General features: G+C 69.5%; 52 protein-coding genes. 40 read left to right on the forward strand and 12 right to left on the reverse strand.

Translation table 11 applies throughout. The features are described 5' to 3' along the window. Nucleotides 1-85: 85 nt before the first annotated feature. Complete coding sequence (locus P5G46_RS14470; RefSeq protein ID WP_239275933.1) at nt 86-733, reverse strand: copper resistance CopC family protein; 648 nt, start codon at nt 731-733, stop codon at nt 86-88. A 257-nt stretch (nt 734-990) separates the two neighbouring features. Here P5G46_RS14470 and P5G46_RS14475 point away from each other — a divergent pair, with 257 nt between their 5' ends. The 3 genes from P5G46_RS14475 to P5G46_RS14485 all read left to right on the forward strand — a co-directional run bounded on the left by P5G46_RS14475 (nt 991) and on the right by P5G46_RS14485 (nt 2810). Next, complete coding sequence (locus tag P5G46_RS14475) at nt 991-1485, forward strand: FHA domain-containing protein (protein ID WP_239275932.1); 495 nt, start codon at nt 991-993, stop codon at nt 1483-1485. Further along, on the forward strand, nt 1485-2171 hold the full coding sequence (gene ftsR / locus P5G46_RS14480) for a transcriptional regulator FtsR (protein WP_239275931.1): 687 nt from the start codon (nt 1485-1487) through the stop codon (nt 2169-2171). Before P5G46_RS14475 ends, ftsR begins: the two co-directional genes overlap by 1 nt. A 96-nt stretch (nt 2172-2267) precedes the next feature. Then, on the forward strand, nt 2268-2810 hold the full coding sequence (locus P5G46_RS14485; protein WP_076490726.1) for a MerR family transcriptional regulator: 543 nt from the start codon (nt 2268-2270) through the stop codon (nt 2808-2810). 110 nt (nt 2811-2920) lie between these two features. Here the strand turns inward: P5G46_RS14485 and P5G46_RS14490 are convergent, their stop codons facing one another. Further along, on the reverse strand, nt 2921-3733 hold the full coding sequence (locus P5G46_RS14490) for a ParA family protein (RefSeq protein WP_239275930.1): 813 nt from the start codon (nt 3731-3733) through the stop codon (nt 2921-2923). Nucleotides 3734-3801: 68 nt separating this feature from the next. On the opposite strand from P5G46_RS14490, the gene P5G46_RS14495 reads away from it, so the two are divergent. From P5G46_RS14495 to P5G46_RS14505, 3 genes are read left to right on the forward strand one after another with little or no spacing between them, the layout of a single operon-like run. Next, entirely contained in the window at nt 3802-7209 is a 3408-nt protein-coding gene (locus P5G46_RS14495; RefSeq protein WP_239275929.1) for a pyruvate carboxylase, read from the forward strand. Nucleotides 7210-7257: 48 nt separating this feature from the next. Continuing rightward, nucleotides 7258-9396: a nucleotide-binding protein gene (locus P5G46_RS14500; RefSeq protein ID WP_239275928.1), complete on the forward strand. Its 2139-nt coding sequence runs from the start codon at nt 7258-7260 to the stop codon at nt 9394-9396. Beyond that, nucleotides 9393-9884, forward strand: coding sequence for a peptide deformylase (locus P5G46_RS14505; protein WP_239275927.1), 492 nt, complete (start codon nt 9393-9395; stop codon nt 9882-9884). The genes P5G46_RS14500 and P5G46_RS14505 overlap by 4 nt, the downstream gene beginning before the upstream one ends. Before the next feature lie 99 nt (nt 9885-9983). On the opposite strand, the gene P5G46_RS14510 is transcribed toward P5G46_RS14505, so the two are convergent. Next, a complete protein-coding gene (locus P5G46_RS14510) occupies nt 9984-11810 on the reverse strand; it encodes an AMP-dependent synthetase/ligase (RefSeq protein ID WP_408905958.1) in 1827 nt (608 codons plus the stop codon). Between the two features lie 157 nt (nt 11811-11967). Here P5G46_RS14510 and P5G46_RS14515 point away from each other — a divergent pair, with 157 nt between their 5' ends. Genes P5G46_RS14515 through P5G46_RS14525 form a run of 3 tightly spaced genes read left to right on the forward strand, consistent with a single transcriptional unit; the run spans nt 11968 to nt 14966 of the window. After that, nucleotides 11968-12903: an ROK family glucokinase gene (locus P5G46_RS14515; protein ID WP_239275996.1), complete on the forward strand. Its 936-nt coding sequence runs from the start codon at nt 11968-11970 to the stop codon at nt 12901-12903. Nucleotides 12904-12905: 2 nt separating this feature from the next. Next, a complete protein-coding gene (locus P5G46_RS14520; protein ID WP_408905959.1) occupies nt 12906-13619 on the forward strand; it encodes a lysophospholipid acyltransferase family protein in 714 nt (237 codons plus the stop codon). A gap of 9 nt (nt 13620-13628) precedes the next feature. Next, the gene (locus tag P5G46_RS14525; RefSeq protein ID WP_239275924.1) at nt 13629-14966 is read left to right on the forward strand and encodes a class II 3-deoxy-7-phosphoheptulonate synthase; all 1338 of its coding nucleotides are present in this window, start codon (nt 13629-13631) and stop codon (nt 14964-14966) included. Between the two features lie 56 nt (nt 14967-15022). Here P5G46_RS14525 and pknB read toward each other — a convergent pair whose 3' ends face one another. Both pknB and P5G46_RS14535 read right to left on the reverse strand, forming a co-directional pair. Beyond that, the gene (gene pknB / locus P5G46_RS14530) at nt 15023-16969 is read right to left on the reverse strand and encodes a Stk1 family PASTA domain-containing Ser/Thr kinase (protein WP_239275923.1); all 1947 of its coding nucleotides are present in this window, start codon (nt 16967-16969) and stop codon (nt 15023-15025) included. Between the two features lie 54 nt (nt 16970-17023). Further along, nucleotides 17024-18013: a LysM peptidoglycan-binding domain-containing protein gene (locus tag P5G46_RS14535; RefSeq protein WP_239275922.1), complete on the reverse strand. Its 990-nt coding sequence runs from the start codon at nt 18011-18013 to the stop codon at nt 17024-17026. 137 nt (nt 18014-18150) lie between these two features. Here P5G46_RS14535 and P5G46_RS14540 point away from each other — a divergent pair, with 137 nt between their 5' ends. Continuing rightward, the gene (locus tag P5G46_RS14540) at nt 18151-18495 is read left to right on the forward strand and encodes an Rv2175c family DNA-binding protein (protein ID WP_239275921.1); all 345 of its coding nucleotides are present in this window, start codon (nt 18151-18153) and stop codon (nt 18493-18495) included. Nucleotides 18496-18505: 10 nt separating this feature from the next. Here the strand turns inward: P5G46_RS14540 and P5G46_RS14545 are convergent, their stop codons facing one another. Beyond that, nucleotides 18506-19597: a polyprenyl synthetase family protein gene (locus P5G46_RS14545; protein ID WP_239275920.1), complete on the reverse strand. Its 1092-nt coding sequence runs from the start codon at nt 19595-19597 to the stop codon at nt 18506-18508. 64 nt (nt 19598-19661) lie between these two features. On the opposite strand from P5G46_RS14545, the gene P5G46_RS14550 reads away from it, so the two are divergent. The 19 genes from P5G46_RS14550 (at nt 19662) to P5G46_RS14640 (ending at nt 38271) form a co-directional block, all read left to right on the forward strand. Continuing rightward, a complete protein-coding gene (locus tag P5G46_RS14550; RefSeq protein WP_239275919.1) occupies nt 19662-20045 on the forward strand; it encodes a DUF3040 domain-containing protein in 384 nt (127 codons plus the stop codon). Nucleotides 20046-20335: 290 nt separating this feature from the next. Next, the gene (mraZ, locus tag P5G46_RS14555; protein ID WP_022878852.1) at nt 20336-20767 is read left to right on the forward strand and encodes a division/cell wall cluster transcriptional repressor MraZ; all 432 of its coding nucleotides are present in this window, start codon (nt 20336-20338) and stop codon (nt 20765-20767) included. A gap of 96 nt (nt 20768-20863) precedes the next feature. After that, the gene (rsmH, locus tag P5G46_RS14560; protein WP_239275918.1) at nt 20864-21817 is read left to right on the forward strand and encodes a 16S rRNA (cytosine(1402)-N(4))-methyltransferase RsmH; all 954 of its coding nucleotides are present in this window, start codon (nt 20864-20866) and stop codon (nt 21815-21817) included. Continuing rightward, on the forward strand, nt 21814-22431 hold the full coding sequence (gene ftsL / locus P5G46_RS14565) for a cell division protein FtsL (RefSeq protein ID WP_375096016.1): 618 nt from the start codon (nt 21814-21816) through the stop codon (nt 22429-22431). Before rsmH ends, ftsL begins: the two co-directional genes overlap by 4 nt. Before the next feature lie 4 nt (nt 22432-22435). Next, nucleotides 22436-24229, forward strand: a complete 1794-nt coding sequence (locus P5G46_RS14570; RefSeq protein WP_239275916.1) for a peptidoglycan D,D-transpeptidase FtsI family protein — start codon at nt 22436-22438, stop codon at nt 24227-24229. A gap of 53 nt (nt 24230-24282) precedes the next feature. Then, complete coding sequence (locus P5G46_RS14575; RefSeq protein ID WP_239275915.1) at nt 24283-25695, forward strand: UDP-N-acetylmuramoyl-tripeptide--D-alanyl-D-alanine ligase; 1413 nt, start codon at nt 24283-24285, stop codon at nt 25693-25695. Further along, entirely contained in the window at nt 25692-26798 is a 1107-nt protein-coding gene (gene mraY, locus P5G46_RS14580; RefSeq protein ID WP_239275914.1) for a phospho-N-acetylmuramoyl-pentapeptide-transferase, read from the forward strand. Before P5G46_RS14575 ends, mraY begins: the two co-directional genes overlap by 4 nt. Beyond that, nucleotides 26795-28321: a UDP-N-acetylmuramoyl-L-alanine--D-glutamate ligase gene (murD, locus tag P5G46_RS14585; protein WP_239275913.1), complete on the forward strand. Its 1527-nt coding sequence runs from the start codon at nt 26795-26797 to the stop codon at nt 28319-28321. The genes mraY and murD overlap by 4 nt, the downstream gene beginning before the upstream one ends. Nucleotides 28322-28333: 12 nt before the next feature. Then, nucleotides 28334-29572 carry a putative lipid II flippase FtsW gene (gene ftsW / locus P5G46_RS14590; RefSeq protein ID WP_375096013.1) on the forward strand — a complete coding sequence of 413 codons (1239 nt, stop codon included), beginning with the start codon at nt 28334-28336 and terminating at the stop codon, nt 29570-29572. A 52-nt stretch (nt 29573-29624) separates the two neighbouring features. Then, on the forward strand, nt 29625-30698 hold the full coding sequence (locus P5G46_RS14595) for a UDP-N-acetylglucosamine--N-acetylmuramyl-(pentapeptide) pyrophosphoryl-undecaprenol N-acetylglucosamine transferase (RefSeq protein WP_239276451.1): 1074 nt from the start codon (nt 29625-29627) through the stop codon (nt 30696-30698). A 52-nt stretch (nt 30699-30750) separates the two neighbouring features. Continuing rightward, nucleotides 30751-32157, forward strand: a complete 1407-nt coding sequence (murC, locus tag P5G46_RS14600; RefSeq protein WP_239276452.1) for a UDP-N-acetylmuramate--L-alanine ligase — start codon at nt 30751-30753, stop codon at nt 32155-32157. A 3-nt stretch (nt 32158-32160) separates the two neighbouring features. Then, nucleotides 32161-33099, forward strand: coding sequence for a cell division protein FtsQ/DivIB (locus P5G46_RS14605; RefSeq protein ID WP_239276453.1), 939 nt, complete (start codon nt 32161-32163; stop codon nt 33097-33099). A 172-nt stretch (nt 33100-33271) separates the two neighbouring features. Next, nucleotides 33272-34450, forward strand: coding sequence for a cell division protein FtsZ (ftsZ, locus tag P5G46_RS14610; RefSeq protein WP_239276455.1), 1179 nt, complete (start codon nt 33272-33274; stop codon nt 34448-34450). Between the two features lie 66 nt (nt 34451-34516). Next, complete coding sequence (locus P5G46_RS14615; protein ID WP_239276456.1) at nt 34517-35200, forward strand: YggS family pyridoxal phosphate-dependent enzyme; 684 nt, start codon at nt 34517-34519, stop codon at nt 35198-35200. A gap of 31 nt (nt 35201-35231) precedes the next feature. Next, the gene (locus P5G46_RS14620; RefSeq protein ID WP_239276457.1) at nt 35232-35702 is read left to right on the forward strand and encodes a cell division protein SepF; all 471 of its coding nucleotides are present in this window, start codon (nt 35232-35234) and stop codon (nt 35700-35702) included. Nucleotides 35703-35708: 6 nt separating this feature from the next. Next, the gene (locus P5G46_RS14625; RefSeq protein ID WP_239276458.1) at nt 35709-36011 is read left to right on the forward strand and encodes a YggT family protein; all 303 of its coding nucleotides are present in this window, start codon (nt 35709-35711) and stop codon (nt 36009-36011) included. 123 nt (nt 36012-36134) lie between these two features. Beyond that, the gene (locus tag P5G46_RS14630; protein ID WP_239276459.1) at nt 36135-36752 is read left to right on the forward strand and encodes a DivIVA domain-containing protein; all 618 of its coding nucleotides are present in this window, start codon (nt 36135-36137) and stop codon (nt 36750-36752) included. Nucleotides 36753-36761: 9 nt separating this feature from the next. Further along, entirely contained in the window at nt 36762-37346 is a 585-nt protein-coding gene (gene lspA, locus P5G46_RS14635) for a signal peptidase II (protein ID WP_239276460.1), read from the forward strand. A gap of 1 nt (nt 37347) precedes the next feature. Further along, nucleotides 37348-38271: an RluA family pseudouridine synthase gene (locus P5G46_RS14640; RefSeq protein ID WP_239276461.1), complete on the forward strand. Its 924-nt coding sequence runs from the start codon at nt 37348-37350 to the stop codon at nt 38269-38271. A gap of 7 nt (nt 38272-38278) precedes the next feature. On the opposite strand, the gene P5G46_RS14645 is transcribed toward P5G46_RS14640, so the two are convergent. Beyond that, nucleotides 38279-38752 carry an NUDIX domain-containing protein gene (locus tag P5G46_RS14645; RefSeq protein ID WP_239276462.1) on the reverse strand — a complete coding sequence of 158 codons (474 nt, stop codon included), beginning with the start codon at nt 38750-38752 and terminating at the stop codon, nt 38279-38281. Between the two features lie 99 nt (nt 38753-38851). Between P5G46_RS14645 and dnaE the strand changes: the two genes are divergently transcribed. The 5 genes from dnaE (at nt 38852) to P5G46_RS14670 (ending at nt 46576) form a co-directional block, all read left to right on the forward strand. Further along, entirely contained in the window at nt 38852-42316 is a 3465-nt protein-coding gene (gene dnaE, locus P5G46_RS14650; protein WP_408905979.1) for a DNA polymerase III subunit alpha, read from the forward strand. A gap of 99 nt (nt 42317-42415) precedes the next feature. Beyond that, nucleotides 42416-43675 (forward strand): hypothetical protein, encoded by a 1260-nt coding sequence (locus tag P5G46_RS14655; protein WP_239276463.1) that lies wholly within the window; start codon nt 42416-42418, stop codon nt 43673-43675. 62 nt (nt 43676-43737) lie between these two features. Beyond that, nucleotides 43738-45039 carry a histidinol dehydrogenase gene (gene hisD / locus P5G46_RS14660; RefSeq protein WP_239276464.1) on the forward strand — a complete coding sequence of 434 codons (1302 nt, stop codon included), beginning with the start codon at nt 43738-43740 and terminating at the stop codon, nt 45037-45039. A gap of 12 nt (nt 45040-45051) precedes the next feature. After that, nucleotides 45052-45540: a transcriptional regulator NrdR gene (gene nrdR / locus P5G46_RS14665; protein WP_239276465.1), complete on the forward strand. Its 489-nt coding sequence runs from the start codon at nt 45052-45054 to the stop codon at nt 45538-45540. A 10-nt stretch (nt 45541-45550) separates the two neighbouring features. Further along, on the forward strand, nt 45551-46576 hold the full coding sequence (locus P5G46_RS14670; RefSeq protein WP_239276466.1) for a quinone-dependent dihydroorotate dehydrogenase: 1026 nt from the start codon (nt 45551-45553) through the stop codon (nt 46574-46576). 123 nt (nt 46577-46699) lie between these two features. Here P5G46_RS14670 and P5G46_RS14675 read toward each other — a convergent pair whose 3' ends face one another. Then, entirely contained in the window at nt 46700-47272 is a 573-nt protein-coding gene (locus P5G46_RS14675) for a DUF3043 domain-containing protein (protein ID WP_239276467.1), read from the reverse strand. Between the two features lie 46 nt (nt 47273-47318). Here P5G46_RS14675 and P5G46_RS14680 point away from each other — a divergent pair, with 46 nt between their 5' ends. The 6 genes from P5G46_RS14680 to P5G46_RS14705 all read left to right on the forward strand — a co-directional run bounded on the left by P5G46_RS14680 (nt 47319) and on the right by P5G46_RS14705 (nt 53177). Beyond that, a complete protein-coding gene (locus P5G46_RS14680) occupies nt 47319-48713 on the forward strand; it encodes a dipeptidase (RefSeq protein WP_375096009.1) in 1395 nt (464 codons plus the stop codon). 72 nt (nt 48714-48785) lie between these two features. Continuing rightward, nucleotides 48786-49151 carry an iron-sulfur cluster insertion protein ErpA gene (gene erpA / locus P5G46_RS14685; RefSeq protein ID WP_239276470.1) on the forward strand — a complete coding sequence of 122 codons (366 nt, stop codon included), beginning with the start codon at nt 48786-48788 and terminating at the stop codon, nt 49149-49151. A gap of 168 nt (nt 49152-49319) precedes the next feature. Further along, complete coding sequence (ctaC, locus tag P5G46_RS14690; RefSeq protein WP_239276472.1) at nt 49320-50198, forward strand: aa3-type cytochrome oxidase subunit II; 879 nt, start codon at nt 49320-49322, stop codon at nt 50196-50198. Between the two features lie 2 nt (nt 50199-50200). Then, on the forward strand, nt 50201-51964 hold the full coding sequence (ctaD, locus tag P5G46_RS14695; protein ID WP_239276473.1) for an aa3-type cytochrome oxidase subunit I: 1764 nt from the start codon (nt 50201-50203) through the stop codon (nt 51962-51964). 3 nt (nt 51965-51967) lie between these two features. Further along, on the forward strand, nt 51968-52384 hold the full coding sequence (locus P5G46_RS14700) for a cytochrome c oxidase subunit 4 (protein WP_239276475.1): 417 nt from the start codon (nt 51968-51970) through the stop codon (nt 52382-52384). A gap of 4 nt (nt 52385-52388) precedes the next feature. After that, the gene (locus P5G46_RS14705; RefSeq protein WP_239276476.1) at nt 52389-53177 is read left to right on the forward strand and encodes a PP2C family protein-serine/threonine phosphatase; all 789 of its coding nucleotides are present in this window, start codon (nt 52389-52391) and stop codon (nt 53175-53177) included. Here P5G46_RS14705 and P5G46_RS14710 read toward each other — a convergent pair. The 4 genes from P5G46_RS14710 to qcrA form a co-directional block, all read right to left on the reverse strand. Beyond that, nucleotides 53152-54150 (reverse strand): alpha/beta fold hydrolase, encoded by a 999-nt coding sequence (locus tag P5G46_RS14710; protein WP_239276477.1) that lies wholly within the window; start codon nt 54148-54150, stop codon nt 53152-53154. The two genes, P5G46_RS14705 and P5G46_RS14710, sit on opposite strands and share 26 nt — an antisense overlap. A gap of 37 nt (nt 54151-54187) precedes the next feature. Then, the gene (locus P5G46_RS14715) at nt 54188-54595 is read right to left on the reverse strand and encodes a rhodanese-like domain-containing protein (RefSeq protein WP_375096007.1); all 408 of its coding nucleotides are present in this window, start codon (nt 54593-54595) and stop codon (nt 54188-54190) included. Between the two features lie 148 nt (nt 54596-54743). Next, nucleotides 54744-56582, reverse strand: a complete 1839-nt coding sequence (gene qcrB / locus P5G46_RS14720; RefSeq protein WP_239276480.1) for a cytochrome bc1 complex cytochrome b subunit — start codon at nt 56580-56582, stop codon at nt 54744-54746. Beyond that, nucleotides 56579-57637, reverse strand: coding sequence for a cytochrome bc1 complex Rieske iron-sulfur subunit (gene qcrA / locus P5G46_RS14725; protein ID WP_239276481.1), 1059 nt, complete (start codon nt 57635-57637; stop codon nt 56579-56581). The genes qcrB and qcrA overlap by 4 nt, the downstream gene beginning before the upstream one ends. Nucleotides 57638-57671: the final 34 nt, after the last annotated feature.

The following is a 57671-nucleotide window of genomic DNA, read 5'->3' on the forward strand; positions in this document are numbered from 1 at the left end:
CCAGCTGCGCGCCGCGCACGGCCGCGACGTACCCGCCGGGACCCGCACCAAGAATGACCAGATCGTAATGAGGCATGGAGAAAGCCTATCGTCCGGCGGTACCCGAGGAACCGCTTCCGGGGGAGCCGTTACGGCCGCGCGCGACGACGAGCCAGGCGAGAGCACCGACGACCAGAAGCAACGCGACGGCGAGCAGGATCCAGGGCAGGGGAGAGGCATCCGACGTGTTCTCGGTCGGGGCCGGTGTGGCGGTGACCGTGACGGTGGGCTCCGCCGACGGGGCCGTCGAGGGGGTCGCCGTCGGGCTCGGGCTCGCCGTGGGGGTGGGGGCCGGTGCGGCCGGCACGGTGAACGAGAACGTGCCATCGATGGGGTGACCGTCGCTGGAGACCACGCGCCACGCCACCGTGACGGTGCCGGATGCCGTGCCCGCCAGCGCCTGGGTCACCGTGGTGCCCTCGACGACGGGCGTGCCGTCGGTCAGAGACGTTCCGGCGGCGTCGGTCACCTCGACGACCGTGGCGCCCTCGGCATCCAGGACATCCGCGCTGTACGTCAGGGTGATCTGAGGGGGCAGGGCGTCGAGCACCGCGTCGGTGGACGGGTCCGACGACACCAGCTCGTCATGGGCCGACGCGGGGCCGGCGGAGACGAGAAGAGCCGCGAGGGCGAGGGCGCCGGCGGCCAGGGCGGTGGGGAGGAAGCGCCGACGCGGCGCGGAGGAGACGGTCACCCCATCGACCCTATCGACCGCGGCGGAGACACCGCCGGGAATACAGCGGATGATCGGGATGACACGGCAGGTGACCCGGACTCGACAGGGTGGACCCCGGATGGATAGGTTCGAGTGTCCCCCCGTCACATGCGCCGCCACCCGAAGGCGGTGCGTGTCGCCGTCGGATACAGACGAACATCCCATGACCTTCGCGAGGGTCGATCGACCGCTCCGCAACGGAGTCGGTCGGCTATGGTGGAAAAGAAGGAGAAGCCGTGGACGAGACCCGCAGATTCGAGCGCGACGACATTCGACGCGCCGCGGACGCCGCCGCGTCCGACCGTTCGCACGACACGACTCAGACGTTCGGGCACGATGCCGATCTCTCCTTCGTCCCCTTCGGCGCCGACCTCACCGAGGCCGAGCTCGAGGCGATCGACGCCCTGCCCTCCGGTGCGGCCCTTCTCATCGTCCGCTCCGGTCCCACCACCGGGGCGCGGTACCTGCTCGACACCGACGTCACGACCGTCGGGCGCCACCCCGAGGCCGACATCTTCTTCGACGACGTCACCGTCTCGCGTCGTCACGCGGAGATCACGCGTGCGGGTAGCGCTTTCGAGATCGTCGACCAGCGCTCGCTGAACGGCAGCTACGTCAACGGTGAGCGTGTCGATCGTTCGGCGCTCGTGAACGGAGCCGAGGTGCGCATCGGAAAGTTCCGGCTCAACTTCTTCGGCTCGCCGGTCGATCTCCCGTCGGCAGAGCGCTGATGGCGGCAGCCCCCGCCCGGGGTCGTCCAGCGGCCTCGGGGTTGCTGAGCATCGGACAGGTGCTGGCCAGGCTCACCCCGGAGTTCCCCGCGCTGTCGTCCAGCAAGTTGCGCTTCCTCGAGGTGCAGGGGATCGTGACGCCCACGCGCACCGACTCCGGCTATCGCAAGTTCTCGCCCGCCGACCTCGAACGCCTGCGGTTGGCCCTGACGCTCCAGCGCGATCACTACCTCCCGCTCGCCGTCATCCGCGATTACCTCGCCGACGTCGATGCCGGACGAAACCCCGCCCCGCCGACGGCCATCGCGTCGATGACCAGCGCACCGCGCCGCTACCGCCGCGAAGAGCTGCTCGCCGCGGCCGGAGCCGCGCCGCAGCTACTCAATGACGCGATCAGCACCGGGGTGATCGCCGGGGCCGAGACGTACTCCGAGCAGACGGTGACTCTGCTGCGCACTCTCGTGGCCCTCGACCGGCACGGTATCGAGCCGCGCCACGTCAGGTCGTTGCGCCAGAGCGCCGAGCGCGAGGCATCCCTGGTCGAATCGGCCCTGGCCGCGCTTCTGCGCCGTCCGGACGCCGCGTCTCGCGCGCGGGCGAGCGAGCTCGCGCCCGAACTCGCGGCGCGCCTTGACGAGGTCCGGACGCTGTTCGTGCGCGAGGCCATCGACCGGATGCTGTCCTGATCGCGACACGCCGACCCCCTCGGCCCGGATGTCGTTGCCGGGGGCCCCTCGCTGATCTAGCGTGGGAGGAACGAGCCGATGAGGAGGGACGCGAGCATGAACGCTGGCGACGCACTCGGTGAACCCCGGTTCGCCACCGAACTCCTCTTCACCGACGGCCTGCCCGAGATGGACGACGACACCGGTTATCGCGGTGCCGTCGCGGCCCGAGCCGCGGGCATCACGTACCGCCAGCTCGACTACTGGGCCCGCACCGAACTCGTCGTCCCCACCGTGCGCGGTGCGAGCGGATCGGGGTCGCAGCGCCTCTACGGATTCCGCGACATCCTCGTCCTGAAGCTCGTCAAGCGTCTGCTCGATACCGGGATCTCGCTGCAGCAGATCCGCACCGCGGTCGATCAGCTTCGCGCCGCCGGCATCCGCGATCTCGCGGGCACGACGCTCATGAGCGACGGAGCCTCGGTCTACCTGTGCACGTCGAACGACGAGGTCATCGACCTCGTGAGCCGCGGTCAGGGTGTCTTCGGCATCGCCGTCGGCAAGGTTCTGCGCGAAGTGGAGTCCACGCTCGTCGACTTCGAGTCCGCGACCGAGGCCGTCGACGAACTCGCCGCGCGTCGCGCCGCTCGCACCGCCTGACCCGTCACGCCGCGCCGCGTCGCGTGGTGCGCGAGTCGCCAGGATTTGTCGCCTGGCCATCGCTCGAAGCGACAAATGTTGGCGACTCGCGCGCGTGCGCGTGCGAAGGGCTAGGACTGCGGGGCGTCGCTCGCGACGGGGATGCGGCCCGTGCGCACGATGCGGTCGAGGAGCGCGTCGAAATCGGCGGCCAGCTCCTGCGCGGAGTCGCCGGGCCAGACGTGCAGCGGCTTCGCAGCGCCCTGGGCCTGCTGCAACGACGTGCGCTCGGGGAGCTGGGGGTTCAGCACGAGCGGACCGAACATGTCGCGCAGTTCCTTGATGCGGAACTGGTGCTCGATGGACTGCGGGCGGACGCGGTTCACGACGACACCCAGCGGCTGAAGACGGGGGGAGAGACCGCGACGGATCTCCTCGATCGCGCGGAGCGCCCGGTCGGCGGCGGCGACGGAGAACAATCCGGGCTCGGTCACGACGATGACGCGGTCGCTCGCCGCCCACGCGGTGCGGGTCAGCGCGTTCAGCGACGGGGCGCAGTCGATCAGGACGAGGTCGTAGTCGGCCTCGATCGTGGCGAGGGCCTCTTCGAGCTTCCACACGTCGCGGACGCTCGGGTGCGGACCGTCGAAGTTGATCGCCGACGGGCTGCCGATGAGCACGTCGATCGTGCCGGGGTGCACCTTGGCCCAGCCGCTGGAGGTGATCGCCTGACGGACGACCTTCTCTTTCGGATTGGCCAGGACGTCGGCGATGTTCAGCCGGCCGGCGACCTGGATGTCCATGCCGGTGGACACATCGGACTGCGGGTCGAGGTCGACGACGAGAGTGCGAACGCCACGTGCGAAGGCGGCGGATGCCAGCCCGAGCGTCACGGTCGTCTTGCCGACCCCGCCTTTCAAAGAGCTGACGGAGAGTACGTGCACGAGCGTCTACGTTACCTTCCCCTAGGCTGTGAGCACATTCAGCTCCGCCAGCTTGACGTGAGGTGTGCATGTTCTCGAAGATCCTGGTCGCCAATCGCGGAGAAATCGCCATCCGTGCGTTCCGCGCCGCCTATGAAGTGGGAGCCCGCACTGTCGCGGTCTACCCCTACGAGGACCGCGCGTCTCTCCACCGTCTGAAGGCCGACGAGGCGTATCAGATCGGCGAGCGCGGCCACCCCGTGCGCGCCTACCTCGACGTCGACGAGATCATTCGCGTCGCGCGCGAGTGCGGGGCGGATGCCATCTACCCGGGGTACGGCTTCCTGTCCGAGAATCCCGAGCTCGCCGAGAAGGCCGCGGCGCATGGCATCACCTTCATCGGCCCGCCGGCGGAGGTGCTGTCGATGGCGGGCAACAAGGTGACCGCCAAGGAGCACGCGATCGCCGCCGGGGTCCCCGTCCTGCGGTCGACCGCCGCCTCGGACGACGTCGATGCTCTCGTCGCGCAGGCCGAGGAGATCGGCTTCCCGCTGTTCGCCAAGGCGGTGGCCGGCGGCGGCGGCCGTGGGATGCGGCGCGTGGAGTCGCTGGGCGAGCTGGCACCAGCTCTGGCCGAGGCCATGCGCGAGGCGCAGAGCGCGTTCGGCGACCCGCGCATGTTCCTCGAGCAGGCCGTCCAGCGGCCGCGGCACGTCGAGGTGCAGATCCTCGCGGATGCCACGGGCGAGACGGTCCATCTCTTCGAGCGCGACTGCTCGGTGCAGCGCCGTCACCAGAAGGTGATCGAGATCGCTCCCGCGCCCAACCTCGACGACGCGGTCCGGGAAGACCTGCACCGGTACGCCGTCGCGTTCGCCCGGTCGATCGGGTATCAGAACGCCGGGACGGTGGAGTTCCTGCTCGAGACGGCGGGACCGCGCGCGGGGGAGGTCGTCTTCATCGAGATGAACCCGCGCATTCAGGTCGAGCACACGGTCACCGAGGAGGTCACCGACGTCGACCTCGTGCAGTCGCAGATGCGCATCGCGGCGGGCAGCACCCTCGCCGACCTCGGCCTCACGCAGGACCGGATCCGTCTGCGGGGTGCGGCCCTGCAATGCCGCATCACCACGGAGGATCCGACACAGGGATTCCGTCCCGACACCGGCAAGATCACCACGTACCGCTCGCCCGGCGGTGCCGGCGTCCGTCTCGACGGTGGCACGACCGCGGCCGGCTCCCAGATCAGCCCGCACTTCGACTCGATGCTGTCCAAGCTCACGTGCCGCGGACGGGACTTCGGTGCCGCGGTCGCCCGCGCGCGGCGCGCGCTGGCGGAGTTCCGCATCCGCGGCGTGTCCACCAACATCCCGTTCCTCCAGGCGGTGCTCGACGATCCCGCCTTCGTGGCGGGCAACCTGAGCACTTCGTTCATCGACGAGCGCCCCGAGCTCCTGCGCGGCCGCGAATCCAAGGACCGCGGCACGAAGGTGCTGTCGTGGCTCGTCGACACCACCGTCAACCGCCCCCACGGCGAGAACCCCCTGACGGTCGACCCGGCCAGCAAGCTCCCCGCCATCGACCTGGCGGCGCCCGCCCCCTCGGGCTCCCGACAGCGCCTGCAGGAGCTGGGCCCCGCGGGGTTCGCGCGTGCTCTGCGCGAGCAGACCGCTCTCGCCGTCACCGACACGACCTTCCGCGACGCGCACCAGTCGCTGCTCGCCACGCGTGTGCGTACGCGCGATCTCGTGCGTGTCGCACCGTACGTCGCGCGTCTGACGCCGGAGTTGCTGTCCGTGGAGGCCTGGGGCGGTGCGACGTACGACGTCGCATTGCGCTTCCTCGGCGAAGACCCGTGGGAACGTCTCGACGCGCTCCGGCAGGCTCTTCCCAACGTCGCGATCCAGATGCTTCTGCGCGGGCGCAACACCGTCGGCTACACCCCGTACCCGACGGAGGTGACGGATGCCTTCGTCGCCGAGGCCGCGGCATCCGGCATCGATATCTTCCGCATCTTCGACGCGCTCAACGACGTCTCGCAGATGCGCCCGGCGATCGACGCCGTCCTGGCGACGGGGACCGCCGTCGCCGAGGTCGCCGTCTGCTACACCGGAGACCTGCTCGACCCGCGCGAGGATCTCTACACGCTCGACTACTACCTCCGGCTCGCCGAGCAGATCGTCGCGGCCGGAGCCCACGTGCTGGCCGTGAAGGACATGGCCGGGCTCCTCCGCCCGGCCGCGGCCACGCGTCTGGTCACGGCGCTGCGTGAGCGGTTCGACGTCCCCGTCCACGTGCACACCCACGACACCGCCGGTGGTCAGCTCGCGACCCTGCTGGCCGCCTCGGCGGCGGGTGCGGATGCCGTGGACGCGGCCGCCGCGCCCATGTCGGGCACGACGAGCCAGCCGTCGCTGTCGGGTCTCGTCGCCGCGCTCGCCCACACCGACCGCGACACCGGCATCGACCTCGCAGCCGTTTCGGATCTCGAGCCCTACTGGGAGGCGGTGCGTCACCTGTACCGTCCGTTCGAGTCCGGCTTGCCCGGTCCCACCGGCCGCGTCTACCGTCACGAGATCCCCGGCGGACAGCTCTCGAACCTGCGACAGCAGGCGATCGCGCTGGGCCTGGCCGACGACTTCGAGCTCATCGAGGACATGTATGCCGCGGCCGACCGCATCCTCGGTCGCGTCCCGAAGGTGACGCCGTCCTCCAAGGTGGTGGGCGACCTCGCGCTGCACCTCGCGGCGGTCAAGGCCGACCCCGACGATTTCGAGCGCAATCCCGACAAGTACGACGTGCCCGACTCGGTGATCTCCTTCATGGCGGGCGAGCTCGGCGACCTCCCGGGCGGGTGGCCCGAACCGTTCCGCTCCAAGGTGCTCGCCGGTCGCGACATCAAGGGCGGGGTCACCCCCCTCACCGACGACGATGCCGCCGCCTTGGCGGCCGACTCTCCCACGCGCCGCGCGCGATTGAACGCCCTGCTGTTCCCGGCGCCGACCCGTGCGTTCCTCGAGACGCGCGCGGCATTCGGTGATCTGAGCGTCCTCGACACCGCGGACTACCTGTACGGCCTGCGCGCCGGCGAAGAGCACACCGTCGAGATCGAACGGGGGGTGCAGCTGTTCGTGGGGCTCGAGGCGATCGGCGACGCCGACGACAAGGGCATGCGCACCGTCATGACCACGCTCAACGGCCAGCTGCGTCCCGTCTTCGTGCGGGACCGCTCGATCGACGTCGAGGCGCGCCAGGCCGAGAAGGCCGACACGTCGAAACCCGGCCAGGTCGCGGCACCCTTCTCGGGAGTGGTGACGCTGAAGGCGGGCGTCGGCGATCGTGTCATGGCCGGTCAGGCGGTGGCCTCGATCGAGGCCATGAAGATGGAGGCCGCGATCACGAGTCCCGTCAACGGTGTCGTCGACAGGCTGGCCGTCGCGGCCACGCAGCAGGTGGAGGCGGGCGACCTTTTGCTCGTCGTCCGTCCCGAGCAGTAGCCTGAAAGGGGGCGCTCTTCGCGCCCCCTTTCCCTTTTGGAGACTGCAGTGACCCCCGACCGCACCGACGAGACCCCCGATGAGGGCACCGAACACGGCGTCCTCGACGACACCGGAACGCTCGACACGGCCAGCATCACCGTCCTCGGCGGACACATCTCGCAGGTCAGCGTCGACCTCCCCGCCACCGACGACGACGAGGTGGACGACGACGTCGTCGAAGACGAGATGCCCGTCATCGACGCCGAATCCCGCGCTTTCGAGGTCGTGGGCATCGTGCACCTCCCCGATGCCGACGTGCCCCCGCTGCTCACCCACGTGCCCGACCCGGAGGTCGCTGCGGCGGCCTCGGATCCCGGCCTCGAGGAGCTGCCGACCGGCGACATCATCCTCGAACCGCACCCCGAGACTCTCGATGGTGACGGCGAACCCGAGATCCACGACGCCGAGATCGTTCCGGACGATGGCGAGATCATCGATGACGCGGCTGACGACAGCGTCGGCGACCCCGTCACCGGGTCGGAGGAGTCCGCCGTCGCGGTGCCCGACGACGGCGACGGCGGCGAGACCGATCCGGATCCCGCGCCGGAGGAGGACGAGACCCCGCCGGAGGCCGGGACGTTCGCGGACGCCGAGTCCGCCCCGGAAGCCCCTGCGGCGGATGCCGACGCGACCGACGTCCCCGCGGACGACGCCGACGCTTCCCGCCCGGAGGAGGCAGCCCAGCCCGCCGCCTCGGAGGAGACGACGGACGCCGAGGACACGATCGACGAGGTCTCCGGACATGAGCCGGCCGCGGATGCCGAGCAGATGGACGAGATCCTCCCGTCGGAGGGCACGGGCCACGAGGCGGAGGACGTCGTTCCGACCGAACCTGAGCGGGAGATCGACGCTCCTGCCGGTGACAGCGCCGACGCGGTCGCGGCGCCCGCTACGCCACTCGCGGCACGGGCTCCGACACCCGCGCAGGAGGCGCCCGTCGCGCGGGAGGTGTCGGCGGCATCCGAGGCGCCCGCTGTCCCGGATGCCACGACCGCGCCCGAAACCGGACCCGTGCCGCGCACGCGGGCCGAACGAGCCGCCACGGGCACCATCGGCACCATCCCCCTGACGCGCCGCGAGATCCACCAGGCGGACGAGGCGGCACGTGCCGGGCGGATGCACGCGAACGAGCGCGTCCGCACCCCGGGGGGTGAGGTGGCCCTGACGTCCAAGCGCTTGGGCGAGATCGACGACACCCGCGAGAGCCCTGATCTGCTCACCGCCGATCGTCTGCTCGATCCGCGTCAGGTCGCCCGCCCCGAGCCGGAGGGACTGTGGCAGCAGCTCGTCTACTCGGTGTCGCGACACCGCATCAACCTCGGCGACGGCCGCCGTGCGCGGGCGCGCAAAGATCTGGACCGGCGCATCGCCACGCCCCTCTCGGGCGAGGCGCGCTTCGTGCCGGTGCTGTCGCGCAAGGGTGGCGTCGGCAAGACCACGGTCACGTCGCTGCTGGGCATGGCGCTCGCGGACGCGCGTGACGACCGGGTCATCGCCGTCGACGCGAACCCCGACCGGGGCACGCTCGCCGACCGGGTGGGGGGTGCGAACGGTCGGACCGTTCGTGACCTCGTACGCGCGCACGACCAGGTGGAGGGGTACGGCGACGTGTCATCGATCGTGGCCCGAGACACCACGCGGCTCGACGTGCTGGCATCCGATTCCGACCCGAAGGTCTCGGAGGCCTTCAGCGACGAGGACTACCGCCGCGTGGCGGACATCGCCGCGCACTACTACTCGATCGTCCTCACCGACACGGGAACGGGGATCGTCCACTCCGTCATGGAGGCCACGCTCGAACTCGCCGACTCCCTCGTCGTGGTCGCGGGCCTGTCCGTCGACGAGGCGAGACTGGCGTCCGAGACGCTGACGTGGCTCGAGACGAACGGCTACGCCGATCGTGTCCGCAACGCCGTCGTCGTCTTGAACAACGCCCGCCCGGGCGCGCCCCTCGTCCGCGAGAGCGAGCTGGAGGCGCACTTCCGCACGCGCGTCCGCGCCGTGATCCGGATGCCGTACGACGCCCACGTCGCGTCCGGCAGCGCGATCACGTTCCGCGACCTGCAGCCGGGCACCCGGCAGGCGGCGCGCGAACTCGCCGCGGCGGTCGTCGAGGGCCTGCGCACCCCGGTGGCGGCGGCATGACCGTCCGTCCCATCCGCCTCTTCGGGGATCCCGTTCTGCGTGCGCCCAGCGCGCCGATCGAGATCGTCGACGACGGCATCCGGGCCCTCGTCCGCGACCTCATCGACACCGTGGAGCCCCCCGGGCGTGCGGGGGTCGCGGCGCCGCAGATCGGCGTGGGGCTGCGCGCCTTCAGCTACAACATCGACGGCGACATCGGCTACGTCCTGAATCCCGTGCTCGTCGAGACGCGGGGCGAGCCCGAACTCGTCGGGGAGGGATGCCTCTCCGTCCCCGGTCTTTGGCACGAAGCGTTGCGGTACCCCTGGGCGAAGGTCATCGGCACCGACCTCGACGGGAACGAGGTCGTCCTCGAAGGGGACGGTCTGCTCGCCCAGGCGCTGCAGCACGAGACCGACCACCTCGACGGGAAGCTCTACCTCTCGCGCCTCCCCGCGGAGGCCCGCCGCGAGGCGATGCGCCAGATCCGCGAGAGCGACTGGTTCTGACCCCGGCAGCAGGAGCTGACAGCAGAACAGGCCGATCCGTCGCGGATCGGCCTGTTCTCGTGGCATCCCCCCGTCGCCGTCACGGGGGATGACGCTCGCTCAGGGGAGCGAGACGTTGGTGGTGTTGACGGGGACCGCGTAGATGTCCTCGATGTCACCAGCGAAGTCGCTGACGATGACGTTGCGCTTGATGCTCATCTTGGGCGTGAGGTGACCGCTCGCCTCGGTCCACTCGGTCGGCAGGATCGTGAACTTGCGGATCGATTCGGCCCGCGACACGCGCGTGTTGGCCCGGTCGATCGCGCCCTGCACCTCGGCGCGGACCTTCTCGTTCTTCGCCGCCTCTTCGAGCGACATGTCGGCGGGCAGCCCGTTGTTGGACAGCCACGTGGGCAGCATCTCGGGGTCGAGAGTGACCAGCGCCGAGATGAACGGCTTGTGGTCGCCGACGACGACGACCTGACCGACGATCGGGTTGGCCCGGATCGGATCCTCCAGGGCGGCGGGGGCGACGTTCTTCCCGCCGGCGGTGACGATGATCTCCTTCTTGCGGCCCGTGATCGACAGGAATCCGTCGGCGTCGAACGCACCGATGTCGCCCGTCTTGAACCAGTCGCCGTCGAAGGCCTCCGCGGTGGCCTCGGGGTTGCGCCAGTACTCGGCGAAGACGTTGATGCCGCGCACCTGGATCTCGCCGTCATCGGCCAGACGAACGCTCACCCCCGGGAGCACGGGGCCGACGGTGCCGATCTTCGACTTCGTCGCGAGGTTCACGGTCGCGGGCGCGGTCGTCTCGGTCAGCCCGTAGCCCTCGAGGATGACGACGCCGAGGCTGCGGAAGAAGTGCCCGAGGCGCGGCCCCAGGGGAGCAGACCCCGACACGGCGTAGACGACGCGTCCGCCCATGGCCTCGCGGAGCTTGGAGTAGACGAGTCGGTCGAACAGCGCGAACTTGATCTTCAGCAGCAGCGGGATGGACTTGCCCTGCTGCTCCCGCTCGGAGTGCTCGACGGCCGTGGCCGCTGCGGCGCGGAAGATCTTGCCCTTGCCGCCCGCCTCGGCCTTCTGCTCGGCGGAGTTGTACACCTTCTCGAACACCCGCGGCACGGCCAGGAGGAACGTGGGCTTGAACGTGCCGAGAGCCGGGAGCAGCTGCTTGGTGTCGGGCTGATGACCGGTCTTGACGCCGGCGTGCACGTTCAGCAGGGAGATGAACCGGGCGAACACGTGCGCGGTCGTGATGAACAGCAGCGTCGACGCCCCCGGCGTCTCAACGACCTCGTGAAGCGCCTTGGCGGAGTTGCGTGCCAGCTCGACGAAGTTGCCGTGCGTGAGGACACAGCCCTTGGGGCGCCCGGTCGAACCCGACGTGTAGATGAGGGTGGCGATGTCGCCGCTGTTGGCGATCGAGCGTCGCCGCTGCACCTCGGCATCGTCGATCGATGCGCCGCGCGCAACGAGCGTGTCGAGATCGCCCGCGTGCATCGCCCACACCTCGCGGACGAGGGGGAGGTCGCTGCGCACCTCGTCGAGGCGGTGGGCGTGGTCGGCGGACTCGACGATCGCGGCGATCGCCCCCGAGTCCGACAGGATCCACGAGATCTGCGAGGGGGAGCTGGTCTCGTACACCGGCACCATGACCGCGCCGGCGTAGAAGAGCGCGAAGTCCACGAGCGCCCAGTCGTAGGTGGTGCGCGCGATGAACGCGACCTTCTCGCCGGGCTGGACGCCCGCGGCGATGAAACCCTTCGCGAGCGCGATGACCTGCTGCTCGAAGTCGCGGGCGGACACGTCGCGCCATCCTGCGCCGTCGGGAACGGCGAAGAGGGCGCGGTCGGGTGTGGCCGCGACCCGGTCGGCGAGCAGGTCCGAGACGTTCGCGGACGGATCAGCGGGAACGACGGGAGGAAGGTCGAACTGGATCACGGCAACTCCTTTGTGTACCGGAAAGAAGGTCGATCGGTCCATCGAGTCTAGTCGTACGCGGTCGGGGATTCTTCGGCCCGGTCGGAGTCGGCGCGCCCTCGCACGGATGACTAGACTGCTGCGGGCCGAGCCGACGGGCGGGCCGGAGGGGAGCGCGGTGCGCAACGTCGGTATCGACATCGGAGGCACGAAGATCGCCGGCGGCGTCGTCGAAGAGGACGGCTCGATCGTCGAGAAGCTCAGGGTCGACACCCCGATCGATCCGGCGGCCCTCGTGGACGCGGTCGTCGACATGGCCGACCACCTGCGGCGCGCGCACGAGGTGCACGCGATCGGCGTCGCCGCCGCGGGCTTCATCAGCTCCGACCGCAGCACCGTCATCTACGCCCCGAATATCGATTGGCGCAACGAACCGCTGCGCGCGCGTCTGGAGGATCGCCTCGACGCACCCGTGACGATCGAGAACGACGCGAACGCGGCCGGGTGGGGCGAGTACCGCTTCGGTGCCGGCCGGGGCGTACGCGACATGGTGATGCTCACCATGGGCACCGGCGTCGGCGGGGCCGTCGTGACCAACGGCGAACTGTTCCGCGGCGGCCACGGCATCGGCGGGGAGCTCGGTCACATGCGATTCGTCCGCGGGGGGCTGCCGTGCGGGTGCGGGCAGAACGGATGCCTCGAGCAGTACGCCTCGGGGCGCGCCCTGCAGCGCGAGGCCAATGCCATCGCCGACGGCGGGGGGATCGGCGCCGCCCTGGCCGCCGTCCGGGACCAGAAGGGCGCGATTCCCGGGCCCGCTGTCTCACGGCTCGTGTTGGCGGGCGACCCCGGAGCGGTCGAGGCCCTGCGCCGCGTGGCGACGGCCCTGGGCGAGGCCTGTGGCGGGTTCCAGGCGGTGCTCGACCCCGAGCTCTTCGTCATCGGCGGGGGAGTGGCCCAGCTCGGCGCCGACCTCCTCGTTCCCGTTCAGCTGGCTTACGAGACGTCGCTCCCGGGGTACGGTGAACGTCCGGTGGCGGAGTTCACGATCGCACGATTGGGCAACGACGCCGGTCTCATCGGGGTCGCCGACCTCGCCGGGAAGGAGCGCTGACGATGTTCTACTGGCTCATGAAGTACGTGGTCATCGGACCGGTCATCAAGGCCGTGTTCCGCCCGTGGATCGTGGGCCGGCGCAACGTCCCGCGGGAGGGGGCGGCGATCCTCGCCAGCAACCACCTGTCGTTCTCGGACTCGATCTTCCTGCCGCTGATGATCGACCGCCGCATGGCGTTCCTGGCCAAGAGCGATTACTTCACGGGCAAGGGCATCAAGGGCTGGGCGACGCGGCTCTTCTTCACGGCGACCGGGCAGCTGCCCATCGACCGGTCGGGCGGCAAGGCCTCCGAGGCCTCGCTCAACACGGGTCTCGGTGTCCTCGGCAGCGGCGAGCTCCTCGGGATCTACCCGGAGGGCACCCGCAGCCCCGACGGGACGCTGTACCGCGGCCGCACGGGCATCGCCCGGATGGCGCTCGAGGCGCGCGTGCCGGTCATCCCCGTGGTGATGGTCGACACCGGCGCGATCATGCCGATCGGCCAGCGCGTTCCGCGCGTCGGACGTGTCGGCATCGTGATCGGCGAGCCGCTCGATTTCTCCCGCTTCGAGGGCATGGAGAGCGACCGTTACATTCTCCGGTCGGTCACCGACGAGATCATGGTGGCGCTCCAGAGGCTCGGGGAGCAGCGTTACGAAGACGTGTACGCCTCCACCGTGAAGGACCGTCTGGCCACGGCGCAGGCGGCGAAGGCGCCGTCGGCTCGCCACTAGACTTCAGGGGTGAATCAGCAGCTCCACGACCTCGACCACTGGCGGACCCTGCCCATCAAGCAGCAGCCCCAGTGGTATGACGAGGCCGCTGTGGCCGCGGCATCCGCCGAACTGGCCACACTCCCGCCGCTCGTCTTCGCCGGCGAGGTCGATATCCTCCGTGACCGACTCGCCCGTGCCGCCGCCGGGCAGGCGTTCCTGCTGCAGGGCGGCGATTGCGCCGAGACCTTCGCCGGGGCGACCGCCGAGCAGATCCGCAACCGCATCAAGACGGTGCTGCAGATGGCCGTCGTGCTGACGTACGGCGCCTCGATGCCGGTGGTGAAGATGGGCCGCATGGCGGGTCAATTCGCCAAGCCGCGCTCGAGCGACACCGAGACCCGCGGCGAGGTCACCCTTCCCGCCTACCGCGGCGACATCGTCAACGGCTACGACTTCACCGAGGAGTCGCGCAAGGCCGACCCCGCCCGGCTGTTGAAGGGGTACCACACCGCGGCGTCGACGCTGAACCTGATCCGCGCGTTCACGCAGGGTGGGTTCGCCGACCTCCGCGAGGTGCACAGCTGGAACAAGGGTTTCGCGAGCAACCCCGCCAACCAGGCCTACGAAAGCATGGCGGCCGAGATCGACCGGGCGATCAAGTTCATGGAGGCCGCCGGCGCCAACTTCGACGAGCTCACCCGCGTCGAGTTCTACACCGGCCACGAGGGCCTGCTCATGGACTACGAGCGACCCATGACGCGCATCGACTCGCGCACCGGGCTGCCGTACAACACCTCGTCGCACTTCCAGTGGATCGGGGAGCGCACCCGTGAGCTCGACGGCGCGCACGTCGACTACTTCTCGCGGATCCGCAACCCGATCGGGGTCAAGCTGGGCCCGACCACGACGCCCGAGACGGCGCTCGCGCTGATCGACAAGCTCGACCCCGACCGCGAACCCGGCCGCCTGACGTTCATCACGCGCATGGGAGCGGGCAAGATTCGCGACGCTCTCCCGCCGCTGCTCGAGGCCGTTCGCGACGCGGGGGCGACCCCGCTGTGGGTCACCGACCCGATGCACGGGAACGGCATCACCACCCCCACGGGCTACAAGACGCGACGCTTCGACGACGTCGTCGACGAGGTGCGTGGGTTCTTCGAGGCGCACCGTCAGGTGGGCACGCACCCCGGCGGCATCCATGTCGAGCTGACGGGCGACGACGTGACCGAGTGCCTCGGCGGCTCCGAGATGATCGACGAGGCCACACTCGCGACGCGTTACGAGAGCCTGTGCGACCCGCGACTGAACCACCGCCAGAGTCTCGAGCTGGCCTTCCTCGTGGCCGAGGAGCTCGAGAACCGCTGAGTCCGCGCGATGCCCCCGATCCGTGAGGTCGGGGGCATCGTCGTGTGCGTCGAGGGCTAGAGCGTCGGGGTGATCGTGATGGTGCTGCCCTGCGGGGCCGTCGTACCGGCCTGGGGGTTCGTCGCGCGCACCTTGTAGATGTCCCAGTAGCGGAACCCGAGGGGGAGGGTGCCGTCGTCGATCCCGGCATTCACCTGGAAGCCGAGCTCCTCGAGCGTGCCGACGGCATCCCGAATGGACATGCCCACCACGTTCTCGGGAATCTGCACGGGCCGGGGGCCGATGGACACACGGAGCGTCACGGTGTCGCCCGGGCGCCAGTTCCCGCCTCCGTCGCGCTCTCCGATGCCGATGACCGTTCCGGACGGCACGGAGTTGCTGTACTCCTCCGACGTCTCGGTCTGGAGCTGCACCTCGGTCATGGCGCGTTCCGCCTGCGCCGTCGTGAGTCCGGCCACGTCGGGAATCGGGCCGAGCGAGGTGACGAGCGAGGCGGCGTCGCCCTCGAGCACCGTGCACCCGTTGGTGCAGTCGACCGCGTCACCGCCCGCGCGCGGCGTGATGCTCGCGCTCAGCACCGTCCCGGCGCCCGCGTCGGTGAACTCCTGCGTCGTTCCTGCGACGCCGACATAGGCGGCCTCGAGGATGCCGGCGACCTCGTCGCTGCTCTTGCCCGCGAGCCCGGGAAGATCGTGGGACGCCGGTCCGATGGAGACGAACACGGTGACGACGCTGCCCTTGTCCAACCGTGTGTTCACCGCGGGATCCGAGCCCACCGTCGTGCCCGCGGGAAGCTCGCGGTCGTTGACCTCCTGGAGCTGCGCGGCGAGTTGCTCGCGCGTCAGCAGTGCTTCAGCGTCGGCGTAGCTCATGCGCGACACGTCCGGCACCGCCACGAGCGAGCCCGGGCCGGAGCCGAACCACCATCCCGCGGTCGCCGCGCCGGCCGCCAGCATCAGCACGAGCGTGACCAGCCAGATCCCGCGGGTGGTTGCTCGGCGGGTGCGTTGACGCAAGCGCGTGGCGTTGTCGACGTCCTGAGCGGGTGTGCTGGGGGAGACCGCGGTCTGCGGAAGAACCTTGGTCAGCTCGCGAGACTCGGCATCGCTCGCGGCCACGGTTCCCACCGCCACCGCGCGGGCGACCTGCGGGGCGAGCCCGAGCTCCTTCTCGATTTCGCGCAGGCGTTCCAGCATCGCCCCGGCGTCGACGGGACGCTCGTCGGGTTCGCGTTCGGTGGCCCACAGCACCAGTTCGTCGAGCTGTTCGGGCACTCCCGGGTTCTTCGCGCTGGGGCGCGGTACGGAGTCGGTCGCGTGCTGATACGCGATCTGCATCGGCTGCTCGCCCTTGTAGGGCTGCTCGCCCACGAGCATCTCGTACAGCATGATGCCCAGCGAGTAGATGTCGCTGCGCGCGTCCGCGGTGCCGCGCGTCACGAGCTCGGGCGCGAGGTAAGCGATCGTCCCCATGAGCTGCGCGCCGCTCGCGGTGTTCGCGGTCGTCGCCCGCGCCAGACCGAAGTCGCCGATCTTGATGCGGCCGTCCTCGGCCAGCAGGACGTTCTCGGGCTTCACGTCGCGGTGCACGATGCCGGCACGGTGGGCCGCCGAGAGGCCCGAGAGAATGGCATCCATGATCGTCAGGGTCTGATCGACCGTGAGGCGGCGGTGTTCGCGCAGCAGCTCGCGCAACGTGATGCCCGGGAGGTACTCCATGACCAGGTAGGCCATGTCGCCGTCCTGGCCCTGGTCGAAGACATTGACGACGTGCGGATCGGCCAGGCGAGCGGCCGAGCGCGCCTCCTGGATGAACCGGCTCTGGAACACGGTGTCGTCGCTGAGGTGGCCGTGCATGACCTTCAGCGCGACCCGCCGCTCGAGCCGCAGGTCGGTCGCCACGTACACGGTCGCCATGCCGCCGCGCGCGATCCGCGCGCGCACCCGGTACCGGCCGTCGACGAGACGGCCGATCAGCGGGTCGGCCTGCTGACTCGTGCTCACGGGTCGAGTCTACGGAGCGCCCCCTGGGAGCCCGGGGAACGGCTCACCTTCGCATCAGCCGAGAACGGAAAGCCATACCGTCGCGGGGGACTCCCACTGGGCGTACCGGTCCGGGTAGGCCGAGATCTGCACGGCCTGCGCGGCGTCGGCGAACGGCATCGCCTCCCACCCGGGGATGTCGAGCAGGCCGCGGGTGGCCGAGCCGTTCGGATCGGCAGCCCCGCCGTAGAACACGCGGGTGGAGCGTTCCCGATCGAGGATCTGCTCGGGGCTGCCCCAGCCGCTGCTGGGCCGCTGCTGGAACAGGCCGAGGGAGTCGCGATCGCCCCAGTCGAGGTTGCGCAACCACGATTCCTGCATCGCCGTTCCCAGCGCGATGGCGATGCCGCGGTCGGAGACCCCGAGCTCGCGACCGACCCGGATGATCAGCCGCGCGTTCTCGGACTGCTCCGCGTCCAGGCCGGGCGCGGCCGCGGGAGGGGCGGATGCCGCGACCGCGGGAGCCGCGGCCGCGTCGGTCGCCGGGATCTGCAGCGTCTCGCCCGGGTAGATGATCGACGCACGCGTGAGGCCGTTCGCAGCGAGCACGGTGTCGATGGAGACGCCGTTCGCCGCCGCGATGGCCGAGACGGTGTCGCCGGGACGGACCTCGTGCGTCCGCACGCTCGGCGCGGGTTCCGCGACCTCGGGGGCGGCCGCCGGAGCGGCCGGCACCAGGGCCAGCACCTGACCGGGCCGGATGATGCTGGCGGAATCGAGGCCGTTGGCGGCCAGCACCGCGGCCGTATCGAGTCCGTGCGCGCGGGCGATGGCCCACACGGTGTCGCCGGGCTGGACGGTGTAGGACACCGGTGTCGGCGCGGCCGTGAGCACGGGAACGCCCAGGTGGCGCGGGGCCGGTGGCACGGCGGCCAGGGAGGGCGCGGGCGGCGCGGCGTGCGCGGCGTTCTCGCCGGCGAGCGCGAGGGCGATCGTGCCGGCCACGGCCGCGGGCCAGGCGGTTCGGCCGCGCGGGCGCGCGGACAGAGGGGTGAGTCGTCGCATGGTGGGGGATCCGTTCTTCCGACTGCCCGCCACGGTCGCACGCCCTGCGACGGATGTCAACGTGTGAGGCGCATGTGACGAATGTGAAACGCCGCCCCCAGGTCTGAGGCCCGGTCGCGGGATGAGATAGTGGCAAGGTGACCGAGACGCCCCGCTACGCGACCGATTGGCTGACGCTTCCCGACCTCGTCGAGATCCTCGGTGAGCCGCTCGGGCGCGTCCGCCGCCTGCTCGACGACAGCTACCTCATCGGGTCGCGGCGCGACGGCGTGCTGCGCGTCCCCTCGGTGTTCATCGTCGACGGGCGGCCGCTGCCGTCGCTGCGCGGGACGATCATCGTGCTGCACGATGCGGGTTTCGACGCGGACGAGACCATCGACTGGCTGCTGACGCCGGAGGAGACGATCGGTGTCGCGCCCATCGAGGCGTTGCGGGCGGGACGCAAGAGCGAAGTGCGCCGCGTCGCGGCCACCCTCGCCTGAGCGGGGCCGCTCAGGACGTCCGCTGGGTCGCCGCGCGCGCGAGCGCCCGCAGCTCGGCGACGGCACCGGCGGAGAGGGCAGCGCCCTCGAGCGCCCGATCGGCCTGCCGTTCGTACGCGGCGATCAGTTCCTCCGTGCGGGCCAGCGCGCCCGTGTCGACGATCGTTCGCTGCAGATCGCGGATGTGTTCGGCATCCAGCGTGCGATCACCCAGCATCGCGTCCAGGGCCGACCGCCGGTCGGCGGACAGGGCCTCGCGAGCGTAGGCCACCAGGACCGTGCGCTTGCCCTCGCGCAGATCGTCGCCCGAGGGCTTGCCGGTCACCGCGGCGTCGCCGAACACGCCGAGAACGTCGTCGCGCAGCTGGAACGCCATCCCGATGTCGTGGCCGAACCGGCCGAGCGCGTCGAGCTGGGCGGCGTCGGCTCCCGCGAGAGCGGCGCCGATCTGCAGCGGCTTCTGGATGCTGTAGCGCGCGGACTTGTACGAGGCCACGCGCAGCGCGCGCTCGGCGTGCGTGCCGTCGTCGTGGACGGCGAACGCGGACTCCTCGGCGACGTCGAGGAACTGGCCGATCGTGACGTCCCGACGCATGAGCGCGTACTGACGCCGGGTCGCGGCCGCGGTGGGAATCTCCTCGAGAGACTCCTCGAGGAGGTCGTCGCTCCACGCCACGAGGAGGTCTCCGAGCAGTACCGCTCCCGAACGTCCGAACGCCTCGGCGTCGCCGACCCAGCCCGACGCCCTGTGGGCGGACTCGAGTGCGCGATGCGCGGCGGGGTGGCCGCGCCGGGTGTCGGAGTTGTCGATAAGGTCGTCGTGGACGAGGGCGGCCGCCTGGAAGACCTCGAGGGCTGCGGCCACGCCGATCGCGGCGGCCTCGATCGCCGGTGGCACCGGCCCGGAACCGCGCTCGACGGCACGGCATCCGGTCAGCAGGAAGCGCGCGCGGAGACGTTTGCCGCCGCGCAGCGAGGCGGCGCCGGCCTGCGCCATCCTTTCTGCCTCTGCCCCCAGTGTGGAGGCGTACGATATCTGTTCAGACACGAAGGTGTCGAGTCGCTGAGAAACAGCCTCGATCGGTTCCGGGGAGCTCGGCACGGGCCTAGCCTAGTGATCCACGCCCCGCGTAGAATCGACCGTACTGAGCAATAGAGGGGGATGCATGCCACTCTCCGAACAGGAGCAGCGTCTGCTGGACGAGATGGAACGCCATCTCATGAGTAACGACGCCGACGTCGTCACGGCTCCCCACCGCGCGCTCAGCTACCGCAACATCGTCCTCGGCTCGATCCTTGTGCTCGCGGGTCTCGGGGCTCTCATCGTCGGCGTCTCCATCGGCTTCAACACCGGCTTCCTCGGCATCGCCGTCGGCGTGGTCGGGTTCGTCGTGATGGTCGGCGGAGTCGTCTTCGCCGTGACGCCCACGCGCAACTCCTCTCGTGTCCCGTCGGCCGGCTCACCGTCACCGCGCGCTCCCCGCAGGACCGGCGGCTCCTTCATGGATCGCATGAACGAGCGGTGGGACCGCCGCAACGAGGGGCGCTGACACCCAGCCCTTCCACCTAGCACCGGCTCTTCGGAGCCGGTGCTTTTTTGTGCGCGCGACACTCGCTCCGCGGTGATCCTCCCTTTTCCTCCACACCCGTGCGTCGGAGGTCGATCGGGCGGGTCGGTTGAGCGCAAAATCGCGGCTCCCGTCGTGCGGCTCGGACGTGTGCGCAGACCATACACAACGCCGCGGGGGAGGAGAACCCCCGGATTTTGATGGCAAAGTGGAGGGCGGTGGAGTAAAGTGGGGGAAACTTCGCAGGCCGGACGAAGGGGGTGGACGCCCGAATGCTGCTCGGCACGCACACCCCCAAGCTCGACGACAAAGGGCGCGTCATCCTGCCCGCGAAGTTCCGTGACGATCTCGGCGCCGGAGTGGTGATCACCCGGGGGCAGGACCGCTGCCTCTACGTGTTCAGCACCGAGGAGTTCGAGCGCGTTCACGAGCGGATCCGTGAGGCTCCGCTCAGCAACAAGCAGGCCCGCGACTTCCTGCGCATGTTCCTCTCGGGAGCCAGCGCCGAGAAGCCCGACGGGCAGAACCGCATCACGGTGCCCCCGGCACTGCGGGCCTACGCGGGGCTCGATCGCGAGCTCGTGGTGACCGGAGTGGGAGCCCACGCCGAGATCTGGGACGCCGCGGCCTGGAACGCCTACGCCGAGAGCAACGAAGAGACCTACGCCGAGATGGAGCAGGAGGTGATCCCGGGCCTGTTCTGATCGCCGGCTGTGATTCCCAGCCGCACGCCCTGACGCACTTCCCCGGCGCCAGGTCGAGCGGATGGGGATCAGAGTCGGCGAACGATCCCCGTCATCATGGACATCCGCGACATCCACACCCCCGTGCTCCTCGAACGGTGCGCCGAACTGCTGGCTCCGGCCCTCGACCGCGACGGAGCCGTCTTCGTCGACGCCACCCTGGGAATGGGCGGGCACTCCGAAGCCTTCCTCGAGCGCTTCCCGACGGCGCGGCTGATCGGACTGGATCGCGACACCGACGCCCTCCGGATCGCGGGAGAGCGTCTTGCGCGCTTCGCGGACCGCACCACGTTCGTCCACACCGTCTACGACGGCATCGCCGCCGCCGTGGCCTCCGCGGGTGTCGAGACGGTCGACGGCATCCTGTTCGACCTCGGAGTGTCGTCTCTGCAGCTCGACGAGGCCTCTCGGGGATTCGCGTACGCACAGGACGCCCCGCTGGACATGCGCATGGACCAGACGTCGGGCGTCACCGCGGCCGAGGTGCTCGCGACGTACGGCGAAGGCGACCTCCGCCGCATCTTCGAGCGGTACGGCGAAGAGAAGCTCGCCGCGCGCTACGCCCGCGCGATCATCGCGGCGCGCCAGCAGGCGCCGCTCGAGCGCTCCGGTCAGCTCGTCGAGGTGCTGCAGGCGGCGACCCCCGCCGCAGTCCTGCGGGAGCGGCATCCCGCCAAGCGGGTCTTCCAGGCGCTGCGCATCGAGGTCAACGCCGAGTTGTCGGTGCTCGAGCGCGCCATCCCGGCCGCGCTGAGCGTTCTCGGTGTCGGGGGGCGCATCGTCGTCCTGTCATACCAGTCGCTCGAGGATCGCCTGGTCAAGCGCGTGTTCGCCGAGGCTTCGGCATCCACCGCCCCCCGGGGTCTGCCGGTCGAGCTTCCCGAACACGCCCCGAAGTTCCGCCTCCTCGTGCGCGGAGCCGAGCTCGCGAGCGAAGAAGAACGTGCGGCCAACCCGCGCGCCACCCCCGTGCGTCTGCGCGCGGCCGAGAGGATCCAGGAGGACGCATGAGCGCTCCCCAGACCATCGACGCGACGTTCCTGCCGGAGTTCCCGGTTCCGGTCCGCGAGCCCCGCCGCCTGCACGTCGTCGACGCCCCCGCCCGTCGGCGTGTTCCCCGGCGTGCGTTCGGCGTCATCGCCGTCCTGGGAGCGGTGACGATCGCGCTCGTGCAGATGGGCCTGTCGATCCTCACGACGCAGAGCTCGTTCGAGATCGCGGAGCTCACGCAGCAGCAGCGCGACCTGACCTACCAGAAGCAGATCCTCTACGACGAGGTCGCGGGCCTGAACTCGCCCCAGTACCTCGCCGCCAACGCCGCGGCTCTGGGAATGGTCATCGACGAGACGCCCACCTACCTGCGACTCAGCGACGGGGCGGTCATCGGAGCCGGCAAGCCCTCCGAGGGCGCATCGTCGGTGGATGCCATCGGGCGGGGCTCCGTGCGCAACGCGCTCATCTCGGGCGTTCCTCTCGTGACCGACCCTCGGGCGGCGGTCGACGCGGCGCCCGGGACCGACGCCGCCGCCGCGTCCGACGGCCCGGCCGACGCACCCGTTTCGAGCACCGGATCGGCGACACCCCCGCCGATCAGCGACGGCCTGCCCACACCCGCGACACGATAAGCCCATGACGACGACAGTCTCCCGATCCCCGCGTCAGCGTACCGTGGCGGCTCTCGCCGTCGTGCTCGTCGTGCTCATCGCCTTCGTCGTCCGTCTCATCGACATCCAGGTCGTCAACGCCCGCGAGCACGTGGACGACTCGCTCGCGATGGGACTGCAGAGCTCGCGCGTCGAGTACGGGTCGCGCGGTGCGATCGTCGACGAACACGGCGTGACGCTGGCCTCAAGCGTGCACCGCTACGACGTCCAGGTCGATCCGATGCTCGCCGCGCAGGGCGTCACCGTCCGCGGCGACGACGCGGCCCCGGTCACGCGCACCTGGGCCGAGATCGCCGCGCAGATCGCCGCGGTCACCGGGCAGGACCCGGCGACCGTCGAGAGCGTCGTCAACGACGCGATCGCCGCCGACCCGGGCTCGCGCTACGCGATCATCGCGACGGACGTCTCCACCGAGCAGTATCGGGCGCTCGCTGAGCTGGGTCTACCGTTCCTGACGTTCCCGCCCCGGGCCGGACGGGTCTACCCCGACGGCGCCGTGGCCGGCAACCTCCTCGGCTTCGTGGGCAGCGACGGGCAGGCGCTGGGAGGGCTCGAGCTCGCCGACAACGACTGTCTCGCTTCCCGCGACGGCGAGGTGGTCTTCCAGCAGGGACGCGACGGGGTCGTGCTGCCGGGCACCGAGGTCCAGACCGCACCGGCCGTCGACGGCGGCACCCTGACGCTGACGATCGACCGCGACCTCCAGTGGTACATGGGGCAGCTGATCGCCGAGCAGGTCCAGAACACCGGGTCGGTGCGCGGCGCGATCACCGTCGTCGAAGCGAAGACCGGCAAAGTGCGCGCCCTCGCCGAATACCCCACGGTCGACCCGAACGATCCCACCGCGACCCCGTCCGAAGAGCGCGGCAGCTGGTCGTTCACCGACCCCAACGAACCCGGGTCGACGTTCAAGGCGCTCACCGCCGCGATCGGCTTGGACAGCGGCTCGTTCACCAGCGACACGACCGTCACCGCAGCCTCGCGGGAAACGTTGCGCGGCGGCGCGCGCGTCTCGGATGCGTTCGCACACGGCGCGAACACCTACACCCTCACCGGTGTCCTCATCGACTCCTCGAACGTCGGCATCTCGAAGTTCGGCGAGATGATCCCGGCGCAGACCCGGTACGACTACATGAAGAAGTTCGGGCTGGGCACCCCCACGGCGATCGACTTCCCCGGCGAGTCGGGCGGCATCCTCCACCCCGTCGAGCAATGGGGCGATCAGACGTTCTACAACACCACGTTCGGTCAGGGTCTGGCCGTCACGATCCCGCAGCTCGTCGGCGTCTATCAGACGATCGCGAACGGGGGTGTGCGCATGCCGCTCTCGCTCGTGGAAGGGTGCACGGCCGCCGACGGCACCGTCACGGACGCCCCGACCGCCGAGGGGGAGCGGGTCATCTCCGCCGACACCGCCTCGAAGGTGTCGCAGATGCTCGAGAACGTCGCCACCCAGGGGACTCTCGCTTCGCAGGTCGCCATCCCGGGCTATCGCGTGGCGATCAAGACCGGCACCGGCGAGAAGACCGACCCCGACACCGGCGCGTACAAGCCCGACGCGTACTTCACCACCATGATCGGTTTCGCGCCCGCCGACGACCCGCAGTACATCGTCTCGGTCAACCTCGACGAACCGCGAACGGTAAAGTCGTCTGCGGCCAACGCCCCCGCCTTCCAGAAGGCGCTCACCCAGGTCCTCAAGAACTACCGGGTGATCCCGTCCGGCTCCACCACCCCCGAACTGCCCAAGTTCGGCTGATACGCCGGATGCCGGCCTCTCCTCCGAAACGGAAAGGGCGTCCGTACACCGCAATGATCTCCACCAGCCTCTCCCACATCGCCTCCGTGCTCGGAGGTCGTCTCGTGCTGCGCGGCGACGACACCCCCGACAGCACCGTCTCGGGTCTCGTCGACACCGATTCGCGCTTGATCGAGCCGGGCGGGATCTTCGTCGCCAAGCCCGGCGAGACCACCGACGGTCATCTGTTCGTCCCGGCCGCCGTCGAACGCGGCGCAGCGCTCGCGCTGGTCGAGCGAGAGCTCGACGAGCCGGTCACGCAGATCGTGGTCCCCGACGTCGTCGCGGCCCTCGCCGCGCTCGCGAGCGACGTCGTCGCCCGCGTGCGGGCCGCGGGTGACCTGCGCATCGTGGGGATCACCGGCTCGAACGGCAAGACGACCACCAAGAACCTCCTCGCGCGCATCCTCGAGGACGAAGGTCCCACGGTCGCACCCCGCGCGTCGTTCAACAACGAGGTCGGCGCCCCGCTGACCATGCTGCGCGTGAGCGAGGACACGCGGTTCCTCGTGAGCGAATTCGGTGCCAGCGCCCCCGGCGCCATCGCTCACCTCGCCGGTCTGGTCACCCCCGACATCGGGGTCGTCCTGATGGTGGGGATGGCGCACGCCGGCGGGTTCGGCGGCATCGAGTCCACCTTCCACGCCAAGAGCGAGCTCGTGCGGGCCACGCGCGAGGGTGGGCTCGCCGTGCTGAACGCCGACGACCCGCGTGTCGCGGCGATGGAGCCGATCGCCCGTGAACGGGGCCAGGAGGTCCGCTGGTTCGGGCGCGGAGAGCGGGCGCACGTCCGCGCCACGGACGTCGAGGTCTCGGCATCCGGGACCCGGGCCGCCCTTGTGGTCGACGGCGAGGAGCACACGCTCGAGCTGCGCGTCCTCGGCGAGCACCACGTGATGAACGCTCTCGCCGCGGTCGCCGCCGCGACCGCCCTGGGGGTGCGGGCCGAGGATGCCATCGCGCGCCTGTCGACCGTGGAACTCGCCGAACGGTGGCGCATGCAGCCGCTCGGATCCGAGCGGGTGCGCATCATCAACGACGCCTACAACGCCAGCCCCGACTCGATGGCCGCGGCGTTGCGCACGCTGGCGCAGATCACCGGTCCCCACGAGCGCACCGTCGCGGTGCTCGGGGCGATGAGCGAGCTCGGCGAGTACGCCGACGAGGAGCACGACCGCGTGGGTCTGCTCGCGGTGCGCCTGCGCATCCAGCGCATCGTCGTCATCGGGCAGGACGCCCGCCGCATGTATCTCGAGGCGATCGCCCAGGGGTCGTGGGACGGCGAGGCCGTGTTCTTCCCGGATGCCGATGCCGCCTACGACTACCTCATGGGGGAGTTGCGCGACGGCGACCGTGTGCTGGTGAAGTCGTCCAACTCCGCCGGGCTGCGGTTCCTCGGCGACCGTCTGGGAGAATCGTTCGCGTGAGATCACTTCTGACATCCGCGGGGATCTCTCTGGCCTTCACGCTGTTCCTCACTCCGGTGTTCCTGCGGGGCTTCCGGAAGTGGGGCTGGGGACAGGTCATCCGCACGCCCGAGAACGTGCACAACCCCTCGCACGGCGCCAAGCGCGGAACGCCCACCATGGGCGGCACGATCTTCATCCTCGGCACCATCGTCGGGTACTTCATCGGCGCCTACGCCGGCAACAACCCGCCGACGCTCTCGGGGCTGCTCGTGCTGTGGCTCATGCTGGGCTTCGGCGTCGTCGGCTTCATCGACGACTACATGAAGGTCCGGTTCCAGAACAGCCTCGGCCTCTCCGGATGGCGCAAGATCGCCGGCCAGGTCATCGTGGCCGTGCCGTTCGCGATCGTGGCGCTGAACTTCCCCAACGCGTACGGTCAGACGCCGGCGTCGGGATACATCTCGATTTTCCGCGATATCCAGGTCCTGTGGCTGTTCGCTCTCGGGCCCGTCCTGGGCTGGCTGCTGTACCTGGCCTGGATCTCGCTGATCGGCACGGCGACGTCGAACTCCGTCAACGTCGCCGACGGGCTCGACGGACTCGCGGCGGGCTCGGGCATCTTCGTGGTCGGTGCGTACAGTCTCATGGCGTTCTGGCAGAACCAGCAGATGTGCGCCGACGTGCTCGACCCCTCCGTGCAAGCCGGATGCTACGCGGTGCGCGACCCCTTCGATCTCGCGATCGTGTCCGCCGCGTTCGTGGGAGCGCTGGTGGGCTTCCTGTGGTGGAACGCCCCCAAGGCCAAGGTCTTCATGGGCGACTGCGGGTCGATGGCGATCGGCGGCGTCATCGCCGCACTGGCGATCCTTACGCGCACCGAGCTGCTGCTCGTCCTCATCGCCGGCGTCTACGTCATCGCCTCGGGCTCGGTAATCCTGCAGCGCATCTACTTCAAGATCACGCGGGGCAAGCGGCTGTTCCTGATGAGCCCCCTGCACCATCACCTGGAGATGCGCGGCTGGCCGGAGGTGACGATCGTCGTGCGGATGTGGATCATCGCGGGCCTTCTCGCCGTCTCGGGCGTCGGGTTCTTCTACGTGGAATGGCTGGCGCGGGTATGAGCACGCGGAACGTGGCGTCCCTCACCAGCTGGTACGCCGAGTGGAAAGGTCTGCGCGTCGCCGTGCTGGGCCTGTCCATGACCGGCTTCTCGGCCGCCGACACCCTCGCCGAGCTGGGGGCCGAGGTGCTCGTGGTCACCGAGAAGGCCGACCCCGAGTACGCGCGCCTGCTCCCCGTGATCGGGGTCGAGGCCCATGTCGGTCCGCTCGACACCGTGCCCTCCGTCCTGGCGGATTTCGCTCCGGATGTCGTCATCGCCTCTCCGGGATTCCCGCCGTCGCATCCCCTCATCGTGTGGGCGCTGGACGCGGGCATCCCGTTGTGGGGCGACGTCGAGCTGGCCTGGCGCGTGCGCGACAAGGTCGTGCGCCCGGACGGGCGACCCGCCGACTGGGTGCTCATCACGGGCACCAACGGCAAGACGACGACCACCCGGCTCACCGCCGAGATGCTCGTCGCGGGCGGTCTGCGCGCGGTGCCGGTGGGCAACATCGGCACGCCGGTCCTGGATGCCGTGCGCGACCCGAGCGGCTTCGACGTGCTCGTGGTCGAGCTCTCCAGCCACCAGCTGTGGTACCTCAACCGGCAGACGGGGGACGACGCCCTCTCGCCGCACGCTGCCGTGTGCCTGAACCTCGCCGACGACCACCTCGAGTGGCACGGCAGTGTCGACGCCTACCGCGACGCCAAGGCCGGCGTCTACGCCCGCACGCGTGTCGCGTGCGTGTACAACAAGGCCGATGCCGTGACGCGGGAGATGGTCGAAGAGGCCGAGGTCATCGAGGGTGCCCGCGCCATCGGGTTCGATCTCGGCGTCCCCGGCCCGAGCGATCTCGGCGTCGTCGACGGCATCCTGGTCGATCGGGCCTTCCTCGAGGAGCGCGCGACGTCGGCGCTGGAGCTCACCACCGTCGCCGACCTCGCCGAACAGGGTCTGGCCGCGCCCCACGTGGTGTCGAACATCCTGGCCGCGAGCGCCCTCGCCCGGTCTCTCGGTGTGACGCCGGCCGACATCCATGACGCGCTCGAGCGTTTCCGTCTCGACCCGCACCGCATCCAGGTCATCGCGGCGCACCGGGGGGTCACCTGGATCGACGACTCCAAAGCCACGAACCCGCACGCCGCGGGCTCCTCGCTCGCCGCCTACCCGGGAGCGGTGTGGGTGGTGGGCGGACTGCTGAAGGGCGTCGACGTCACCGACCTCGTGCGCACCCGCGGGGCCGCCGCGCGTGCGGCCATCGTCATCGGCGTCGAGAGGGGCGACATCGTCGCGGCGTTCGAGCGACACGCCCCGACGGTTCCGCTCTTCGAGGTCGACCACACCGAGACTGAAGACGTCATGGCACGGGTCGTCGAACTGGCGGCCGACGTGGCCCGGGAGGGAGACACCGTTCTCCTCGCCCCCGCGGCGGCGTCGTTCGATCAGTTCGCCTCCTACTCCGACCGCGGTGAACGCTTCGCCGATGCGGTGCGGGCATGGATCGCCGACCAGGACGACGGAACGGCCCGACCGCACGATTAGGGGGAACACCGCGTGACCACCACCGCACCCCCGCCCCGCCAGGCCCCCGAAGGGGAACCCGCCCGCTCCGGCCTCGCCGCTCGTGTGTCGCTCGGGCGCGCGTTCCAGCCGGTACCGAGCGAGTTCCTGCTCATCGCGTCGGCGGCGCTGCTGCTGACGGGCTTCGGTCTGGTCATGGTGCTGTCGGCGACCTCGGCCCTCGACGGCGGACAGAACCCGTTCGACCACGTGCTCAAGCAGGGCATCTTCGCCGTCCTCGGCATCCCTCTCATGTTCGTGCTGAGCCGGGCGCCGATGCGATTCTGGAAACGGATGGCCTGGCCCGCCCTGATCTTCGCGACGCTGTTCCAGCTGCTGGTGTACGTCCCGGGGCTGGGTATCGCGTCCTACGGAAACCGGAACTGGGTGCAGATCGCCGGGTTCCAATTCCAGCCGGCCGAGTTCCTCAAGCTCGCCCTCGCGCTGTGGATGGCGGCGGTGCTGTACCGCAAACGGCGACTGCTGACCTCGTGGAAGCACGTGTTCATCCCCGTCGTGCCCGTCGCCGTGCTCGTCATCGGCACGGTGCTGGGCGGCCGTGACCTCGGCACCGTGATGATCCTGGTCCTGGTCGTCCTCGGCGCCCTGTTCTTCGCCGGGATCAAGCTCCGCATGTTCATCGTGCCCGCGGTGATCTCTCTTGTGGTCGTGCTCGTGTCCGCCTTCGGCAGTGAGAACCGTATGGCGCGGATCGCGAGCCTGTTCGACCCCGACGACGCCTCGTGCTACTACACCTCCTGCTATCAGTCGCTGCACGGCGTGTGGGGCTTGGCGAGCGGGGGAGTGCTGGGCCTGGGGCTGGGGAACTCGAAAGAGAAGTACGACTGGCTCCCCGCGGCTGCCAACGACTACATCTTCGCCATCATCGGCGAGGAGCTGGGACTCATCGGATGCCTTGTCGTCCTGGTGCTCTTCGCGCTCTTCGCGGTGGGGGCGTTCCACATCATCCGTCGGACCGATGACGCGTTCGTGCGCATCGTGGCGGGCGCGATCACGCTGTGGATCATCGGTCAGGCGATCGTGAACATCGGCGTCGTGCTGCGTATCTTCCCCGTGCTGGGTGTGCCTCTGCCGTTCATGTCGCAGGGCGGCACCTCGCTGCTGTCGGTGCTCATCGCGTGCGGTGTCCTGCTGTCGTGCGCGCGGACGCTGCCGGACCGGAGGCCCCTCGAGACCCCGCCGGCGCGCGCCGGTCGGCGGCGTCGCGCCTGACGGGCACCCGCCCGTGGCCTTCGGCGTCGCCCGACCTCGTTAGGGTCGAGGGGTGACGACCACGCTTCTGGCCGGCGGCGGAACCGCCGGACATGTGAACCCCCTGCTCGCCGTCGCCGACGGGTTGCGCGCGCGCGACGCGGACGACGAGGTCCTGGTGCTCGGCACCCGCGAGGGGCTCGAGGCCCGGCTCGTCCCGCTGCGCGGCTACGAGCTTCTGTTCGTCGACAAGGTGCCTTTTCCCCGTCGCCCCGACCGCGCGGCCGCGCTCTTCCCGTCGCGTTTCCGCCGTGCGATCGCCCAGGTGCGTCGTGTCATCCGCGACCGGGGTGTCGACGCCGTCATCGGTTTCGGCGGGTACGCCTCGGCGCCCGCGTACGTCGCAGCGCGCTGGGAGCGCGTGCCCTTCGTCGTCCACGAGGCCAACGCCAAGCCCGGTCTGGCCAACGTCCTGGGCGCGCGCGCCGCGGCGGCGGTCGGCGTGGCCTTCGAGGGCACCCCGCTCCGCGGCGCACGCGTGGTCGGGATGCCGCTGCGTCGCGAGATCGTGGATCTGGATCGCGACGCGGTGCGCGCCGACGCCGCCGCGCACTTCGGGTTGGATGCCACGGTGCCGACGCTGCTCGTCTTCGGCGGCTCACTCGGTGCGCAGCGGCTCAACGCGGCGTTCGGCGCGGCGTGGCGGGAAGTCCTCGACGCCGGATGGCAGCTGCTCCACGTGACGGGGGAGAAGTCGGACCTTGCCGACCCCGGGGTTCCGGGGTACGCGCTCGTGCGCTACGTGGACCGGATGGATCTGGCATTCGCTCTCGCCGATCTCATCGTCTCGCGCTCGGGGGCCGCCACGGTGAGCGAGGTCAGCGCTCTCGGCATCCCGGCGGTCTACGTCCCCTACGCCGTCGGCAACGGCGAGCAGAGCCTGAACGCCGCGTCGGCCGTACGGGCGGGCGCGGCACGCCTCATCGCCGACGCCGAGTTCACCGCCGAGCGGGTGCGGGGCGAGATCGTGCCGCTGCTGCGGGACGCCGACGCGCGAGAGGCCATGCGTCTGGCCGCGATGCGGACGGGGACCCGCACGGGGACCGAGAACGTCATCGCGCTCCTCGACGCGGCGCTCGCCCGCTGACCGGGCGCGCCGGGTCGGCTGAGTCGCCCGGGCGACGTAGGATCGCAAGGTCATGATCAGACCCGACCTGAGCCTCCCGATCCCTGAGACCATCACCTCCGCGCACTTCATCGGCGTGGGAGGCTCGGGCATGTCCGGGCTCGCCCGCATGTTCCTCGACCGCGGCATCCGGGTCTCCGGCTCGGATCGGGCCGACAGTGCGGCACTGCGCGATCTCGCCGCCCGCGGCGCGATCGTCCACGTCGGTCACGACGCCGCGCACCTCGGCGACGCGGACACCGTCGTCCACACGGGCGCCATCTGGCCGGAGAACCCCGAGTTCGTCATGGCGAAGGAGCGCGGTCTCCACGTCATCCATCGTTCTCAGGCGCTGCACTGGCTCATCGGCGGTCGGCGGCTCGTGTCGGTCGCGGGCGCCCACGGCAAGACGACCTCGACCGGCATGATCGTCACGGCGCTGCGCGCGCTCCAGGTCGATCCGACCTTCGTCAACGGCGGGGTCATCGCCGACCTCGGCGCGTCCAGCGGCACGGGCTCGGACGAGCTCTTCGTCATCGAAGCCGACGAGTCCGACGGGACGTTCCTGCTGTACGACACCTCGGTGGCGCTGATCACCAATGTCGACCCCGACCACCTCGATCACTACGGTTCGCGTGAGGCCTTCGACGCGGCGTTCGCGCGGTTCGCCGACGCGGCGCGCGAGGCGGTCGTCGTCTCGGCCGACGACCCCGGCGCGCGGGCCGTGACGGCACGTCTGACGCACCGCACCGTCGTGACCTTCGGCGAGGACCCGCGAGCCGACGTGCGTCTCACCGACGTGCGCACCGACGGACCCGTCGCCTTCACGCTCACCGCGGGCGGCGAGAGCGTCCCCGTGCAGCTGCGTGTCCCGGGGGCCCACAACGCGGTCAACGCCGCGGGGGCGGTGGCGGTGCTGCGTGTCCTCGGTCACGGTCTCGCCGAGTCGGCCCGCGCGGTCGAGGAGTTCGGCGGAACCGTACGGCGCTTCGAACTGCACGGCGTCGAACGCGGTGTGAGCGTCTACGACGACTACGCCCACCACCCGACCGAGGTCGCCGCGGCGCTGTCCGCGGCGCGCACCGTGGTCGGCGAGGGGCGGATCATCGCGATCCAGCAGCCGCACACCTACTCGCGCACGCAGGAGATGTACCGAGAGTTCGCGGAGGTCCTGGAGGCACTGGCCGACCACACGGTCATGCTGGACGTGTTCGGTGCCCGCGAGGATCCCGTTCCCGGCGTCACCGGCGAGCTCGTCAGCAACGCGTTCCACGACCCCGGGCACGTGCACTACGTGCCCGACTGGCAGGAAGCGGCCGACTACACCGCCCGCATCGCGCGGCCCGGCGACTACGTCATCACGCTCGGCTGCGGCAACGTGTACCAGATCATCCCGCAGGTGCTCGAGGCGCTCTCCCGCACCGAGGCCGCGGCGGTCTGAGCCGTGCGCCGGCCCTCGCCCCTGCCCTCGGCGCCCGACTCGTCCTCGCGAGGGCGACCGCGTCCCGGGGAACAGGCCGCGAGCACCGGGGCGGACCCGGAGGAGACGACCGCCGACGTCGTTCCTCTGCCGCTCGCCGAACGCCGGGGCAGCGCCGATTCGCCCGCGGATGCCGAGGACACCGGCATCCGGGACGTCTGGCGCGCCTCGCGGGCGCGGCGACGTGCGCTCCGCGCCGAGGTGCGACGTTTCACCGTGCGGCAGCGTCGGCGCCGCCGAGTCTGGATCGGCGCGGGGATCGCCTTCGTCGTGATGGTGCTGGGCACGGCGGGGGCGGCGTACAGTCCGTTGTTCGCCGTCGAGCGGGTCGAGGTCGTCGGCACGTCGCAGCTGGACGCCGCGGCCGTCGCGGAGGCGCTGGGTCCGCAGGTGGGCACGCCGCTCGCCCTCGTCGACGACAGCGAGGTGAAGGCCGCGCTGGTCCGCTTTCCGCTCGTGGAGTCGTACACGCTCGAGGCCCGTCCGCCGCACGATCTGATCGTGCGCATCGTCGAACGCACCCCTGTCGGCGCCGTCCAGACCGCCGCGGGATTCACGCTCGTGGATGCGGCCGGTGTCGTGCTGTCGACCACCCCGACCGCCCCCGCCGGGCAACCGGTGATCGAGGTCGCGGGCGGGACCGACTCCGACCCGTTCCGCGCGGCGGGACGAGTCGTGCGCGCTCTGCCGGACAGCATCCGGTCGCAGGTGACGGCGGTGTCGGCATCCACGCCGGACGACGTGACGCTGACTCTCGGAGCGACCGGCACCCGAGTGGTGTGGGGCAGTGCGGATCGATCCGCCGAGAAGGCGCGCGTGCTGGACCTCCTCATGCAGAAGAGCCCGCCCGATCGCACGCGTGAATACGACGTGACCTCGCCCGAGGCGGGTGTGCTGCGCTGATTCCGCGGGCGACTCTGGTCGTGTTCGGAGTGGATACCCCGACACGCCGCGTGTCGGTCGGGTGCGACGGGGGCGCCCGCTTACCTTCGAGCTAAGGAATTGCATACCGGGCAATTCTTTAACCCTCAACATGAGGTTTAGAGTTTCAGGTTCGGGGATAACGGAGGCCGGCATGAGCCAGAACCAGAACTACCTCGCCGTCATCAAGGTCGTCGGTGTGGGCGGAGGCGGCGTCAACGCCGTCAACCGCATGATCGAGCTGGGCCTGCGCGGCGTGGAGTTCATCGCGATCAACACCGACGCCCAGGCGCTGCTGATGAGCGACGCCGACGTCAAGCTCGACGTCGGCCGCGAACTCACCCGCGGCCTCGGTGCCGGTGCGGATCCCGAGGTCGGCCGTCGCGCCGCCGAGGACCACGCCGAGGAGATCGAGGAGGCCCTGCGCGGCGCCGACATGGTCTTCGTCACCGCGGGCGAAGGCGGTGGCACGGGCACGGGCGGTGCTCCGGTCGTGGCGAAGATCGCCAAGTCGATCGGTGCGCTGACGATCGGTGTCGTCACCAAGCCGTTCTCGTTCGAGGGGCGGCGTCGCCAGAGCCAGGCCGAGGGCGGTGTCTCCCGCCTGAAGGAAGAGGTCGACACCCTCATCGTGGTGCCGAACGACCGCCTGCTCGAGATCAGCGACCGCGGTATCTCGATGATCGAGGCGTTCGCTACGGCCGACCAGGTGCTGCTCGCCGGTGTGCAGGGCATCACCGACCTCATCACCACGCCCGGCCTCATCAACCTCGACTTCGCGGACGTGAAGTCCGTCATGCAGGGTGCGGGCTCCGCGCTCATGGGTATCGGGTCGGCGCGCGGCGCGGACCGGGCCATCAAAGCCGCCGAGCTCGCCGTCGAGTCCCCGCTCCTCGAGGCCTCCATCGAGGGTGCGCACGGCGTGCTGCTGTCGATCCAGGGCGGATCGAACCTCGGCATCTTCGAGATCAACGACGCGGCGCAGCTGGTGAAGGAGGCCGCGCACCCCGAGGCCAACATCATCTTCGGAACCGTCATCGACGACACCCTCGGCGACGAGGTGCGCGTCACGGTCATCGCCGCCGGCTTCGACGGCGGCGAGCCGTCGCTGCGCATCGATCCGGTCGGTGCCCAGCGCCCCGTCGCGGTGCCCGCCGTGCCGACGATCCCCGCCGACGATGTCGCGCGCGACCTGGACGCGGCCGAGGAGCAGAAGGCGCAGACCACTGAACGGGCTCCCGAGCCGGCCCCCGTGGCCGCGCGGGTACCCGACACGTCGTACGACTCCGGTTTCGCCGACGACGACCTCGACGTCCCCGATTTCCTGAAGTAAGCGCGAGCGACTGACGCAGCGGGTCCGGTGTCCACCGGGCCCGCTGCGTCGTCGAAGGAGAGAAGCATGGATGCCGCCCTGGCCGACCGTCTCGCCGCCGTCGACGCCCGGATCACCGAGGCCGCGCGCGGCGCGGGTCGCGACCCCGCCGAGATCACCCGCATCGTGGTGACGAAGTTCCACCCCGTGTCCCTCATCACCGATCTCTACGCCCTCGGCGTCCGCGACATCGGAGAGAACCGCCAGCAGGAGATCACGGCCAAGCGCCGTGAGCGGGAGCAGCTCGCCGACCTGCGCTGGCACTTCATCGGCCAGGCGCAGACGAACAAGGCGCGGGCGGTGCGCGCGGCATCCGACGTCGTCCATTCGGTGGATCGTCCGCGCATCGCGGACGCTCTGCACGCGGCGGCATCCGGAGACGTGCTCGACGTCCTGCTCCAGGTGAACCTGACGGACGACGCCGGCCGCGGCGGGGTCTCGCCCGCCGGTGTCGAGGGCCTTGCCGCTCACGTGCGGGAGCTCGACACGCTGCGCGTGCGCGGCGTCATGGCGGTGGCTCCGCTCGACGAGGAGCCCGCCCGCGCGTTCGAGAGATTGCGCGGGTGCGCGGATGCGGTGCGGCGGGTGGTGCCGGATGCGACGTGGATCTCCGCCGGCATGACGGGCGATTTCCCCGAGGCGATCGCGATGGGCGCGACACACCTGCGGATCGGCTCCGCAATCACGGGTCCGCGCCCCCCGCGCGACTAGCCTCGAAGCAGACGAGCGAACGGAGGATGCGATGTCGAACCCGCTCAAGAAGACGATGGTGTACCTGGGCCTCGCCGATGAGGAGGAGACCTATGAGGAGACCGCTCCGCAGCCGGTCGCGCGCAAGCAGAACGCGCAGCCCGCACCGGTCGAGAAGGCCGCTCCGGTGACCCCGCTGCACCGCCCGGCCGTGGTGCGTCAGCCCGCTCCGGGCCCGGTGAGCGAAATTCTCACGGTGCACCCCAAGCAGTACCGGGACGCGCAGACGATCGCCGAGAACTTCCGTGAGGGCATCCCGGTCATCATCAACCTGTCGCAGATGAGCGACGCCGACGCGCGCCGCCTGATCGACTTCGCGAGCGGCTTGTCGCTCGGTCTCTACGGCCGCATCGAGCGGGTCACGAGCAAGGTCTTCCTGCTCTCGCCCGAGAACATCGCCGTCTCCGGCGACGGTGCGATCGCGCAGGCCGATTCCGAGGCCGCGCCCTTCGCGTCCCAGTAATCGATCGTGGCCGTCCTGAGCCTGGTCGGCTCCATCCTCAGCGCGCTCCTGTTCATCTACATCGTCCTGCTGCTCGCGCGGTTGGTTCTCGAGTACATCCCGATGTTCAATCGCGAGTGGCGTCCGCGCGGCGCCATGCTGGTGGTGGCCGAGATCGTCTTCACCGTGACCGACCCGCCCATCCGCCTCCTCCGGCGGGTGATTCCGCCCCTGCGCATCGGCGGTATCGCGATCGATTTCGCGTTCGCGATCACGATGTTCGCGTGCTTCCTGCTCCTCAGCGTCACGCGGTCGCTCGCGGCCTTGTGACCTCCGGCCCAGCCGTCGCCCTTCGACACCGGAGAAGGGCGGCGGCTATGCTGTTCCGAAGCGGTGTGCCCCGGTGCGACACCCCCATAGTTCCGATTCAGAGCTCTCGAAAGAGGAAACACCATGGCACTGACCCCCGATGACGTCGTCACCAAGCAGTTCCAGCACGTGCGCTTCAAGGAGGGCTTCGACCCGGACGAGGTCGACGACTTCCTCGACGAGATCGTGGTCGAATGGCGCAAGACCATCGCCGAGAACGACGAGCTGAAGGCGAAGCTCGCCGCGTACGAGTCCGGCGAGTCCGCTCCCGCGGCCCCCGCCGCTGAGGCCGCCGAGACGCCGGAGCCCGTCGTCGCCGAGGTGCCGGCCGCGGCTCCCGCTGCGACCCCCTCCGCCGAGACCGATGCCGCTCCCGCGGCGCAGAGCGCCGGCATCATCGAGCTCGCGCAGCGTCTGCACGACGAGCACGTCGCCGAGGGCAAGGCCCAGCGCGACCAGCTCATCTCCGAGGCGCAGGCACAGGCGGCCTCGATCGTCGCCGAGGCCGAGAAGCAGGGTCGCGAAGAGCGCGCGCGTCTCGAGAAGGAGCGCACCACGCTCGAGGGCCGCATCACCGAGCTGCGCAACTTCGAGCGCGACTACCGCTCGCAGCTGCGGTCGTACATCGAGGGTCAGCTTCGCGACCTCGACACCGCCGGTTCGTCGTCGGGCTCCACGCCCGTCTCGGCGATCGGTCTGTAGGCCGACTCTTTGCGCAGTCGATCTCCTCTGCGTTCGGCGGCGGCCGGCGCCCTCATCGCGATCCTCGCGGCGACGGTGCTGGCCGCCGACCAGTTGGCGAAGATGGTCGCCATCGACAACCTCCCGCCGGAGCGCGTCGTGCCCGTCATCGGCGAGGCTCTGCAGTTCTACCTGGTTCGTAACCCCGGTGCGGCGTTCTCGCTGGGCGAGAGCGTCACCTGGATCTTCACGATCGCCCTCGCCGTCGTGGCCGGCATCATCGTGTACCTCGCCGTGGCGCGGGTGCGTTCGCGTCTCTGGGCCGTCGTGCTGGGGCTGCTCCTGGGGGGCGTGCTCGGTAATCTCACCGACCGTCTCTTCCGTGCTCCGGGCTTCCCCGTGGGACACGTCGTCGATTTCATCTCCACCCCGTGGATGATGCCCGCGATCTACAACGTGGCGGACATCTTCATCGTCTCCATGATGATCTCGGTCGCGCTGCTCGTGCTCTTCGGTCTCCGCCTCGACGGTACGCGCGAGACGCGCGCCTCCCGGTCCTCGGACGCGGCGCCGGACGACGCGGTCGAAGCGTCCGGCGATCCCGGCGCACGCTGACATGGATTCACGGAGCTTGCCCGTTCCCGACGGGCTCGAGGGGGCGCGTGTCGACCAGGCGCTGGCCAAGATGCTCGGCTTCTCGCGCACGTTCGCGGCGGAGGTGGCCGATGCCGGCGGCGTCACCGTCGACGGCCGCACGCTCGGACGTTCCGATCGCCTCCGCGCGGGGGAGTGGCTGAACGTCGAGTGGGAGCCGCGACGCGACCCCGAGGTCGTGCCGATGGCGGTACCCGATCTCGGCATCGTGTGGGACGACGACGAGATCGTCGTCGTCGACAAGCCGGCCGGCGTCGCCGCCCACCCGTCGGTGGGGTGGGAAGGGCCGACCGTGCTCGGGGCCCTCGCCGCCGCGGGGTTCCGCATCGCCACGAGCGGTGCTGCGGAGCGGCGGGGGATCGTGCATCGTCTCGACGTCGGGACGAGCGGCCTCATGGTCGTGGCCAAGACCGAGCGGGCCTACACCCTGCTCAAGGCGGCCTTCAAGGATCGCACCGTCGAGAAGATCTACCACGCCGTCGTCCAGGGGCACCCCGACCCGCTCGCCGGCACGATCGATGCGCCGATCGGGCGGCATCCGCACCACTCCTGGAAGTTCGCGGTCACTCCCGACGGCAAGGATTCGGTGACACACTACGAGACGCTCGAGGCGTTCCCGCGCGCTTCGCTCCTGGAGATACACCTCGAGACCGGCCGGACTCACCAGATCCGCGTGCACATGGCGGCTCATCGGCATCCGTGCGCCGGAGATCCGCTGTACGGTGCCGACCCCACGCTGTCGGCACGTCTGGGACTCACGCGCCAGTGGCTCCACGCCCACCGACTCGCCTTCGCCCATCCCGCGACGGGGGAGTGGTCGAGCTTCGAGTCGCCCTACCCGTCGGATCTGCAGCATGCCCTCGACGTGCTGCGCGAGGGTCTCTGACTCCGCGTCAGCGTCGGTTCTCGAACCTCGTCGGCCCCTCGGTCAGGGCGGCCCGCACGCGCGCGGTCATCTCGGCATCCAGCATCTCCTCGAACCGGTCGAGCGGATGCCAGCCGACTTCGGTCATCTCACCGTCGACTGGCCGTGGCTCGCCGTGCGTCCATGTGCACGCGAACGTCAGATCGAGATAGTCGCTCTGGTCGCCGTTGTCGTACGTGACGCGCGGGATCTGATGCACCCAGGCGAGGCGCTCGACGCGGATGAGGACGCCCGCCTCCTCCTCGGCCTCGCGGGCGGCGGCATCCGCGGGTTCCTCGCCCGGGTCGACGATGCCCGTGACGGGGGTGAGGCGCCCGTTGTCGCTGCGGCGGCCCAGCAGCAGGTCGTCGCCGCGCAGGATGACGGCGGTGACTCCGACGAGCGGGAGCGGGCGGGTGCCGATGTGGCGACGCAGTTCCAGGACGAAGTCGGGAGTGGGCACTCGCCCACGCTAACCCAGGCCGATGTCGGAGGAGGAACGTACACTCGACGGGTGGCAGCTGACTCCTTCGTTCACCTTCACGTGCACAGCGAGTACTCCATGCTCGACGGAGCCGCGCGCATCGGCCCCATGGTCCAGGAGGCCGTCAAGCTGGGCATGCCCGCGATCGCCGTCACCGACCACGGCAACACGTTCGCGGCGTTCGAGTTCTACAAGACCGCGAAGGATGCCGGGATCAAGCCGATCATCGGCATCGAGGCCTATGTCACTCCGGGCACGCATCGATCCGACAAGTCGCGCGTGCGGTGGGGCACGCCCGAGCAGAGCGACGACGACGTGTCCGGCGCCGGTGCCTACACGCACATGACGCTGCTGTCGCAGTCCACCGAGGGCATGCACAACCTCTTCCGCCTGTCGTCGAAGGCGAGCATGGAGGGGTACTACTTCAAGCCCCGCATGGATCGCGAGCTGCTCGAGAAGTACGGCAAGGGGCTCATCGCCACCACGGGGTGCCCCTCGGGCGAGGTGCAGACACGCCTTCGGCTCGGCCAGTACGACGCGGCGAAGGCGGCCGCCGCCGAGTTCCAGGACATCTTCGGCAAAGAGAACTACTTCGCCGAGATCATGGACCACGGCCTGTCGATCGAGCGGCGGGTGATGGGCGACCTGTTGAAGATCGCGAAAGAGCTCGACATCCCCCTCGTGGCCACGAACGATCTGCACTACACGCACCAGCACGATGCGACGAGTCACGCCGCGCTCCTGTGCGTGCAGTCGGGCTCGACTCTCGACGACCCGAAGCGGTTCAAGTTCGACGGCGACGGCTACTACGTCAAGTCCGCCGCCGAGATGCGACAGGTCTTCCGCGACCACCCCGAGGCGTGCGACAACACGCTGTTGATCGCCGAGCGGTGCGAGGTGGAGTTCAACACCTCGGCCAACTACATGCCGCGCTTCCCCGTCCCGCCGGGTGAGACCGAAGACAGCTGGCTCGTCAAAGAGGTCGAGAACGGTCTGCACGACCGATACCCCGGCGGTATCCCCGACGCGGTGCGCAAGCAGGCCGAGTACGAGACCGGCGTCATCCTGCAGATGGGCTTCCCCGGCTACTTCCTCGTCGTCGCCGACTTCATCAACTGGGCCAAAGACCACGGCATCCGCGTCGGGCCCGGTCGAGGATCGGGCGCCGGCTCGATGGTCGCGTACGCGATGAAGATCACCGACCTCGACCCGTTGCAGCACGGGCTCATCTTCGAGCGGTTCCTCAACCCCGACCGTGTGTCGATGCCCGACTTCGACGTCGACTTCGATGACCGCCGTCGTGGTGAGGTCATCCAGTACGTCACCGAGAAATACGGTGACGAGCGCGTGGCGCAGATCGTCACGTACGGCACGATCAAGGCGAAGCAGGCGCTCAAGGATGCCGGGCGTGTGCTCGGGTTCCCGTTCAGCATGGGCGAGAAGCTGACCAAGGCCATGCCGCCCGCCGTCATGGGCAAGGACATGCCGCTGGACGGCATGTTCAATCCGGAGCACCCCCGCTACAAGGAGGCGAGCGAGTTCCGCACGCTCATCGAGACCGATCCCGAGGCCAAGACGGTCTTCGACACCGCTCTCGGACTCGAGAACCTGAAGCGGCAGTGGGGCGTGCACGCAGCCGGCGTCATCATGTCGAGCGAGCCTCTCATCGACATCATCCCGATCATGCGGCGCGAGCAGGACGGGCAGATCGTCACGCAGTTCGACTACCCCGCGTGCGAGTCCCTCGGCCTGATCAAGATGGACTTCCTGGGGTTGCGCAACCTCACGATCATCAACGACGCCCTGGACAACATCGAGGCCAACCGCGGTCACCCCCTGGTTCTCGAAGACCTCGCGCTCGATGACACCGCCTCCTACGACCTGCTGTCACACGGTGACACGCTGGGTGTGTTCCAGCTCGACGGCGGACCCATGCGCTCGCTCCTGCGCCTGATGCGCCCCGACAACTTCGAGGACATCTCGGCGGTGCTGGCGCTGTACCGGCCCGGGCCGATGGGTGTGAACTCGCACATCAACTATGCGCTGCGAAAGAACAAGCAGCAGGAGATCGAGCCCATCCACCCCGAGCTCGAAGAGCCGCTGGCCGACATCCTCGACACCACCTACGGCCTGATCGTCTACCAGGAGCAGGTGATGGCGGTCGCGCAGCGCGTGGCCGGGTACACGCTGGGCCAGGCCGACCTGCTGCGGCGCGCGATGGGCAAGAAGAAGAAGTCCGAGCTCGACAAGCAGAAAGAGATCTTCTTCGGCGGCATGACCGAGCGCGGGTTCTCCGACGAAGCGCAGCAGACGCTGTGGAAGGTGCTCGAGTCGTTCGCCGACTACGCGTTCAACAAGGCCCACACGGCCGCCTACGGTCTCGTCTCCTACTGGACGGCGTACCTCAAGGCCCACTATCCCGCCGAGTACATGGCCGCACTGCTCACGAGCGTCGGCGACTCGAAAGACAAGATGGCCGTGTACCTCAACGAGTGCCGTCGCATGGGCATCCGCGTGCTGCCGCCGGACGTCAACGAGTCGATCCGATTCTTCGCGGCCGTCGGTGAAGACATTCGCTTCGGGCTCGGGGCGGTCCGCAACGTCGGCACCAACGTCGTCGACGGAATCGTCGCGGCGCGCCAGGAGGCGAAGTACACGTCGTTCCACGACTTCCTGTCCAAGGTGCCTCTGCACGTGGCGAACAAGCGCACCGTCGAGTCGCTCATCAAGGCCGGCGCCTTCGACTCCCTCGGTTCCACGCGCCGGGCGCTCGTCGAGATCCACGAGGACGCGTGCGAAGGCGCGGTGCTCGACAAGCGTCGCGAGGCGAACGGCGAAGTCGGCTTCGACTTCGATTCGCTGTGGGACGAGCCCCAGCAGGTCGCCAAGGTGCCCGAGCGCCCCGAGTGGACGAAGAAGGACAAGCTCGCCTTCGAGCGCGAAATGCTCGGACTCTACGTCTCCGACCACCCGCTGGCCGGGCTCGAGGTGCCGCTCGCCAAGCACGCCTCCACGTCGATTCACGACTTGCTGGCCTCCGACGACGTGCAGGACGGAGACCAGGTCACCGTCGCGGGCCTGCTCACCAGCGTCCAGCATCGGGTGGCGAAGCAGAGCGGCAACCCGTACGGCATGGTCACCGTCGAAGACTTCAACGGCGAGGTGACCGTGATGTTCATGGGCAAGACCTACGCCGAGTTCGCGCCCGTTCTCCAGGCCGATTCGATCCTGGTCGTGCGCGGCCGGGTATCGCGGCGCGATGACGGTCTCAACCTCCATGCGCAGTCCGCATTCGCGCCCGACCTCGAAGGTTTCGACGCCCTGAGCGGGTTGACGCTCGTCGTTCCCGAGCAGCGGGCGAACGAGGCGCTGGTGGGCGAACTCGCGCAGATGCTGCAGCGGCACGCCGGCGACACCGAGGTGACTCTCAAGCTGCACAAAGGCGGGACCGCCAAGGTTTTCGAGGTGCCCATGCCGGTGCGTGTGACCGCCGACCTGTTCGGAGAGCTCAAGGGACTGCTCGGCCCCAACTGCCTGGGCTGAGGCTCGACGCGGCTTGTCAACCCGGGGTCTCCCGGGGGGGCAGTGCGGCCAGTCTCACAGTGAAGACGGGTGCTCCGGCGCCCGAGGGAAAGGACCATCGTGACCGATCGCTACGACGACCGTTCCGCGCCTGAGGAAGGCGTGTCGGCAGAGGACGACACCGCGCGCTCCGCCGACGCGCACGCGCTCTTCGCGGGCCTGGATTCTCCTGACGAGGCGCACGGCGTGCGCTCCGCTTCCGACACGGGCGACATCGATCGTGACGCCGCCGACGCCCACGTGTCGGGACAGCAGCTCGACGCCCGCGCCCACGTCAACGCCCGTCGCTCGACGCACACAGAACTCCCCGACGCGGACGGCGACACGCGTGCGTCGGCACCGGGTATGGGCGACGCTCCGCAGTACGGCGTCGGGCCGTTCTCGGTCCGCGAGGTCGCTCTGCTGGGGATCTGGGCGGTGACGTTCCTCGTGTCGTTCTTCCCGCTCAACAACCTCCCGGCCAACGTCCGCGTTCTCGGCGGCGGGGCCAATGTGTGGCTCTCGGGCCTCTGGTGGATTCCCGCCGTCGCGCTGCCGACGGTCGCGGTGGGGCTCCTCGCCCTCCGCCGCCTTTCTCCCCAGGGGATCCGCCGGGTCGGCTCGCTGGGAATCGATCAGTTCGCCTCCGTGGCCTTCTCGGTCGCTGCTCTGGTGTGGGTCGCGTGGGTCTGGGACACCGTGTCGGTGGCCGTCGAGACGGGCATCTGGACGCGCACCTGGGTGGTGTGGGTCGGTGCGGTGTTCTCTCTGGCCGGTGTGGTGCTCACGGTATTCGCGCCGATCATCCCGCCTTTCGAGCAGGACTTCCAAGGTCGTCCCGAGGCTCCCGCCCACCGCAACGCGCGCCCGGTCCGCGCCGTCGTGAAGCGTCCCGCCCGCCCGCGGCCGGTGCGCACGGCTCCGGCGCACGATGAGCAGAAGGCGACGACCGCGGACGCGGCCGCCGACCGCGGCCCCGTCCCCGGCAGCTATACCGGATCCACCGACGTGCCCCACGGGACGCACGCCGAACCCGCCACATCGGTTCTGCCCACCCACGACGACACGCACGACACCGATGTGATCGTCGCGGGGAGCGATGCGGCATCCGCCGGTCCCACGGCCGAGCACGACGCACCGCGGCACCCTCAGCCGCAAGCGTTCTGGGCACTCGCCCCCACCGAGCGCGACGTCGTCGACGACTACGGCACGCCGATCTTCCGGATCGGACCGACCGCGTGGGCGCTGGTCATCGAGGACCGCGGCGAGACGTTCGTCATCCGACACGACGATGGGCGCATCGGTTATCTGCACGAGGTCGGCGGCGTCACGCGCGGCTGAGCGACGCCTGCGAGCCGCCCGCCGCACGGCGGGCGGCCCGCAGCGAACGATAGCCTTGACGAATGCTCCGCACCATCGATCTGCGCGGCCGCGTGCTCTCGCCGGCCGAGTTCCTCGCTGTCGTCCCTCGCGCCGACGCCGCCCGCGATGAGGCCCTCGCCACGGCGGCGCGCATCGTCGACGACGTCGCGCGTCGCGGGGAGGACGCACTGCGCGAGCAGGCGGCGACGTTCGACCGTGTGAGCGAGCACGAGATCGCCGTTCCGGCGTCACATCTCGACGAGGCACTCGCCCAGCTCGACCCGCGCATCCGAGCGGCGCTCGACGAAGCCATCCTCCGCGTGCGAGCCGCGTCCGCGGCTCAGGTGCCGGGACCCTCGGTCACCGAGCTAGGTCCTGGCGCGCGGGTCACGCAGCGCTGGCAGCCCGTGCGGCGGGTCGGCCTCTACGTTCCCGGCGGCAAGGCCGTATACCCCTCGAGCGTCGTGATGAACGTCGTCCCGGCCCAGGTCGCCGGTGTGCGAGAGGTCGCGCTCGCGTCGCCGCCGCAGGCGGAGTTCGACGGGCGCGTGCACCCCGTGATCCTGGCCGCGGCCCGCCTGCTGGGTGTGACCGAGGTGTACGCGATGGGCGGTGCCGGCGCCATCGGCGCCTTCGCCCACGGCATCCCCTCGCTCGGGCTCGACCCGGTCGACGTGGTGACCGGGCCCGGCAACAACTTCGTCGCCTCTGCGAAACGAGCCGTCGCGGGGCGCGTGGGCACGGACTCGGAAGCCGGCGCGACCGAGATCCTCATCGTCGCCGACGCCGCAGCCGACGCCCGTCTGATCGCGGCAGACCTCGTCAGTCAGGCCGAGCACGATGAGCAGGCCTCGGCCGTCCTCGTGACCGACGCCCCCGACCTCGCGGAGGCGGTGCGCGACGCGCTCGAGCCCCGTGTCGTCGACACCCGCCACACCGAGCGGGTCCGCGCCGCATTCGGCGGGCCGCAGTCAGCGATCGTGCTCGTCGACGACATCGCCCAGGCCACCGCCTTCAGTAACGCGTACGCGCCGGAGCACCTCGAGCTGCACCTGACCGATCCGCGTCCCGAGGACTACGTCAACGCGGGCGCGGTGTTCGTCGGTCCCTACACCCCCGTGAGCCTGGGCGACTATCTCGCCGGGAGCAATCACGTCCTCCCCACCGGCGGTCAGGCGCGGTACGGGGCGGGGCTGTCGGCCGCGACCTTCCTCCGCCCGCAGCAGGTCGTGGAGTACGACCGCGCGGCGTTGTCCGCGGTCCACGAGGCCATCGTGACCCTCGCCGATGCCGAGGCGCTCCCCGCGCACGGCGAGGCCGTCTCGGCGCGGTTCGCCGACTGATCGGGGTTTGCGATGCACTGTCCGTTCTGTCGAAACCCCGACTCCCGCGTCATCGACTCCCGCACGAGCGATGACGGCTTGAGCATCCGTCGTCGGCGCCAGTGCCCGAAGTGCGGCGGTCGTTTCTCGACCGTCGAGACCGCGAGCCTGAACGTCATCAAACGCTCCGGGGTCGTCGAGCCGTTCAGCCGCGAGAAGGTCATGTCGGGTGTGCGCAAGGCCTGTCAGGGTCGTCCGGTGACGGATGCCGATCTGGCCATGCTCGCGCAGCAGGTCGAAGAGTCCATCCGTCAAACGGGCTCGTCGCAGATCGAGGCGAACGAGATCGGTCTGTCCATCCTCGGACCCCTGCGCGAACTCGACGAGGTCGCCTACCTGCGTTTCGCCAGCGTCTACCAGGCGTTCGAGTCGCTCGACGACTTCGACGCCGCTATCGCTCAGCTGCGCGCCGATCACGCGGCACGAGCGACCCGACCCGTCGGCGCGGACGACGTCCAGTAGCCTGGCGGGGATGTATCCGCTTCTTTTCCGCACCGTTCTGCGTCGCCTCGACCCGGAGTTCGCGCACCACCTCGGTGCTCTCGTCATCCGTCTGGCGGGCGTGGGGCCGGTGGCATCCGTGGTGCGGGCGACGACGGCCCCGCCCGCTCCGCTGACGGTGCGAGCGCTGGGTCTCACGTTCGATTCCCCCTTCGGTGTCGCCGCCGGGTTCGACAAGAACGTCACGATGGTCCGCGGACTGCGGGCGCTCGGGTTCGGCCACGTCGAGGTGGGAACGGTGACGGCGCTGCCGCAGCCGGGCAACCCGAAGCCGCGCCTGTTCCGCCTCGTGGCGGACCGTGCGGTGATCAACCGGATGGGATTCAACAACGACGGCGCCCAGGTGGCTGCACGACGGCTGCGCGCGGTGCGCCGGTCCCGCCGACGGCCCGTCATCGGCGTCAACATCGGCAAGAGCAGGGCCGTGGCCGTCGAGGATGCCACGACCGACTACGTCCGCAGCGCCCGACTCCTGGCCCCGCTGGCCGATTATCTCGTCGTCAACGTCTCGTCGCCGAACACGCCCGGGCTCCGCGGTCTGCAGGCGGTGGAGACGCTGCGCCCCCTCCTGGCGGCGGTGCGTGAGGCGGCGGGCTCGACTCCGCTGCTGGTGAAGATCGCCCCCGACCTCGAGGACGGCGAGGTCGCGGACATCGCTCGGCTCGCCGTCGACGTGGGTCTCTCGGGGATCATCGCCACGAACACCACGATCGGACGCACCGGGCTGCGCACCCCCGACGCGGCGGTCGAAGCCGCCGGAGCCGGCGGGCTCTCGGGCGCCCCCTTGAAGCAGAGGGCGCTCGAGGTGCTCGACCTCGTGCGCGCCGCCGTGCCGGACGATTTCGTCGTCATCTCGGCCGGGGGAGTGGAGACCGCGGACGATGTGCGCGAGAGGCTCGCGCACGGTGCCACTCTCGTTCAGGGGTACACCGCGTTCCTCTACCGGGGTCCGTTCTGGGCGCGTCAGATCAACCGGGGGCTCGCCGCGCGTCGGTGACTCCCAGGGGCTCGTCGCTCGCGAGCGCGAGGGCAGGGGGCAACGCGCGCCGGAGCAGAGACCGTCGCGCACGAAAACGGCGGCGCCTCCCGAAGGAGACGCCGCCGTCGAGGGTTCCGGTGATCAGGCCGGGTACTGACCGCGCTTGACCTGAGCCTTGGGCAGTCGCATGAAGCGCATCTGGACGGTCCGCATCGCGGAGTACCACCCGAGCCCCTTCTCGACCTTGCCCTCGCCGAACTTGGCCTTGGCGGCCCGCTTGACGCGGATCGACGTGATGATCATGTCGCCGATGACGAACAGGATGAAGATCCACAGCGCGACGAACGACCAGTACTGGAAGAACCCGTTCGGGACGAGCGTGAGCACGATGACGAGGATCATGAACGGCATGACGCCTTCGCCCAGGTGCCAGCCGGCGTCGACGAAATCGCGGGCGAAGCGGCGCTGAGGACCCTTGTCGCGCACGGGGAGATACCGCTCGTCGCCGGCGGCCATGCCGACGCGGGCTTTCTCGCGCTGAGCGGCCAGCTCGGCACGGGCGCGGGCTTTGGCCTCTTTCGTGTCGGGCACCAGGGGACGCTTGCGCGCGGCCTCCTGCTCGGCCCGAGACGGCGTCGCGCGCCCCTTGCCCGAAGCGGTGACATCCGACGCGACGGGGGTGTCGTTGGGGACGGGGGCGGGGGACTTGGCCACGGGTAACCTCGAGAGCTCACTGGATCGGAGACTTAAGATTACCTGCATGACCCCTGACCTGTCCCGGCAGGATGCCGTGCGCGCCACCGCGTCCGCCGGCATCCCCGCAGCCCTCGCCGATCTCGGTGCGCTCGTGCGCATCCCCTCCATCGCCTGGCCGGCGTTCGACCAGAGCGGTGTGCAGCGCAGCGCCGACGCCGTCGCCGAACTCCTGCGCGGCACGGGCGTGTTCGAGCGTGTCGAGGTGGCGCGCGCGGCCACCGGCGACGGCGACGAACTCGGTCAGCCCGCGGTGCTGGCATCCCGGCCGGCGCGCAACGGACGGCCGACCGTCCTTCTCTATGCCCACCACGACGTGCAGCCCCCCGGTGACGACGCACTGTGGGATTCGCCGCCGTTCGAGCCGACGGTGCGGGACGGGCGCCTCTACGGTCGCGGCGCGGCCGACGACAAGGCGGGCATCATGGTCCACGTCGGCGCGATCCGCGCCCTCTCCGAGGCGCTCGGCGACGATCTCGACCTCGGCGTCGCCGTGTTCATCGAGGGCGAGGAGGAGTATGGCTCGCGCTCCTTCGCCCAGTTCCTCGTGGACCACGCCGACGTCCTCCGCTCCGATGTCATCGTGGTCGCCGACTCGGGCAACTGGGACGAGAAGACGCCCGGTCTGACCGTGTCCTTGCGCGGCAACGCGCGCTTCACCCTCACCGTCCGCACGCTCGCCCACGCGTCGCACTCGGGCATGATGGGCGGCGCGGTTCCGGATGCCATGCTCGCCACCGTCAAGCTCCTCTCCACGCTGTGGGATGACGACGGCGCCGTCGCCGTGGAGGGACTTCGCGTTCGGGACGCCGAGACGCCGCCCTACGACGAGGCAACCCTCCGTTCCGAGTCGGGGCTGCTCGACGGCGTCTCGCCGATCGGGCGCGACAGCATCCTCAGCCGCCTGTGGAACAAGCCCTCCGTCACGATCACGGGATGGGATGCCACGCCGGTGGAGTCCGCCTCGAACACCCTGGCTCCCGAGACGCGCGTTGTGATCAGCGCGCGAGTGGCGCCGGGGCAGTCCGCGACCGACGCGTTCGCCGCGATCCAGGCGCACCTGCGGGCCCACGCGCCGTTCGGGGCGCACCTGGACTTCTCCGACGTCGACTGCGGCGACGCGTTCCTCGTCGACACGGCCGGGTGGGCGGTCCACGACGCCCGTGCCGCCTTCGCTGACGGGTACGGCGTGGATGCCGTCGATGTCGGTGTCGGCGGGTCCATCCCCTTCATCGCCGACCTCGTCCGTGAGTTCCCCGGCGCGCAGATCCTCGTGACCGGTGTCGAGGACCCGCATTCGCGGGCACACAGTCCGAACGAGTCGCTGCACCTCGAGACCTTCCACAATGCGCTGGTCTCGGAGGCGCTGCTGTTGGAGCGGTTGAACCGCCGCACCGTCTGATCGAGGCCGCGGGGGCGAGGCGGGCGTAGAATCGACTCGTCCCCGCGACCGAACGACCCGAAGGGCCACGCCATGACCGACACGACACTGTCGTCCGACGCCGCCACCCGCGAGCACGGAGTCGCCCTCACCGACGCCGCCGCCGACAAGGTGAAGAGCCTGCTGTCCCAGGAAGGGCGCGACGACCTGCGTCTGCGCGTCGCCGTGCAGCCGGGCGGATGCTCCGGCCTGATCTACCAGCTCTACTTCGACGAGCGCTACCTCGACGGCGACAAGGTCGTCGACTTCGACGGCGTCGAGGTCATCGTCGACGACATGAGCGTCCCGTACCTGGACGGGGCCAGCATCGACTTCAAGGACACGATCTCGGAGCAGGGCTTCACGATCGACAACCCCAACGCGCAGGGCTCCTGCGCGTGCGGCGACAGCTTCCACTGACGCCTGCCACGACGCTCCGGCGCTCCGTTCGACAACCCCCGGGAACCACGGATCACACCGTTGAACCCGGGGGTTTTCGATGCTTCGGTGCTGGACGATTGGCCAGAGAACAGTAAGAGGTTGCTCTAGACTGTCGAGAGCAACATCCACGACCCGGAAAGGTGCACTGTGCCCTCCAAACGTCGCCTTCGTTGGGCAGCCGTCCCCGTCGGGATCGCTTCCGTCGCACTCTTGTCCGGCTGCACCACCTCGCAGCTGCACGGGTTCCTTCCGGGGTTCGTCGACGACGGAACGCCCGCGACGAACCACACCGACATGGTCGCCGGTCTGTGGGTGAACTCGTGGATCGTCCTGCTGGCGGTCGGTGTCATCACGTGGGGTCTGATGCTGTGGGCGGTCATCGCCTACCGTCGTCGCAAGGGGCAGTCCGGCCTTCCGGTTCAGCTGCGCTACAACATGCCGGTCGAGATCTTCTACACCGTCGTGCCCCTGATCCTCGTCGTGGGTTTCTTCGCCTTCACGGCCCGCGACCAGAACATCCTCGAGACGCAGTACGACGACCCCGAGGTGTCCATCACCGCGTACGGCAAGCAGTGGGCGTGGGACTTCCAGTACAACGGCGAGCGTGAGGACAACTCCGACGCCGTGTACTCCATGGGTGTGCAGGCCAACGCCACCGAGGACGGCTACGACCTCGATGACGTGCCGACGCTCTACCTGCCGGTCAACAAGACCGTGCAGATCGAGCTGCGGTCCCGTGACGTGATCCACTCGTTCTGGATCATCGACTTCCTCTACAAGAAAGACATGTACCTCGGTCGCGAGAACTTCTGGTCGTTCACCCCGACCCGCGAAGGAACGTACGAGGGCAAGTGCGCCGAGCTGTGCGGTGAGTACCACTCCGCCATGCTCTTCAACGTCAAGGTCGTGAGCGAGGCCGAGTACGAGGACTACCTCGACTCGTTGCGCGCCGCGGGCGACGTCGGCGACATCAGCGATCTGTCCCGCCTGCAGAACCTCAGCACGGGCACCGAAGGGAACGAGTGACCATGGCAACGACGCTTCCGCTTCAGGGGACGGGCCCTTCGCGTCCGACGACCCTGCCGCCCCGTCAAGCCGCTCTGCTCAGCAGCACCCGTGTGGAGCAGAAGGGCAACCTGGTCGTCAAGTGGATCACCTCCACCGACCACAAGACCATCGGGTACATGTACCTGATCTCCTCCGTGCTGTTCTTCATGCTCGGTGGCGTGATGGCGCTCATCATCCGTGCGGAGCTGTTCGAGCCCGGCATGCAGATCATCCCGACGAAAGAGCAGTACAACCAGCTCTTCACGATGCACGGCACGATCATGCTGCTGATGTTCGCGACGCCCCTGTTCGCCGGTTTCGCCAACGCGCTGCTGCCGCTGCAGATCGGTGCCCCCGACGTGGCGTTCCCGCGTCTGAACGCCTTCGCCTTCTGGCTCTTCCTGTTCGGGTCCACGATCGCCGTGTCGGGCTTCCTCACCCCGCAGGGTGCCGCCGGCTTCGGGTGGTTCGCCTATCAGCCCCTGGCTAACGCGAGCTTCTCCCCGGGCGTCGGAGGAAACCTCTGGATGCTCGGTCTGGGCATCAGCGGGTTCGGAACGATCCTCGGTGCCGTGAACTTCATCACGACGGTGCTGACGATGCGCGCCCCCGGCATGACGATGTGGCGGATGCCCATCTTCACGTGGAACACCCTCATCACGAGCATCCTGATCCTGCTCGCCTTCCCGGTGCTCGCTGCGGCGATCTTCGCCGCCGCCGCCGACCGCGTCCTGGGGGCACAGATCTACAACCCCGAGAACGGCGGAGTGCTCCTGTGGCAGCACCTGTTCTGGTTCTTCGGACACCCCGAGGTGTACATCATCGCGCTGCCGTTCTTCGGCATCGTGTCGGAGATCTTCCCCGTGTTCAGCCGCAAGCCGATCTTCGGCTACAAGACGCTGGTGTACGCCACGATCGCGATCGCGGCCCTGTCGGTGGCGGTGTGGGCGCACCACATGTACGTCACGGGCGGGGTGCTGCTGCCGTTCTTCGCGCTCATGACGATGCTGATCGCGGTCCCCACGGGCGTGAAGATCTTCAACTGGATCGGAACGCTGTGGCGCGGATCGGTCACCTTCGAGACGCCGATGGTGTTCGCGCTGGGCTTCCTGGTGTCGTTCGTCTTCGGTGGACTGACCGGTGTCATCCTGGCGTCGCCCCCTCTGGACTTCCACCTGTCCGACTCGTACTTCGTCGTCGCGCACTTCCACTACGTCGTCTTCGGCACCGTCGTGTTCGCGATGTTCGCGGGGTTCTACTTCTGGTGGCCGAAGTGGACCGGCAAGATGCTCAACGAGCGCCTCGGCATGGTGCACTTCTGGATGCTGTTCATCGGCTTCCACATGACCTTCCTCATCCAGCACTGGCTGGGCGTGGACGGCATGGTCCGCCGCTACGCGGATTACGCCGCCGCGGACGGCTTCACGTGGGGTAACCAGGTCTCGACCATCGGGTCCATGATCCTGGGCGCGTCGATGATCCCGTTCCTGCTCAACGTCTGGATCACCGCCCGCAAGGCGCCGCGCGTGACGGTGGACGACCCGTGGGGCTACGGCGCGTCGCTGGAGTGGGCGACCTCGTGCCCCCCGCCGCGGCACAACTTCACGTCGATCCCGCGTATCCGCAGCGAGCGTCCTGCCTTCGACCTGAACCACCCCGAGGCCGGTATTCCGGTCGGTGTGGGACCGGCGAAGGACGCCCCCGACACGCCCGTCGTCGACGCGGCCGCTGGAGAGGTCAAGTAAGTCATGCGTACCAATGTCGGACTGTGGTGGCTCCTCGCGGGCTTCGGATTCTTCATCGCCGCCGTGTACACCGTGTGGAGCCTTATCCAGCACGGTGGGGTGGAATGGGTGGGAACGGTCGCCCTCGTCTTCCTCGGCCTGATGTCGGCGATGATCGCCTTCTACATCGCTCGCGTGCTGAAGGCGCAGCGCGGTGAACTGCCCGAAGACTCGCTGACGGCCGATATCGACGACGGTGACCCCGAGATGGGCGAGTTCAGCCCGTGGTCGTGGTGGCCCATCGTTCTCGCCGGGTCCGCGGCCCTCGCCGCTGTCGGCCTCGCCGTGGGCAGCTGGCTCGTTCCCATCGCCTTCGGCGTCTTCGCGATCGCCATCGTCGGATGGGTCTACGAGTACTACCGCGGGTACTTCGCGCGCTGATCTCGTGCCCCTTCGGCTGAACACTTCCGCCGTCTCTGACGCCGGCGCCCACCGTCCCACCAATCAGGATGCCGCTTTCGCGGCGTCCTGGGGTGCGGCGGTGGCCGACGGCGTCGGGGGAGGGCCGTCGGGAGATCTCGCGTCGGCGGCTCTCGTGCATCGACTGGTGGCAACACGGGGCACCGGTCTCGACGCGGATGGTCTCCTGGTGCGCATCCGTGAAGCCAATTGGGACATCCGAGCCCATGTCGAGCGCGATCCGGCTCTGCAGGGAATGGCGACGACCTTCACCGGAGTGTTCCTCGGGACGGACTCCGAGCTGTTGCTCGCCCACACCGGTGATTCGCGGGCGTACCTGCTCCGGGACGGCGAGTTCTCCCGGCAGACGCGCGACGACTCGTACGTGCAGGCGCTCGTCGACCACGGCATCATCTCGCCGGAGGCTGCCGCCGCTCACCCCCGACGCAACATCATCACGGCGTCACTCGCCGGTTCGGAGGGGGACGTGGTGTCGGTCGCGTCCCACGCGCCGCAGCCCGGCGATCGATGGCTGCTGTGCAGCGACGGCTTGACCGATTACGTTCCCGAGACCGACGTCGCTCGGCTCGTCGCCGACGCTGTCGATCCGCGCTCCGCCGCCGCCGCTGCGGTGGGTCTGGCCCTGGACGCCGGCACGCGAGACAACGTGACCGTCGTCGTGTGCGATGTGGTCGATGATGACGCGCCGTCGGCCGAGCCCATCTTCTTCGGCTCGGCGGCACGGTGGTTCACCGAGGACGTGGAGACCGCCTGACAGGCGTGTCCTCGACGGATTCCTCTCGCGCGGTCCGCGCGAAGGCGTCGATGGCCTCCGTCGCGAAGCGTGCGCTCGTGGGGCCTCCGTGGCCGTCCTCCTCGACGATGACGAGGCGGCTTCCGGGCCACTCTCGCTGAAGTCGCCACGCGGTGAGGGACGGGCCGCTGATGTCTCTTCGTCCGTGCACGAGAACGCCGGGGATCCGTGCGAGCGCGTGCGCTCGGTGCAGGATCGCCCGGTCGCCCGGGAGGAAACAGTCTTGCGCCCAGAAGTGGGTCACGAGCGTGGCGAAGTTCACACGCTGGTGTGGATCCGGGTGCAGGGGACCCGGTTGAGCCAGAGGGCCGAGGGACACGTGCGTTGCCTCCCATGCGTCCCACTCGTCGGCGGCGCTGCGTCGCACCCGCGGGTCTGCATCGCGGAGGAGGCGCGCGTAGCCCTCGATCGTCCGCTCTTCCGGGTGGAGAGGAGCGCGCAGTCGCTCGTGCGCCTCGGGGAACACCGGCCGCATGCCGTCGGTGATCCAGTCGATCTCCCATCGGCTCCCCGTCGTCACCGCCATGGCGACGACCTCGGTGACACGGTCGGGGTGCTCGAGGGCGTAAGCGAGGGCGAGCGTCGATCCCCAGGACACACCGTGGACCAGCCAGGCGTCGATCGACAGATGGGCACGCAACGCCTCCAGATCGTCGATGAGGTGCGTCATCGTCTGCGTCGTCAGAGTAGCGAGGTCGTCACATGCCCACGGTGTACTAAGGCCACAGCCACGCTGATCCAGCCCCACGATGAGGTACAGCTCCGGATCGAACCGACGTCGGTACCCACCGCGTCCGAGCCCGCCTCCCGGCCCGCCGTGCAGATAAAGGGCCGGACGCCCTCGGGGATTGCCCGACGTCTCCCAGTACACGCGGGCGCCGTCGGGGCGGTCGAGATAGCCGGAGGCGAAGGGCTCGAGAGGGGGATGCGACACCGACGCATCCTACGTCAGCGGCGCAACCCTGTACGAGTCAGGGGCGCACGACCATCACGGTGCGGTCGAACACGCGCTCGCACGGCCCCTCGTCGTTCTCGTAGGGTTGGCCCTCACGCACCCAGTACTCGTACCCGCCGATCATCTCCCGTACGGCGAATCCGAGGCGGCTGAACGCGAGGGCACCCTTCTGGCCGGCGTTGCAGCCGGGGCTCCAGCAGTACACGACCACGGGCACGTCAGGATCGAGCTCTCGGGGCGCGCGCTCGGCGATCTGCTGGTAGGGCATATGGAGCGCTCCCGTGATCCGGCCTTGCGCCCACGCTTCATCGCCGCGCACATCGACCAGCACGAACCGTTCGCCCGCCTTCTGAGCCGCGTAGACGTCGGAGGGGTCGGTCTCGAGCTCGAGACGCCGGGAGAAGTAGTCTGCAGGGTTGGTCATGACCTCACAGTACGATCCTGCGATGCCGGCGGTGGAGTGGGCGGGATGCCACGCACAGGCACCATTCTGCCAATCAGCGGGGGAGCCGGGACCGTGTGTGCAGACGACGAAACCCCGGTGCCGAAGCACCGGGGTCTCGTCGTCTGGTTTACTCGCTCTTGTCGCGACGGGAGTCGTTCTGCTCGCCCAAACCCTTCGGCGCGGGGAACTCGACTTCGGCTCGCTCGCCGACGGCCATGTGGGGTCGCCCCTCGGCGTCCGCGCGAGCGTTGGCCCCGGCGATCTCGTCGGCCTCTTCGTGGTCGATGTGATCGAGTTCGTGGTGCTGGTGCGCCACCGCGGCGTCGAGCTCCGCCTGCGTCAGGGGCGTGAGGCGGTCCTCGAAGAACCAGCGCGACACCGACGCACGGAACTGCTGCAGGCCGGAGATCTGACCCTTGGCGTTGGGCCGCACCACGAGGGGCTCGTAGGTCTCGTTGTCGACCAGCTTCCACCGCTCGTACTCGTCGACCGGCTGGTGGACCTCGATGTACTCGCCACCGGGGAGGCGGACGATTCGACCGGACTCGTAGCCGTGCAGGGCGATCTCGCGGTCCTTCTTCTGCAGCGCGAGACAGATCCGCTTGGTGACGAAGTAGGCGATGATCGGGCCGAGGATGAGAAGGGCCTGCAGCGTGTGGATGACCCCTTCCATCGTCAGGCGGAAGTGCGTGGCCATGATGTCGGACGAGGCTGCTGCCCACATGACCGCGTAGAAGGTGACACCGGCGGCACCGATGGCGGTGCGCGTCGCCGCGTTGCGCGGACGCTGAGCGATGTGGTGCTCGCGCTTGTCGCCGGTGATCCACGCCTCGATGAAGGGGTAGATCATCACGATGACGATGAACAGACCCAGGATGCCGACCGGGATGATGATGTTCCACGACCACGTGTGGCCCCACAGGACGAACTCGAGGTGCGGCGGGATGAGGCGCAGCATGCCGTCGGCGAAGCCGATGTACCAGTCGGGCTGGGTACCGGCCGACACGGGAGACGGGTCGTAGGGCCCGTAGTTCCAGATGGGGTTGATCGTCACCAGTGCGGCGATCAGAACGATCACGCCGAACGTGATGAAGAAGAACCCGCCCATCTTGGAGGCGTAGACCGGGAGCATCGGGTAGCCCACGACGTTGCTGTTCGTGCGGGCGGGGCCGGCGAACTGCGTGTGCTTGTTGATGATCATCAACATCAGGTGCACCGCGAGCAGGGCGACCAGGATCGCGGGCAGCAACAGGATGTGCAGCGTGTAGAGGCGACCCACGATCGCGGTGCCCGGGAACTCGCCACCGAACAGGAGGAACGAGGTCCAGGTGCCGATCACGGGGAGGCCCTTGATCATGCCGTCGATGATGCGAAGGCCGTTGCCCGAGAGCAGGTCGTCGGGCAGCGAGTACCCCGTGAAGCCCTCGGCCATCGCGAGGATGAAGAGGATGAAGCCGACGACCCAGTTGAGCTCACGCGGCTTGCGGAAGGCGCCGGTGAAGAAGACGCGCAGCATGTGCACGCCGATGCCGGCCACGAAGACCAGTGCGGCCCAGTGGTGGATCTGCCGGACCAGCAGGCCGCCGCGCAGGTCGAACGAGATGTGCAGCGCGGACTCCATGGCCGCCGACATCGCGATACCGCGCATGGGCTCGTACGCACCGTTGTAGTGCGTCTCGACCATCGACGCCTGGAAGAAGAACGTCAGGAACGTGCCCGAGAGCAGAACGACGACGAAGCTCCACAGGGCGATCTCGCCCAGCATGAACGACCAGTGGTCGGGGAAGATCTTGCGTCCGAGTTCCTTGACGATGCCCGAGATGCTGGTGCGCTCATCGAGGTAGTTCGCCGCCGCGCCGACGAAACGGCCGCCGAGAGGCTTGCCGTTGAGGTCCGCCTTGGGGGGGCCCGAGTAGACCGCCGGTTCGGTGGTCACGTTCTCGGTGGGGTGGGTGGAGGTGCTCATGAGCGCTCCCAGAAGCTGGGGCCGACGGGCTCCTGGAAGTCACTCTGCGCGACGAGGTATCCCTCGGCGTCGACGGTGATCGGGAGCTGCGGCAGGGGACGGGCGGCCGGGCCGAAGATGACGGCCGCTCCGTTGGCGACGTCGAACTGCGACTGGTGGCAGGGGCACAGGAGGTGGTGGGTCTGCTGCTCGTACAAGGCGACGGGGCAGCCGACGTGCGTGCAGACCTTGGAGTAGGCGACGATGCCGTCGTACGTCCAGTCCATCCGGTTGGTGTCGGGGTTCAGCTGCTCGGGCTGCAGACGCATGAGCAGAACGATCGCCTTGGCCTTCTCTTCGAGGTAGCCCTCGTCGTGACCGAGACCGGCGAGTTCTTCCGGGATGACGTGGAAGGCGGAGCCGAGGGTGACGTCCGCGGCACGGATCGGCCGGCCCGAGGGGTCGTGCGCGAGACGCATGCCTCCCTCCCACATGGTGTGGCGGAGGAGGGCGACCGGATCCTGATCCTGCGGAGCGAGACCGCGGAACAGCGTGATACCGGGGATGACGGAGGCGACCAGAGCGGCGAACAGCGAGTTACGGATGATCTCGCGCCGACCGAATCCGGAGTCCTTGTCGGCCTCGACGAACACGTTGACCGCGCCTTCGCGGGTGGTGTCGCGCCCACGGGTGGCGTGACGGTCCTCGATGTGCTCCTTGTCGGCCATGACGGCCTTGGACCAGTGGATCGCGCCGATACCGATGGCCAGCAGCGCGAATCCGATGCCGAGCCCCACGAAGAGGTTGTTGTAGCGGATGTCGATCAGCGCGCCCGACTCGATCGGGAAGATCATGTAGGCGATGCTGGCCCAGATGCTGGCGGCGACCGAGAAGTAGAACAGCGTGTAGATCGTGCGGACCGCACGCTTCATCGCTTGCGGATCCTGGTCGGTTGCGCGCTGGCGGTGCTCCGGAAGACCCGGGTTCTGCACGGGGTCGGGAACCGCGACGGCGAGCCCGGCGGAGGGCTTCCATGAAGCCCTCTCGTGCTCGAGTGCGTCTTCCTCGTGTGCCATGGTGCTCCTCGTACGTTACGTAATGTCGATGACG

The sequence above is a fragment of the Microbacterium mcarthurae genome (assembly GCF_046064585.1).
Lineage (GTDB): Bacteria > Actinomycetota > Actinomycetes > Actinomycetales > Microbacteriaceae > Microbacterium > Microbacterium mcarthurae.

Coding starts and splice junctions, on each gene's coding strand:
- ftsR (WP_239275931.1), top strand. CDS start 1,485: ATGGCGGCAGCCCCCGCCCGGGGTCGTCCAGCGGCCTCGGGGTTGCTG.
- P5G46_RS14485 (WP_076490726.1), top strand. CDS start 2,268: ATGAACGCTGGCGACGCACTCGGTGAACCCCGGTTCGCCACCGAACTC.
- P5G46_RS14495 (WP_239275929.1), top strand. CDS start 3,802: ATGTTCTCGAAGATCCTGGTCGCCAATCGCGGAGAAATCGCCATCCGT.
- P5G46_RS14505 (WP_239275927.1), top strand. CDS start 9,393: ATGACCGTCCGTCCCATCCGCCTCTTCGGGGATCCCGTTCTGCGTGCG.
- P5G46_RS14520 (WP_408905959.1), top strand. CDS start 12,906: ATGTTCTACTGGCTCATGAAGTACGTGGTCATCGGACCGGTCATCAAG.
- P5G46_RS14535 (WP_239275922.1), bottom strand. CDS start 18,013: ATGCGACGACTCACCCCTCTGTCCGCGCGCCCGCGCGGCCGAACCGCC.
- P5G46_RS14550 (WP_239275919.1), top strand. CDS start 19,662: ATGCCACTCTCCGAACAGGAGCAGCGTCTGCTGGACGAGATGGAACGC.
- mraZ (WP_022878852.1), top strand. CDS start 20,336: ATGCTGCTCGGCACGCACACCCCCAAGCTCGACGACAAAGGGCGCGTC.
- rsmH (WP_239275918.1), top strand. CDS start 20,864: ATGGACATCCGCGACATCCACACCCCCGTGCTCCTCGAACGGTGCGCC.
- ftsL (WP_375096016.1), top strand. CDS start 21,814: ATGAGCGCTCCCCAGACCATCGACGCGACGTTCCTGCCGGAGTTCCCG.
- P5G46_RS14570 (WP_239275916.1), top strand. CDS start 22,436: ATGACGACGACAGTCTCCCGATCCCCGCGTCAGCGTACCGTGGCGGCT.
- P5G46_RS14575 (WP_239275915.1), top strand. CDS start 24,283: ATGATCTCCACCAGCCTCTCCCACATCGCCTCCGTGCTCGGAGGTCGT.
- murD (WP_239275913.1), top strand. CDS start 26,795: ATGAGCACGCGGAACGTGGCGTCCCTCACCAGCTGGTACGCCGAGTGG.
- murC (WP_239276452.1), top strand. CDS start 30,751: ATGATCAGACCCGACCTGAGCCTCCCGATCCCTGAGACCATCACCTCC.
- ftsZ (WP_239276455.1), top strand. CDS start 33,272: ATGAGCCAGAACCAGAACTACCTCGCCGTCATCAAGGTCGTCGGTGTG.
- P5G46_RS14615 (WP_239276456.1), top strand. CDS start 34,517: ATGGATGCCGCCCTGGCCGACCGTCTCGCCGCCGTCGACGCCCGGATC.
- P5G46_RS14620 (WP_239276457.1), top strand. CDS start 35,232: ATGTCGAACCCGCTCAAGAAGACGATGGTGTACCTGGGCCTCGCCGAT.
- P5G46_RS14630 (WP_239276459.1), top strand. CDS start 36,135: ATGGCACTGACCCCCGATGACGTCGTCACCAAGCAGTTCCAGCACGTG.
- P5G46_RS14640 (WP_239276461.1), top strand. CDS start 37,348: ATGGATTCACGGAGCTTGCCCGTTCCCGACGGGCTCGAGGGGGCGCGT.
- dnaE (WP_408905979.1), top strand. CDS start 38,852: ATGCTCGACGGAGCCGCGCGCATCGGCCCCATGGTCCAGGAGGCCGTC.
- hisD (WP_239276464.1), top strand. CDS start 43,738: ATGCTCCGCACCATCGATCTGCGCGGCCGCGTGCTCTCGCCGGCCGAG.
- nrdR (WP_239276465.1), top strand. CDS start 45,052: ATGCACTGTCCGTTCTGTCGAAACCCCGACTCCCGCGTCATCGACTCC.
- P5G46_RS14670 (WP_239276466.1), top strand. CDS start 45,551: ATGTATCCGCTTCTTTTCCGCACCGTTCTGCGTCGCCTCGACCCGGAG.
- P5G46_RS14680 (WP_375096009.1), top strand. CDS start 47,319: ATGACCCCTGACCTGTCCCGGCAGGATGCCGTGCGCGCCACCGCGTCC.
- erpA (WP_239276470.1), top strand. CDS start 48,786: ATGACCGACACGACACTGTCGTCCGACGCCGCCACCCGCGAGCACGGA.
- ctaD (WP_239276473.1), top strand. CDS start 50,201: ATGGCAACGACGCTTCCGCTTCAGGGGACGGGCCCTTCGCGTCCGACG.
- P5G46_RS14700 (WP_239276475.1), top strand. CDS start 51,968: ATGCGTACCAATGTCGGACTGTGGTGGCTCCTCGCGGGCTTCGGATTC.
- P5G46_RS14715 (WP_375096007.1), bottom strand. CDS start 54,595: ATGACCAACCCTGCAGACTACTTCTCCCGGCGTCTCGAGCTCGAGACC.
- qcrB (WP_239276480.1), bottom strand. CDS start 56,582: ATGAGCACCTCCACCCACCCCACCGAGAACGTGACCACCGAACCGGCG.
- qcrA (WP_239276481.1), bottom strand. CDS start 57,637: ATGGCACACGAGGAAGACGCACTCGAGCACGAGAGGGCTTCATGGAAG.